The sequence below is a fragment of the Streptomyces sp. HUAS MG56 genome (assembly GCF_058673395.1).
Genome location: NZ_CM178722.1, coordinates 2716018 through 2773565, shown reverse-complemented (window position 1 = coordinate 2773565; position 57548 = coordinate 2716018). Strand labels below are relative to the sequence as shown.

Below are 57548 nucleotides of genomic sequence, written 5' to 3'. Positions count from 1 at the left end.
CTGGGAGCTGCTCACCAGCCCCCAGGACAAGGGTGGTTACGGCCTGGAGCCGGAGAAGCTCTGGATCACCGTGTACAAGGACGACGACGAGGCCGAGCGCATCTGGCACGAGGTCGTCGGCGTGCCGAAGGAGCGCATCCAGCGCCTCGGTATGAAGGACAACTACTGGTCCATGGGCGTCCCCGGCCCCTGCGGCCCCTGCTCCGAGATCAACTACGACCGCGGCCCCGAGTTCGGCGCCGAGGGCGGTCCCGCCGTCAACGACGAGCGGTACGTGGAGATCTGGAACCTCGTCTTCATGCAGTTCGAGCGCGGCGAGGGCATCGGCAAGGACAACTTCGAGATCCTCGGCGAACTGCCGAGCAAGAACATCGACACGGGCCTCGGCCTGGAGCGCCTCGCCATGATTCTGCAGGGCGTGCAGAACATGTACGAGATCGACACCTCCATGGCCGTCATCGACAAGGCCACCGAGCTGACCGGCGTCCGCTACGGCGACGCCCACGCCTCGGACGTCTCCCTGCGCGTGGTCACCGACCACATGCGCACGTCGGTGATGCTCATCGGCGACGGCGTCACCCCCGGCAACGAGGGCCGCGGCTACGTCCTGCGCCGCATCATGCGCCGTGCCATCCGCAACATGCGCCTGCTCGGTGCCACCGGTCCGGTCGTCCAGGACCTGATCGACACCGTGATCCACATGATGGGCCAGCAGTACCCCGAGCTGATCACCGACCGCGAGCGCATCGAGAAGGTCGCCCTCGCCGAGGAGAACGCCTTCCTCAAGACGCTGAAGGCCGGCACCAACATCCTCGACACCGCCGTCACCGAGACCAAGCAGTCCGGTGGCACGGTCCTCTCCGGCGACAAGGCCTTCCTGCTCCACGACACCTGGGGCTTCCCGATCGACCTCACCCTCGAAATGGCCGCCGAGCAGGGGCTGTCCGTGGACGAGGACGGCTTCCGCCGCCTGATGAAGGAGCAGCGGGAGCGCGCCAAGGCCGACGCCCAGGCCAAGAAGACCGGGCACGCCGGCGCCGGTGCCTACCGGGAGATCGCCGACAAGGTCGGCGAGACCGACTTCATCGGCTACTCCGACACCGAGGGCGAGTCCACGATCGTCGGCATCCTGGTCGACGGCGCCTCCTCGCCGGCCGCCACCGAGGGCGACGAGGTCGAGATCGTCCTCGACCGCACCCCGTTCTACGCCGAGGGCGGCGGCCAGATCGGCGACACGGGCCGGATCAAGGTCGACTCCGGTGCCGTCATCGAGGTCCGCGACTGCCAGAAGCCGGTCCCGGGGGTGTACGTCCACAAGGGCGTCGTCCAGGTCGGCGAGGTCACCGTGGGCGCCAAGGCCCACGCCTCGATCGACAACCGCCGCCGCAAGGCCATCGCCCGCGCCCACTCCGCCACCCACCTGACCCACCAGGCGCTGCGCGACGCCCTCGGCCCCACGGCCGCCCAGGCCGGTTCCGAGAACCAGCCCGGCCGCTTCCGCTTCGACTTCGGCTCCCCGTCCGCCGTTCCCACGGCCGTGATGACCGACGTCGAGCAGAAGATCAACGAGGTGCTGGCCCGCGATCTCGACGTGCACGCCGAGATCATGGGCATCGACGAGGCCAAGAAGCAGGGCGCCATCGCCGAGTTCGGCGAGAAGTACGGCGAGCGCGTCCGCGTCGTGACCATCGGCGACTTCTCCAAGGAGCTGTGCGGCGGCACGCACGTGCACAACACCGCCCAGCTGGGCCTGGTGAAGCTGCTCGGCGAGTCGTCCATCGGTTCCGGTGTCCGCCGTATCGAGGCCCTCGTCGGTGTGGACGCCTACAACTTCCTCGCCCGGGAGCACACGGTCGTCGCCCAGCTCCAGGAGCTGATCAAGGGCCGTCCGGAGGAGCTTCCGGAGAAGGTCTCCGCCATGCTCGGCAAGTTGAAGGACGCCGAGAAGGAGATCGAGAAGTTCCGCGCCGAGAAGGTGCTCCAGGCCGCCGCCGGTCTCGCCGAGTCGGCCAAGGACGTGCGCGGTGTGGCCGTCGTCACCGGTCAGGTCCCGGACGGCACCACGCCGGACGACCTGCGCAAGCTGGTCCTCGACGTGCGCGGCCGCATCCAGGGCGGCCGGGCCGCGGTTGTGGCCCTTTTCACGGTCACGGGCGGCAAGCCGCTGACCGTCATCGCCACCAACGAGGCCGCCCGCGAGCGTGGTCTCAAGGCCGGTGACCTGGTCCGCACCGCCGCCAAGACCCTCGGCGGCGGCGGTGGCGGCAAGCCGGACGTCGCCCAGGGTGGCGGCCAGAACCCGGCCGCCGTGGGCGAGGCCGTCGACGCCGTCGAGCGCCTCGTCGCCGATACCGCCAAGTAACGGGCACGCAAGGAAACGGTCAGAAATGCGCAGAGGACGTCGACTCTCGATCGACGTCGGGGATGCCCGGATCGGGGTCGCCTCGTGCGACCCCGATGGGATCCTCGCCACACCGGTGGAGACGGTCCCCGGCCGCGACGTCCCCGCCGCCCACCGTCGGCTGCGGCAGCTGGTGGAGGAGTACGAACCGATCGAGGTCGTCGTCGGCCTTCCTCGCTCCCTCAAGGGGGGCGAGGGCCCGGCCGCGGTCAAGGTCCGGGCCTTCGCCCAGGAGTTGGCCAAGGGCATCAAGCCGGTGCCGGTCCGCCTGGTGGACGAGCGGATGACGACCGTGACGGCCAGTCAGGGACTGCGTGCTTCGGGGGTGAAATCGAAGAAGGGCCGCTCGGTCATCGACCAGGCCGCCGCTGTGATCATCCTCCAGCAAGCCCTCGAATCCGAACGGGTGTCAGGTAAAGCACCGGGCGAGGGCGTCGAAGTGGTCATCTGATCGCGATACGGTAACGTTCCGCGCGATGTGCCGGTGTTCGAACAGCCGGGACACAAGAAGAGGCGGAACGGAAGCCGGCCCACCGGCCACGTGACCGCTCGGCCTCGCGGCTCTAGGGGATCGATGACTGAGTATGGCCGGGGCCAAGGCTCCGAACCGTGGCATCCGCAGGACCCGTTGTACGGGGACGGCGGATGGGGAGGGCAGCAGCCGCACGACGGCTCGCAGCCCTACGGCGGCCAGCCGCAGCACTACCCCCAGCAGCCGCAGCAGCACGGCGGCTGGAGCCAGGGGCAGCAGCCCGGATACGGCCATGAGCAGTACCCGTACTACGACGAGCAGGGTCAGCAGCAGTACGCCGGTCACGCCCAGCAGCAGTACCAGCAACAGGGCGGCTGGGACGCGACCGGCACCCACGGTCAGGTGCCGTACGCACCCGACCCCGGCGACCCCTACGGCCGACAGCCCGGTGGCTACGGCGGGCAACAGCCCGATTTCTACGGCACCGACGACGCCTACCCGCCGCCGGAGCCGCCCGGCCGCAGGCGCCCCGAGCCGGATCCGGAGCTCGATCCCGACGCCGTGCCCGAGGAGGAGACCCACCCCTTCTTCACGGGCGCCGACGATGACGACGACGATGACGATGCGCACGAACTCGCCGACCGGTCGGAGCGGCGCGGCAAGGGCAAGGGCAAGAAGCCTGCCAAGAAGAAGAAACGGCGCACCGGCTGCGCCTGCATGGTGGTCGTCCTGGTCTTCGGCGGCGGCCTCGGCGGAGTCGGATATTTCGGCTACAAGTTCTACCAGAACCGTTTCGGCACGGCGCCGGACTACGCGGGCAGTGGCAACGGCGAACAGATCACGGTCGTCATCCCCAAGGGCGCCGGCGGCTGGACGATCGGTGACAAGCTGAAGGAGGCGGGTGTCGTCGAGAGCGCGGCCGCGTTCGTCTCCGCGATGCAGGCGAACCCGGACGGCAAGACGCTCCAGGACGGCGTCTACACGCTGCAGAAGCACATGTCCGCCGCGAGCGCGGTGCAACTGATGCTCAGCCCGAAGAGCCGCAGCAACCTCATCATCGCCGAGGGCCTGCGCAACACGGCGGTGTACGACCTCATCGACACGCGCCTCGGCGTGGCGGCGGGCACCACGGCGGGCATCGCCAAGAAGGACTACAAGCAGCTGGGTCTGCCCGCCTGGGCACTGAACCACCCGAACCTCAAGGACCCGCTGGAGGGCTTCCTCTATCCCTCCAGCTACGCGGTGACCAAGGGCCAGAAACCCGAGGACGTCCTCAAGAGCATGGTGTCCCAGGCCAGCTCCAAGTACCAGGAACTGGGCCTGGCGAACAAGGCCAAGTCGCTGGGCCTCGACAGCCCCTGGCAGTTGCTCACTGTGGCGAGCCTGGCGCAGGCCGAGGGCACGAGCCACGACGACTTCCGCAAGATGGCCGAAGTCGTCTACAACCGCCTCCAGCCCGACAACCCGCAGACCTACGGGCGGCTGGAGTTCGACTCCACGTACAACTACGTGAAGAACCAGAGCAAGATCGACCTGAGCGTCACCGAGCTGCGCAAGTACGACAACCCGTACAACACGTACTTCACGAAGGGCCTGCCGCCGGGCCCCATCGACAACCCCGGCGAGGAGGCCATCCAGGGGGCGCTCAACCCGACGCACGACGGTTGGTACTACTTCATCTCGATGGACGGCAAGACCAGCCAGTTCACCAAGACGCTCGCCGAGCACGAGAAGTTGGTCAACGAGTGGAACGCGTCCAGGAACAAGGGCTGAGAACAATCCATGGCAGTGAAGACGACTGACGCCCGCCGGGCGGCCGTTCTCGGCAAGCCCATCGGTCACTCCCTCTCCCCGGTGCTGCACCGGGCGGCGTACGACGAGCTCGGGCTCACCGAGTGGTCGTACGAGCGCTTCGAGGTCGACGAGGCCGCACTGCCCGGCTTCTTCGACACGCTCGGGCCGGAGTGGGCGGGCCTGTCCCTGACCATGCCGCTCAAGCGGGCGGTCATCCCGCTGCTGGACGAGATCAGCGAGACGGCCGCCTCGGTCGACGCGGTCAACACCGTTGTCTTCACCGAGGACGGCCGCCGCCGCGGCGACAACACCGATGTCCCGGGCATCGTGGCCGCCCTGCGCGAGCACGGCATCGCACAGGTCGACTCCGCCGCGATCCTCGGCGCCGGCGCCACCGCCTCCTCCGCCCTCGCCGCCCTCGCCCGGATCTGCACCGGCGAGATCACCGTCTACGTCCGCAGCGAGGACCGCGCCGCCGAGATGCGGCAGTGGGGCCAGCGGCTCGACGTGGACGTCCGTACGGCGGACTGGGCCGACGCCGGGCAGGCGCTGCACGCCCCGCTGGTCGTCGCCACCACGCCCGCCGGCACCACCGACGCCCTGGCCGCCGCCGTCCCCGAGCGCCCCGCGACCCTCTTCGACGTGCTCTACGACCCCTGGCCCACCGAGCTGGCGGCCCGCTGGTCCATGTTCGGCGGCGCCGTGGTCAGCGGCCTCGACCTGCTGGTCCACCAGGCCGTCCTCCAGGTCGAGCAGATGACCGGCCGCTCCCCGGCGCCGCTGGAGGCCATGCGGCACGCCGGTGAGAAGGCGCTCGCCGCGCACTGAGCGCCCGCCCGCGCGTCCGCTTGCTGGACCGGCGGCCGGACAACCGCGCCGGACGTGGGAGGATCAGAGGTGGCGTACCGGGGTCGCGCACCCGGTGACGCCGTCGCCGTACGCGAGGACGCGCGTACGCAGGGCAGTACCGGGCGCGAGCACTGAGGAGCAGACCGTTGAGCAGGCTGCGTTGGCTGACCGCGGGGGAGTCCCACGGTCCCGCACTTGTCGCGACGCTGGAGGGTCTTCCCGCCGGCGTGCCGATCACCACGGAGATGGTGGCGGACCACCTCGCGCGGCGGCGGCTCGGTTATGGCCGCGGTGCGCGCATGAAGTTCGAGCGGGACGAGGTCACCTTCCTGGGCGGCGTCCGGCACGGTCTGACCCTCGGCTCCCCGGTCGCGATCATGGTGGGCAACACCGAGTGGCCCAAGTGGGAGCAGGTCATGGCGGCCGACCCGGTCGACCCCGAGATCCTCGCCGGGCTCGCCCGCAACGCGCCGCTGACCCGGCCCCGCCCCGGCCACGCCGACCTGGCGGGCATGCAGAAGTACGGCTTCGACGAGGCCCGTCCGATCCTGGAGCGCGCCTCCGCCCGCGAGACGGCCGCCCGGGTGGCGCTCGGCGCGGTCGCCCGGTCGTACCTGAAGGAGACGACGGGCATCGAGATCGTCTCGCACGTGGTCGAGCTGGCCTCCGCCAAGGCCCCGCAGGGCGTCTACCCGACCCCGGCCGACGTCGAGAAGCTGGACGCCGACCCGGTGCGCTGCCTGGACGCGGACGCCTCCAAGGCGATGGTCGCGGAGATCGACCAGGCCCACAAGGACGGCGACACGCTCGGCGGCGTGGTCGAGATCCTGGCCTACGGCGTGCCGGTGGGCCTCGGCTCGCACGTGCACTGGGACCGCAAGCTGGACGCCCGGCTGGCCGGCGCCCTCATGGGCATCCAGGCGATCAAGGGCGTCGAGATCGGCGACGGCTTCGAGCTGGCGCGGGTGCCGGGCTCGCGGGCGCACGACGAGATCGTCAGGACCGACGAGGGCATCCGGCGGGTCTCCGGCCGCTCCGGCGGTACCGAGGGCGGCCTGAGCACCGGCGAGCTGCTGCGCGTGCGCGCCGCGATGAAGCCGATCGCGACCGTGCCGCGCGCCCTGAAGACGGTCGACGTGACCACCGGCGAGGCCACCCAGGCGCACCACCAGCGCTCCGACGTCTCCGCCGTGCCGGCCGCCGGCATCGTCGCCGAGGCCATGGTCGCGCTGGTGCTGGCCGACGCGGTCGCGGAGAAGTTCGGCGGCGACAGCGTGGCCGAGACCAGCCGCAACGTCCGGTCGTACCTCGACAACCTCCACATCCGGTGAGCACCGTGCCTGCGATCGTGCTGGTCGGCCCGATGGGCGTCGGCAAGTCCACCGTCGGGCAGCTGCTCGCCGAGCGCCTCGGCCTCGGCTACCGGGACACCGACGACGACATCGTCGCCGCCGAGGGCCGCGCCATCGCCGAGATCTTCGTCGACGAGGGCGAGCCCGCCTTCCGGGCGATCGAGAAGCGGGCGGTCGCCACCGCGCTGGCCGAGCACGAGGGCGTCCTCGCGCTCGGCGGCGGCGCCGTCCTCGACGCGGACACGCGCGCGCTGCTCACCGGGCAGCGCGTGGTCTACCTGTCGATGGACGTGGAAGAGGCGGTCAAGCGCACCGGCCTGAACGCCGCCCGCCCGCTGCTCGCGGTCAACCCGCGCAAGCAGTGGCGCGAGCTGATGGAGGCCCGGCGGCACCTGTACGCGGAGGTCGCCTCCGCCGTCGTCGCCACGGACGGCCGCACCCCCGAAGAGGTCACGCAAGCAGCCCTGGACGCACTGGAGTTGAAGAAGGCATGAGCGAGGCAGTCACCCGGATCCAGGTCGCCGGCACGGCGGGCACCGAGCCGTACGAGGTACTGGTCGGCCGCCAACTGCTCGGCGAGCTGGGCGGGTTGGTCGGCCCGAACGCCAAGCGGGTCGCGGTGATCCATCCGGAGGCGCTGGCCGAGACCGGTGACGCGCTCCGCGCCGACCTGGCCGAGCAGGGCTACGAGGCCATCGCCGTCCAGGTGCCGAACGCGGAGGAGGCGAAGACCGCCGAGGTCGCCGCCTACTGCTGGAAGGCGCTCGGCCAGTCCCATTTCACCCGCACCGACGTGATCGTCGGCGTGGGCGGCGGCGCGACGACGGACCTCGCCGGATTCGTCGCCGCCACCTGGCTGCGCGGGGTGCGCTGGATCGCGATCCCCACCACCGTGCTCGCGATGGTGGACGCCGCGGTCGGGGGCAAGACCGGCATCAACACCGCCGAGGGCAAGAACCTCGTCGGCGCCTTCCACCCGCCGGCCGGCGTCCTGTGCGACCTCGCCGCGCTGGACTCCCTCACGGTCAACGACTACGTCTCCGGGCTCGCGGAGGTCATCAAGGCCGGTTTCATCGCCGACCCGGTGATCCTGGACCTGATCGAGTCCGACCCCGAGGGCGCCCGCAGCCCGGCGGGCCCGCACACTCCCGAGCTGATCGAGCGCGCGATCCGGGTGAAGGCCGAGGTCGTCTCCTCCGACCTGAAGGAGTCGGGCCTCAGGGAGATCCTCAACTACGGCCACACGCTCGGCCACGCCATCGAGAAGAACGAGCGCTACACGTGGCGGCACGGCGCCGCGGTCGCCGTCGGCATGCACTTCGCCGCCGAACTGGGCCGTCTGGCGGGCCGGTTGGACGACGCGACGGCGGACCGCCACCGTACGATCCTCGAAGCCGTCGGCCTCCCGCTGCACTACCGCTACGACCAGTGGCCCAAGCTGCTGGAGACGATGAAGGTCGACAAGAAGTCCCGCGGCGACCGCTTGCGTTTCATCGTCCTCGACGGCCTGGCCAAGCCGACGGTGATGGAGGGCCCCGACCCGGCCGTCCTGCTCGCCGCCTACGGCGAGGTCGGACAGTAAGTACCCGACTGTTCCGTCCGTCCGTTTCCTGACCTCGACTTCCTTTGCGGAATGGGCACTTCGGGCCGCCCCCGGCCGTTTCACCAAACGACGGCCGGGGACGGTACCGTTCGGTGAAACAGCGGGGCCCACCCCCGCGACCAGCACCGATGGTCCGTCGCTCGCCCGTCGCGAGGGAGCGGCGATCGAGCCGAGGACGACGAGACGGAGTGGCAACGGATGCAGCACGCAGTGGGATCTCCGCTGCCGCCCCACCAGCCGGGGCAGGTGCCGCACGCCGGCTGGGCGTCGGCCGCACACCCCCACCCGGGCCCGCACCCGGGAGCCGTCCCCGTGCCAGCGCCGCCGGGCTTCCCGGCCCCCACCGGCGCCGTCCCGCCCACGCCCCCGCAGCCTCCCGCGCCCGTGCCCCCGGTCGTGCACCCCCCGGCCCCGCAGCACACCTCCGCGCCGCCCGCCCCCGAGACCACCGGCCATGTGCCGCTGCCGCCCGGCGGACCGGTCGGCGTGCCCGCGGCACCCCCGGCACAGGCCCCGGTGCCCGACCCGACGACCACCACCCTGGCCGTCCTGCTGATCGGCCCGGCGGGCGCGGGCAAGACCAGCGTCGCCAAGTTCTGGGCGGACCACCGCCGGGTGCCCACCGCGCACATCAGCCTGGACGACGTCCGCGAATGGGTCCGCTCGGGCTTCGCCGACCCCCAGTCCGGCTGGAACGACAACTCCGAGGCCCAGTACCGCCTCGCCCGCCGCACCTGCGGCTTCGCCGCCCGCAACTTCCTCGCCAACGGCATCTCCTGCATCCTGGACGACGCGGTGTTCCCGGACCGCCCGGTCGTGGGCCTCGGCGGCTGGAAGCGGCACGTCGGCCCCGGCCTGCTCCCGGTCGTCCTCCTGCCGGGCCTGGACATCGTCCTGGAGCGCAACGCCGAGCGCTCCGGAAACCGCCGCCTCACCGACGAGGAGGTGGCCCGCATCCACGGCCGCATGGCCGGCTGGTACGGCTCGGGCCTGCCGATCATCGACAACTCCCAGCTGGACGTCCCGGGCACGGCCCGTGTGCTGGACGAGGTCCTGGCGCGAGCCATCGCGAGTCCGCCGAGCTGGTAGCTCCCCCTGGCCTGCCCGCACCCCACTCGGCCGTTCTCAAATCGGCACAACCGCCGCAAAACTTCTACGCTCGTCTCATGTCAGAGGTGTACGCGACCCGCCGATCCCGGCTGAGAGACCACTTCACCGCGGCCGGCACCGCGGCAGCGCTCGTCACCCGTCCGGCGAACGTGCGCTACCTCGCCGCCGCGGCCCCGCGGGGCTCCGCGCTGCTGCTCGGCAGACGCGAGGACCTCCTCGTCTGCGCCGGCCCGCCCGACGACCGCGTGGGCGACGGCCGCCCGGACGAGAACCTGCGCCTGTACGTGCTTGCGCCGGACGGCGCCGGAGCCGGCGGCGACGCGGCGGTCGGGGCGGCGGACCTCGCCGTGGGCCAGGACGCCGACTCCCTGGCCGTGGAGGAGCACCACCTCACGGTGGCCCGGCACCGGGCCGTCTCCGCCGCCGCCCCCGCACTGCGCCTCACCGACCTCGGCGGAGCCGTCGAGCAGCTCAGGGTGGTCAAGGACGAGGAGGAGATCTCCTGTCTGCGCATCGGCGCCGAGATCGCCGACCAGGCCCTCGGCGAGCTGCTGGAGTCGATCCTGGTCGGCCGCACCGAACGGCACCTCGCGCTGGAACTGGAGCGCCGGCTGGTCGACCACGGGGCCGACGGCCCGGCCTTCCCCACCTCGGTGGCCACCGGCCCCCACTCCGGCCGGCGCGGGCACCGTCCCACCGACCGGCGCGTGGAGGAGGGTGATTTCCTCACCGTGTGCCTGGGCGCGGCCTACCGCGGCTACCGCTGCGAGATCGGCCGTACGTTCGTGATCGGCACGTCGCCCGCCGACTGGCAGGTAGAGCTGTACGACCTGGTCTTCTCCGCCCAGCGCGCCGGGCGCGAGGCCCTGGCGCCCGGCGCCGCCTGCCGCGACGTGGACCGTGCGGCACGCCATGTGCTGGACTCGGCCGGCTATGCGGAGGCCCTGTCTCCGCTCACCGGACACGGCGTCGGACTCGAAATCGACGAGGACCCGCAGTTGGCGCCCGCGGCCATGGGTAAACTGGACGCTTGCGTGCCGGTCACCGTCGAACCGGGGGTCCACCTCCCGGGCCGGGGCGGTGTCCGGATCGATGACACGCTCGTCGTGCGCCCCGAGGCGGACGGCGGACCCGAGCTACTCACCATCACGACCAAGGAGCTGCTCGCGCTCTAGCGCGTGCTCCTGGGTCGTACGTCAGTCCAGGAGATTCCGCAACCGTGGCTTCCACGAACGACCTCAAGAACGGTTTGGTGCTCAAGCTCGAAGGCGGCCAGCTCTGGTCCGTCGTCGAGTTCCAGCACGTCAAGCCCGGCAAGGGCCCGGCCTTCGTGCGCACCAAGCTGAAGAACGTGCTGTCCGGCAAGGTCGTCGACAAGACCTTCAACGCCGGCGTCAAGGTCGAGACCGCCACTGTCGACAAGCGCGACATGCAGTTCTCGTACATGGACGGCGAGTACTTCGTCTTCATGGACATGCAGACCTACGACCAGCTCATGATCGACCGGAAGGCCGTCGGCGACGCCGCCAACTTCCTGATCGAGGGCTTCGAGGCCACCGTCGCCACGCACGAGGGCGAGGTGCTCTTCGTCGAGCTGCCGGCCGCCGTCGAGCTGGTCATCGAGCACACCGAGCCGGGCGTCCAGGGCGACCGCTCCACCGGCGGCTCCAAGCCCGCCAAGCTGGAGACCGGCTACGAGATCCAGGTCCCGCTCTTCATCACCACCGGTGAGAAGATCAAGGTCGACACCCGCACGGGCGACTACCTCGGCCGGGTGAACAGCTAACCGTGGCTGCCCGCAACACGGCCCGCAAGCGCGCCTTCCAGATCCTCTTCGAGGGCGACCAGCGCGGCGCCGACGTTCTGACGGTCCTCGCCGACTGGGTCCGGCTGTCCCGGTCCGACACCCGGCAGCCGCCGGTCAGCGAGTACACGATGCAGCTGGTCGAGGGCTACGCCCAGCATGCGCGGCGCATCGACGAGCTGATCGCCCAGTACGCGGTCGGCTGGACGCTCGACCGGATGCCGGTCGTGGACCGCAACATCCTGCGGCTGGGCGCGTACGAGCTGATCTGGGTCGACGGGACCCCGGACGCCGTGGTCCTGGACGAGATGGTGCAGCTGGCGAAGGAGTTCTCCACGGACGACTCGCCCGCGTTCGTGAACGGCCTGCTGGGCCGTCTGAAGGAGCTCAAGCCGTCTCTGCGCCGGGACGAGGCGTAGAGCCCGTTACGACACGCCGGAGGGCCCACAGCGCGCCGCTGTGGGCCCTCCGGCGTTCCTGTCGCGCCCGCACACGGGAAACGCCGTCGGGGCAGCCGGAACCGTACGGTTCCGGCCACCCCGACGGCACGTTTCTGCGCAGGTGTGAAGCGGCTCAGGCCTCTTCGTGCGTGGCCACCGCGCGGCGCGCGTCCGCGTCCAGCACACCCCAGCTGATCAGCTGCTCGGTCAGGACCGAGGGGGACTGGTCGTAGATGACGGCGAGTGTGCGCAGGTCGTCCTGGCGGATCGAGAGCACCTTGCCGTTGTAGTCACCGCGCTGGGACTGGATCGTCGCCGCGTAGCGCTGGAGCGGGCCCGCCTTCTCGGCCGGCACGGTGGCCAGCCGCTCAAGGTCGAGGACCAGCTTCGGCGGGGGCTCCGCGGCGCCGCCCGGCGTCGTGCCCGGCAGGAGCTCCTGGACCGGGACACCGTAGAAATCGGCCAGCTCGGCAAGCCGCTGCACGGTCACCGCACGGTCGCCACGCTCGTAGGACCCGACCACCACGGCCTTCCAGCGACCCTGGGACTTCTCCTCGACACCGTGGAGGGAAAGGCCCTGCTGGGTGCGGATGGCCCGGAGCTTGGCCCCGAGCTGTTTGGCGTATTCGCTGGACATATAGCTCCCCGGACACTGTGTCGACGCGGCCGACTGGGTTGTCCACCGCGCGGCTGGTAACTCACTGTGAGGTTACGCAGCGTGACTCTTGCGCGTCAAGCCGAATGGTCCACACCGACGCTTCCGTGCCAGCGGCAGCCGGTTGGGCCGAGCGGGTGAAGGAGGGGGTGATCGGGGCCCACCTCATGACCTGCTACGGTAGATGGCGCAAATCCGACGTCCTTTAAGGTCCGTCCCGTGAGGCGGAGAAGGAGGTCCGTTTCGTATGGACAAACACGACTCGCCCGCCACCGCGCAGGCAACCGATGCGCGGCCCGTCCTTGAGGGCCCCGACATCGCGCGGGTGCTGACCCGCATCGCCCACGAGATCGTCGAGCGCGCCAAGGGCGCCGACGACGTGGTGCTCCTCGGCATCCCCACCCGCGGCGTCTTCCTCGCCCAGCGGCTCGCCGTCAAGCTGGCGCAGATCACCGAGCGCACGATCCCGGTCGGCTCGCTCGACATCACCATGTACCGCGACGACCTGCGCATGCACCCGCCGCGCGCGCTGGCCCGTACCGAGATCCCCGGTGACGGACTCGACGGCAAGCTGGTCGTCCTCGTCGACGACGTGCTCTTCTCCGGCCGTACGATCCGCGCCGCCCTCGACGCCCTGAACGACATCGGGCGCCCCCGCGCGGTGCAGCTCGCGGTCCTGGTCGACCGGGGCCACCGCGAACTGCCGATCCGCGCCGACTACGTCGGCAAGAACCTCCCCACGTCGCTGCGGGAGACGGTCAAGGTCCAGCTCGCCGAGGAGGACGGTCGCGACACCGTGCTGCTCGGTGTGAAGCCGGCCGACCAGTAGCAAGTCAGGCGCGCACGCCCGCTTCGGCGTACCCGCGTACGCAGCCGATTGCCCCAATTCTCCCGTTTGAACTGCCTTACGGAGCCTGACAGATGCAGCGTCATCTCATCTCGGCCGCCGACCTCACCCGCGACGACGCCGTCCTGATCCTCGACACCGCCGAGGAGATGGCCCGGGTCGCCGACCGGCCGATCAAGAAACTGCCGACCCTGCGCGGCCGCACGGTCTGCAACCTCTTCTTCGAGGACTCGACCCGGACCCGGATCTCCTTCGAGGCCGCCGAGAAGCGCCTCTCCGCAGACGTGATCAACTTCGCCGCCAAGGGATCGAGCGTCTCCAAGGGCGAGTCCCTCAAGGACACCGCGCAGACGCTGGAGGCGATGGGCGTGGACGCCGTCGTCATCCGGCATAGCGCCTCCGGCGCCCCGTACCGCCTCGCCAACTCCGGCTGGATCGACGCACCCGTCATCAACGCCGGCGACGGTACCCACCAGCACCCCACCCAGGCCCTGCTGGACGCCTTCACCATGCGCCGTCGGCTGATCGGCCGTGACGCCGGCCTCGGCAAGGACCTCACGGGCAGGCGCATCACCGTCGTCGGCGACATCCTGCACAGCCGCGTGGCCCGCTCCAACGTCGACCTGCTGCACACCCTCGGCGCCGAGGTCACCCTGGTCGCCCCGCCCACCCTGGTGCCGGTCGGCGTCGAGACCTGGCCCTGCGAGGTGTCGTACGACCTCGACGCCGTCCTGCCGAAGTCCGACGCGGTGATGATGCTCCGCGTCCAGCGCGAGCGGATGAACGCCGCCTTCTTCCCGACCGAGCGCGAGTACTCGCGGCGCTACGGCCTCGACGGCGAGCGCATGGCGAAGATGCCCGAGCACGCCATCGTGATGCACCCCGGCCCGATGGTGCGCGGCATGGAGATCACCGCCGAGGTCGCCGACTCCGAGCGCTGCACCGTCGTCGAGCAGGTCGCCAACGGCGTCTCCATCCGGATGGCCGTCCTGTACCTGCTGCTCGGCGGCAACGAGCCCGCCGTCACCCACACCCGCCCCACCGGCTCCGAGGAGAAGTAAGACCCATGAGCAAGATCCTGATCCGTGGTGCGAAGGTGCTCGGCGGCGAGCCGCAGGACGTGCTGATCGAAGGTGAGGTCATCGAGGCGGTCGGCACCGGCCTGTCCGCCGAGGGCGCGGAGGTCGTGGAGGCCGGCGGCAAGGTGCTGCTGCCGGGCCTGGTCGACCTGCACACCCACCTGCGCGAGCCCGGCCGCGAGGACTCCGAGACCGTGCTGACCGGCACGCGCGCGGCCGCCTCCGGCGGCTACACGGCCGTGTTCGCCATGGCCAACACCTTCCCGGTCGCCGACACCGCCGGTGTCGTCGAGCAGGTCTACCGGCTCGGCCGGGAGCACGGCTACTGCGACGTGCAGCCCATCGGCGCCGTCACCGTCGGCCTGGAGGGCAGGAAGCTCGCCGAACTGGGCGCCATGCACGAGTCGGCCGCCGGGGTCACCGTCTTCTCCGACGACGGCAAGTGCGTGGACGACGCCGTGATCATGCGTCGCGCCCTGGAGTACGTGAAGGCCTTCGGCGGTGTCGTCGCCCAGCACGCGCAGGAGCCGCGGCTGACCGAGGGCGCCCAGATGAACGAGGGCGTCGTCTCCGCCGAGCTGGGGCTCGGGGGCTGGCCGGCGGTGGCCGAGGAATCGATCATCGCCCGGGACGTCCTGCTCGCCGAGCACGTCGGCTCCCGCGTCCACATCTGCCACCTGTCGACCGCCGGCAGCGTCGAGATCGTCCGCTGGGCCAAGTCCCGCGGCATCGACGTCACCGCCGAGGTCACCCCGCACCACCTGCTCCTCACCGACGAGCTGGTGCGCACGTACAACCCCGTCTACAAGGTCAACCCGCCGCTGCGCACCGAGCGCGACGTGCACGCCCTGCGCGAGGCCCTGGCCGACGGCACGATCGACATCGTCGCCACCGACCACGCCCCCCACCCGCACGAGGACAAGGACTGCGAGTGGGCCGCGGCCGCCATGGGGATGGTGGGCCTGGAGACCGCGTTGTCAGTGGTCCAGGAGACCATGGTCGACACGGGCCTGCTGGACTGGGCCGGCGTCGCCGACCGGATGTCCGTCAAGCCCGCGCAGATCGGACAGGCCACCGGGCACGGCCGTCCCGTCTCGGCCGGTGAGCCCGCCAACCTCACCCTCGTCGACACGGAATACCGTGGTCAGGTGGACCCCGCGGGCTTCGCCTCGCGCAGCCGCAACACCCCCTACCAGGGGCGTGAGCTGCCGGGCCGTGTGACGCACACGTGGCTGCGGGGCAAGGCCACGCTCGTCGACGGGAAGCTCACGTGACACCTCTCATCCTGCTGGCCGAGGCCAGGAAGTCGGCCGACGTCACCGACTGGCCGGCCCGCATCGGCTGGCTCGTCGGACTCCTCCTGTTCATCGCGCTCGTCTACTGGCTGATGCGCGAGGGCTGGAAGTGGCGCGGCACGCTCCAGAGCGACCTTCCGGAGCCGCCCAGCGCGCCGGAGGAGACCGGCCCGGTGAAACTTGAGCTGAGCGGCCGCTACCACGGCTCCACCACCGCGGGGCAGTGGCTGGACCGCATCGTGGCCCACGGCCTGGGCGCCCGCAGCCGGGCCGAGCTGACCCTGACCGAGGCGGGCCTGGAGGTCGAGCGTCCCGGAGCGAACGACTTCTTCATCCCCGCCGCCGCACTGCGCGGGGCCCGGCTGGAGGCGGCCATCGCCGGCAAGGTCCTCCCCGAGGGCGGCCTGCTGGTGGTGACCTGGGCGCTCGGCGACAAGCTGATCGACTCCGGCTTCCGCTCCGAGCAGGCGGCCGAGCACACCGAGTGGGTCGACACCCTGAACCACATGATCAACGACACGGAAGGCGCACGATGACGACCTCCACCAGGGGAGCCGCCAAGGTTCCCGCCGTACTCGTCCTGGAGGACGGCCGGATCTTCCGCGGCCGCGCCTACGGGGCCGTGGGGGAGACCTTCGGCGAGGCCGTGTTCTCCACCGGCATGACCGGCTACCAGGAAACCCTGACCGACCCGTCGTACGACCGCCAGATCGTGGTCGCGACCGCCCCGCAGATCGGCAACACGGGCTGGAACGACGAGGACGACGAGTCGAGCCGCATCTGGGTCTCCGGCTACGTCGTGCGCGACCCCGCGCGCGTGCCGTCCAACTGGCGGGCCAAGCGCTCGCTGGACGACGAGCTGGTCGCGCAGGGCGTGGTCGGCATCTCCGGGATCGACACCCGCGCCCTCACCCGCCACCTGCGCGAGCGCGGCTCCATGCGCGCCGGCGTCTTCTCCGGCGAGGCGATCGCCCCCGAGGCCGAGCTGCTGGAGCGCGTGCAGGCCCAGCCCCGCATGAAGGGCCTGAGCCTGTACGAGGAGGTCGCCACCAAGGAGGCCTACGTCGTCCCCGCGATCGGTGCGAAGAGGTTCACCGTCGCCGCGATCGACCTCGGCATCAAGGGCATGACCCCGCACCGCATGGCCGAGCGCGGCATCGAGGTCCACGTCCTGCCCGCCACCGCCACGCCCGACGACATCTACGCCGTCGAGCCGGACGGCGTGTTCTTCTCCAACGGCCCCGGCGACCCGGCCACGGCCGACGGCCCGGTGGCCCTGATGACCGCCGTCCTGGAGCGGAAGACGCCGCTGTTCGGCATCTGCTTCGGCAACCAGATCCTCGGCCGCGCCCTCGGCTTCGGCACCTACAAGCTGAAGTACGGCCACCGTGGCATCAACCAGCCGGTCCAGGACCGCACGACCGGCAAGGTCGAGGTCACCGCGCACAACCACGGCTTCGCCGTGGACGCGCCGCTCGACCAGGTCAGCGAGACGAAGTTCGGCCGCGCCGAGGTCTCGCACGTCTGCCTGAACGACGACGTCGTGGAGGGGCTCCAGCTGCTCGACCAGCCGGCCTTCTCCGTCCAGTACCACCCCGAAGCGGCAGCGGGCCCGCACGACGCCGCCTACCTGTTCGACCGCTTCGTTTCCCTGATGGAGGGCCAGCGTGCCTAAGCGCACCGATATCCAGTCCGTCCTGGTCATCGGCTCCGGCCCGATCGTCATCGGCCAGGCCGCCGAGTTCGACTACTCCGGCACCCAGGCGTGCCGCGTGCTCAGGGCCGAGGGCCTGCGCGTCATCCTCGTCAACTCCAACCCGGCGACGATCATGACCGACCCGGAGATCGCCGACGCGACGTACGTCGAGCCGATCACCCCGGAGTTCGTCGAGAAGATCATCGCCAAGGAGCGCCCCGACGCCCTGCTGCCCACCCTGGGCGGCCAGACGGCCCTGAACACCGCGATCTCGCTGCACGAGAACGGTGTCCTCACCAAGTACGGCGTCGAGCTGATCGGCGCCAAGCCCGAGGCCATCCACAAGGGCGAGGACCGCGACCTGTTCAAGGACGTCGTGGAAGAGGTCCGGCGCAAGACCGGCCACGGCGAGTCCGCCCGCTCGGTCATCTGCCACTCCATGGAGGACGTCCTCCAGGGCGTCGAGACCCTCGGCGGCTACCCGGTCGTCGTCCGCCCGTCCTTCACCATGGGCGGCGCCGGTTCCGGCTTCGCGCACGACGAGGAGGAGCTGCGCCGCATCGCCGGCCAGGGCCTCACGCTCTCCCCGACCACCGAGGTGCTCCTGGAGGAGTCCATCCTCGGTTGGAAGGAGTACGAGCTGGAGCTGATGCGCGACAAGCACGACAACGTCGTGGTCGTCTGCTCCATCGAGAACTTCGACCCGATGGGCGTGCACACCGGTGACTCGATCACCGTCGCGCCCGCGATGACGCTGACCGACCGCGAGTACCAGATCCTGCGGGACATCGGCATCGCCGTGATCCGCGAGGTCGGCGTCGACACCGGCGGCTGCAACATCCAGTTCGCGGTGAACCCCGAGGACGGTCGCGTGATCGTCATCGAGATGAACCCGCGCGTGTCCCGCTCGTCCGCCCTCGCCTCCAAGGCCACCGGCTTCCCGATCGCGAAGATCGCCGCCAAGCTGGCCGTCGGCTACACGCTGGACGAGATCCCGAACGACATCACGCAGGAGACCCCGGCCTCCTTCGAGCCCACGCTCGACTACGTCGTCGTCAAGGCGCCGCGCTTCGCGTTCGAGAAGTTCCCGCAGGCCGACTCCACGCTGACCACCACCATGAAGTCGGTCGGCGAGGCCATGGCCATCGGCCGCAACTTCACCGAGGCCTTCCAGAAGGCGCTGCGCTCGCTGGAGAAGAAGGGCAGCCAGTTCACCTTCGTCGGCGAGCCCGGCGACAAGCACGGCCTCCTCGAACAGGCCGTACGGCCCACCGACGGCCGCATCAACACGGTCATGCGGGCCATCCGCGCGGGCGCCACCCCCGAGGAGGTCTTCGCGTACACGAAGATCGACCCCTGGTTCGTGGACCAGCTCTTCCTGATCAAGGAGGTCGCGGACGAGCTCGCCGAGGCCCCCGAGCTGACCGCCGGGCTGTTCGCCGAGGCCAAGCGGCACGGCTTCTCCGACCAGCAGATCGCCGAGATCCGCGGCCTGCGCGAGGACGTCGTCCGCGAGGTGCGGCACGCCCTCGGCATCCGCCCGGTCTACAAGACGGTCGACACCTGCGCCGCCGAGTTCGCGGCGAAGACGCCGTACTTCTACTCCTCCTACGACGAGGAGAACGAGGTCGCGCCCCGCGAGAAGCCGGCCGTCATCATCCTGGGCTCCGGCCCGAACCGCATCGGCCAGGGCATCGAGTTCGACTACTCCTGCGTCCACGCCTCCTTCGCGCTGAGCGACGCGGGCTACGAGACGGTGATGGTCAACTGCAACCCGGAGACCGTCTCCACGGACTACGACACCTCCGACCGCCTGTACTTCGAGCCGCTGACGCTGGAAGACGTGCTGGAGATCGTCCACGCCGAGCAGCAGGCCGGCCCGGTGGCGGGCGTGATCGTGCAGCTGGGCGGCCAGACCCCGCTGGGCCTCGCCCAGGCCCTGAAGGACAACGGCGTACCGGTCGTCGGCACCTCGCCGGAGGCCATCCACGCCGCCGAGGACCGCGGCGCCTTCGGCCGCGTCCTCGCCGAGGCGGGCCTGCCCGCCCCGAAGCACGGCACGGCCACCACCTTCGAGGGCGCCAAGGCCATCGCCGACGAGATCGGCTACCCGGTGCTCGTCCGGCCCTCGTACGTCCTGGGCGGCCGGGGCATGGAGATCGTCTACGACGAGACCCGCCTCGCGTCCTACATCGCCGAGTCGACCGAGATCAGCCCCTCCCGGCCGGTGCTCGTCGACCGCTTCCTGGACGACGCGATCGAGATCGACGTCGACGCCCTCTACGACGGCGAGGAGCTGTACCTCGGCGGCGTCATGGAGCACATCGAGGAGGCCGGCATCCACTCCGGCGACTCGGCCTGTGCCCTGCCCCCCATCACCCTGGGCGGCTACGACATCAAGCGCCTGCGGGCCTCGACGGAGGCCATCGCCAAGGGCGTCGGCGTGCGCGGCCTGATCAACATCCAGTTCGCGATGGCGGGTGACATCCTCTACGTCCTGGAGGCCAACCCGCGCGCCTCGCGCACCGTGCCCTTCACCTCGAAGGCGACCGCGGTGCCGCTGGCCAAGGCCGCCGCCCGGATCTCGCTGGGCGCGACGATCGCGGAGCTGCGCGCCGAGCGCCTGCTCCCGGCGACCGGCGACGGCGGCGAACTGCCGCTGGACGCGCCGATCTCCGTCAAGGAGGCCGTCATGCCGTGGTCGCGCTTCCGCGACATCCAGGGCCGCGGCGTCGACACCGTCCTCGGCCCGGAGATGCGCTCCACGGGTGAGGTCATGGGCATCGACTCGGTCTTCGGCACGGCGTACGCCAAGTCCCAGGCCGGCGCGTACGGCCCGCTGCCCACCAAGGGCCGCGCGTTCATCTCGGTCGCCAACCGCGACAAGCGCTCGATGATCTTCCCGGCGCGCGAACTGGTCGCGCACGGCTTCGAGTTGCTCGCCACCTCCGGCACCGCCGAGGTCCTCAAGCGCAACGGCATCAACGCCACGGTCGTGCGCAAGCAGTCCGAGGGCACCGGCCCGAACGGCGAGAAGACCATCGTCCAGCTCATCCACGACGGCGAGGTCGACCTCATCGTCAACACCCCTTACGGCACCGGCGGCCGCCTCGACGGCTACGACATCCGTACGGCGGCGGTGGCCCGTTCGGTGCCGTGCCTGACGACCGTCCAGGCCCTCGCCGCCGCCGTCCAGGGCATCGACGCCCTCAACCACGGTGACGTGGGCGTCCGTTCGCTCCAGGAACACGCGGAACACCTGACCGCGGCCCGCGACTAGCAGCCCTGAGGGGGACACCGGAAACGGTGTCCCCCTCTGTACGAGGACCCCCTGAGGACCCGAGGACTTTCCCGAGATGTACAAGCTCTTCTTCCGTCTGGTGTTCCGGCGGATGGACGCCGAGAAGGCCCACCACATGGCCTTCCGCTGGATCCGTCTGGCCGTGCACGTCCCCGTGCTGCGCACCTTCGTCGCGGCCGCCCTCGCCCCCCGCCACAAGGAACTGCGCACCGAGGCCCTCGGGCTGCGCATGCACGGCCCCTTCGGGCTCGCCGCGGGCTTCGACAAGAACGCCGTCGCGATCGACGGCATGGCGATGCTGGGCTTCGACCATGTCGAGATCGGCACGGTGACGGGGGAGCCGCAGCCCGGCAACCCCAAGAAGCGGCTGTTCCGCCTCGTCGCGGACCGCGCGCTGATCAACCGCATGGGCTTCAACAACGACGGCTCCCTGACCGTGGCGGCCCGCCTCGCGACCCGCGAGCCGGTCTTCAGGACCGTCGTGGGCGTCAACATCGGCAAGACCAAGGTCGTCCCGGAGGCGGAGGCCGTCGGCGACTACGTGAAGTCCGCCGAGCGGCTCGCGCCGTACGCCGACTACCTGGTCGTCAACGTCTCCTCGCCGAACACACCCGGCCTGCGCAACCTCCAGGCCACCGAGTCGCTGCGCCCGCTGCTGACCGCCGTGCGCGCGGCCGCCGACCGCACGGTCGCGAACCGCCGCGTCCCGCTGCTGGTGAAGATCGCCCCGGACCTCGCCGACGAGGACGTCGACGCCGTCGCCGACCTGGCCGTGGAGCTGGGCCTGGACGGCATCATCGCCACCAACACCACCATCGCGCGCGAGGGCCTCGGCCTGCGCTCCGCACCCTCGCTCGTGCAGGAGACCGGCGGCCTGTCCGGCGCCCCGCTCAAGGAGCGCTCCCTGGAGGTCCTGCGCCGCCTGTACGCGCGCGTGGGCGACCGGATCACCCTGGTGGGCGTCGGCGGCGTCGAGACCGCCGAGGACGCCTGGCAGCGCATCCTGGCCGGCGCCACGCTGGTCCAGGGCTACAGCGCCTTCATCTACGAGGGTCCCTTCTGGGCCCGCGCGATCCACAAGGGCCTCGCCGCGCGCCTGCGCACCAGCCCCTACGCCACCCTCGCCGACGCGGTCGGCGCCGACGTGAGGAAGCCCGCATGACCTCGATGGAGCCCTTCGGCGCCCGGCTGCGCCGCGTCATGGACGAGCGCGGCCCACTGTGCGTCGGCATCGACCCGCACGCCTCGCTGCTCGCCGGGTGGGATCTGAACGACGACGTGGCCGGTCTGGAGCGGTTCAGCCGCACGGTCGTCGAGGCCGTGGCCGACCGGGTCGCCGTGATGAAGCCGCAGAGCGCCTTCTTCGAGCGCTTCGGCTCGCGCGGCGTCGCCGTCCTGGAAACGGTCGTCCGGGAGGCGCGCGCGGCCGGCACGCTCGTCGTGATGGACGCCAAGCGCGGCGACATCGGTTCCACCATGGCCGGGTACGCGGAGGCGTACCTGCACCAGGACGCCCCGCTGTTCTCCGACGCCCTGACGGTCTCGCCGTACCTCGGCTACGGCTCGCTCAGCCCGGCCGTGGCCCTCGCCCGCGAGAGCGGCGCCGGCCTGTTCGTGCTGGCGCTGACCTCGAACCCGGAGGGCCCCGAGGTGCAGCACGCGGTGCGCGCCGACGGCCGCAGCGTGGGGGCGACCATGCTGGCCCACCTGGCCGCCGAGAACGCCGGGGAGGAGCCGCTGGGCTCCTTCGGCGCCGTCGTCGGCGCGACGGTCGGCGACCTGTCGTCGTACGACCTCGCGATCAACGGCCCGCTGCTGGCGCCCGGCGTCGGCGCGCAGGGGGCGACGGCGGCCGACCTGCCGAAGGTCTTCGGTTCGGCGCTGCGCAACGTCGTGCCGAACGTGAGCCGGGGTGTTCTGCGTCACGGTCCCGACACGGCGGCGGTGCGCGCGGCCGCGGAGCGTTTCGCCGAGGAGATTCAGGCCGTCGTCGCAGGTTCCTGACCCCTCCGATGTATGTCCGGGCAGGCGGCAGGTCGGCGACTTGAGTGTGAATACATCCTCAAATCGGGGGCATTATGTCTGAAATATCCGTCCTGGCGGAGGCTGACCAGGACTTTTCCGCTGTTCTCGCTGACTCTGGCGGACTTGCCCGCTAGTCTCCGAGCAGTGGGGGCACCTCCCGCGCCCTCAAGACAGTGGGGGAGAACGGGCAGCGTGTTGCTCGTGGCTCCCCAGGTGTGGGGCGACTAGGTTCCTCACCGGTCCGTATCCGACAGTTCGACATCCGAGGTGACGTAGGCGTGGCTCTTCCGCCCCTTACCCCTGAACAGCGCGCAGCCGCGCTCGAAAAGGCCGCCGCGGCTCGCCGGGAGCGGGCCGAGGTCAAGAATCGACTCAAGCACTCCGGCGCCTCCCTGCACGAGGTCATCAAGCAGGGCCAGGAGAACGACGTCATCGGCAAGATGAAGGTCTCCGCGCTGCTCGAGTCGCTGCCCGGCGTGGGCAAGGTCCGCGCCAAGCAGATCATGGAGCGTCTGGGCATCTCCGAGAGCCGCCGCGTGCGGGGTCTCGGTTCCAACCAGATCGCCTCCCTGGAGCGTGAGTTCGGCAGCACCGGCTCCTGAGTCCTGCTCCCCGGTCCACGGGGAGCAGACCGGGCGTCCCGGGCACCCCGGGATTGCTGGAATAATCGCTGCATGAGTGAACGTCCGCGGCTGACCGTGCTCTCCGGCCCCTCGGGGGTCGGCAAGAGCACGGTCGTCGCCCATATGCGCAAGGAACACCCCGAGGTCTGGCTCTCGGTGTCGGCCACCACCCGCAAGCCCCGCCCCGGCGAGCGGCACGGAGTCCACTACTTCTTCGTCACCGACGAGGAGATGGACAAGCTGATCGCCAACGGTGAGCTGCTGGAGTGGGCCGAGTTCGCCGGGAACCGCTACGGCACGCCGCGCGCGGCCGTGCTGGAGCGCCTGGAGAACGGCGAGCCCGTTCTGCTGGAGATCGACCTCCAGGGCGCCCGACAGGTCCGGGAGTCGATGTCCGACGCCCGACTGGTGTTCCTGGCTCCTCCCTCCTGGGAGGAGCTCGTGCGCAGGCTGACCGGCCGGGGCACCGAGTCGCCCGAGGTCATCGAGCGCCGCCTGGAGGCGGCCAGGACCGAGTTGGCGGCCGAGCCGGAGTTCGACATGACCTTGGTCAACACCTCCGTCGAGGACGTGGCGCGCGAGCTGCTAGCCTTGATGGACGTTGTGTGATCGTTCTCGATCTTTTTCCCTCTTTCGGAAGGTAGAGCGTGTCCTCTTCCATCACCGCGCCCGAGGGCATCATCAACCCGCCGATCGACGAGTTGCTTGAGGCCACCGACTCGAAGTACAGCCTCGTGATCTACGCCGCCAAGCGCGCCCGTCAGATCAACGCGTACTACTCCCAGCTCGGCGAGGGCCTGCTGGAGTACGTCGGCCCGCTCGTCGACACCCACGTGCACGAGAAGCCGCTCTCGATCGCCCTGCGTGAGATCAACGCGGGTCTGCTGACGTCCGAGGCCATCGAGGGCCCCGCGCAGTAGTACTTTCAGATCGCAGTTGACTTATCCACAGGCCCGGCAGGCATGCTGCCGGGCCTGTGGTGTGTGATGGTCCCGTAGGTTCCGAGCCGGGGAGAGACGGTGGACAAGCCGAAGGTCGTTCTGGGGGTCAGTGGCGGAATCGCCGCGTACAAGGCCTGTGAGCTGCTGCGCAGACTGACGGAGTCGGGTCACGACGTACGCGTCGTCCCCACCGGCTCGGCGCTGCACTTCGTCGGCGCCGCCACCTGGTCCGCGCTGTCGGGCAACCCCGTCTCGACGGAGGTCTGGGACGACGTCCACGAGGTCCCGCACGTCCGCATCGGCCAGGGCGCCGACCTCGTCGTCGTCGCGCCCGCCACGGCCGACACGCTGGCCAAGGCCGCCCACGGCCTCGCCGACGACCTGCTGACCAACACGCTCCTGACCGCCCGCTGTCCGGTCGTCTTCGCGCCCGCCATGCACACCGAGATGTGGGAGCACCCGGCCACCCAGGAGAACGTGGCCACGCTGCGCCGCCGCGGCGCCGTCGTCATCGAGCCCGCCGTCGGCCGGCTCACCGGGGTCGACACCGGCAAGGGCCGGCTGCCCGACCCGGCCGAGATCTTCGAGGTCTGCCGCCGGGTGCTGGCCCGGGGCGCCACCGAGCCCGACCTGAAGGGCCGCCACGTGGTCGTGTCGGCCGGCGGCACCCGCGAGCCCCTCGACCCGGTCCGCTTCCTCGGCAACCGCTCCTCCGGCAAGCAGGGCTACGCCCTCGCCCGCACCGCCGCCGCCCGCGGCGCCCGGGTCACGCTGATCGCGGCCAACACCGGCCTGCCCGACCCGGCGGGCGTGGACGTCGTCCCGGTCGGTACGGCGGTCCAGCTGCGCGAGGCCGTCGTGAAGGCGGCGGCGGACGCCGACGCGGTCGTCATGGCCGCCGCCGTCGCGGACTTCCGCCCGGCCGTCTACGCCGCCGGGAAGATCAAGAAGAAGGACGGCCAGGAGCCCGAGCCGATCGTCCTCCTGCGGAATCCGGACATTCTTGCGGAGATTTCCGCCGATCGTGCCCGGCCGGGGCAGGTGGTCGTCGGCTTCGCCGCCGAGACCGACGACGTCCTCGCGAACGGCCGCACCAAACTCGCCCGCAAGGGCTGTGACCTGCTCGTCGTCAATGAGGTGGGGGAGCGCAGGACGTTCGGCTCCGAGGAGAACGAAGCCGTCGTGCTGGGCGCCGACGGCAGCGAGACCGCCGTGCCGCACGGGCCCAAGGAAGCCCTGGCCGACACCGTGTGGGACCTGGTCGCCGAGCGCCTGCGCTGAGCCCCGGCGCGCCCCCGCGGACGCCCGCTGGGGGCGTGCGCGAGCACTTCTCGATCACCTCTCGATTCGCGTGTGGCGACCCTGGCCAACGCCACCGGGCATTGGGCAGAATGCCCGTGCCGCAGGTCACAGCACTCCCGAGAGGTGAGACTGTGGCCCATCGGGCGAGTGCGACCGATAAACTGTTCCAGGTCGGCATCAGGCGCAGCCCTCGTGCCGACAGAAAATGATCAGCCAGCAGCCGCTGCAACCACAGGGAGCGTTGTGTCCCGTCGCCTGTTCACCTCGGAGTCCGTGACCGAGGGCCACCCCGACAAGATCGCTGACCAGATCAGCGACACCATTCTCGACGCGCTTCTGCGCGAGGACCCGACCTCCCGGGTCGCCGTCGAGACGCTGATCACCACCGGCCTGGTGCACGTGGCCGGCGAGGTCACGACCAAGGCGTACGCGGACATCGCGACCCTGGTCCGCAACAAGATCCTGGAGATCGGCTACGACTCCTCCAAGAAGGGCTTCGACGGCGCCTCCTGCGGCGTGTCGGTGTCCATCGGCGCGCAGTCCCCGGACATCGCGCAGGGCGTCGACACGGCGTACGAGAACCGCGTCGAGGGCGATGAGGACGAGCTGGACAAGCAGGGCGCGGGCGACCAGGGCCTGATGTTCGGCTACGCGTCCGACGAGACGCCGACGCTGATGCCGCTGCCGGTCTTCCTGGCGCACCGCCTGTCGAAGCGGCTGTCCGAGGTCCGCAAGAACGGCACGATCCCCTACCTGCGCCCGGACGGCAAGACGCAGGTCACCATCGAGTACGACGGCGACAAGGCCGTCCGTCTGGACACGGTCGTCGTCTCCTCGCAGCACGCCTCCGACATCGACCTGGAGTCGCTGCTCGCCCCCGACATCCGTGAGTTCGTCGTGGAGCCCGAGCTGAAGGCCCTGCTGGAGGACGGCATCAAGCTCGACACCGACGGCTACCGCCTGCTGGTCAACCCGACCGGCCGTTTCGAGATCGGCGGCCCGATGGGCGACGCCGGTCTGACCGGCCGCAAGATCATCATCGACACGTACGGCGGCATGGCCCGGCACGGCGGCGGCGCGTTCTCGGGCAAGGACCCGTCCAAGGTGGACCGCTCGGCGGCGTACGCGATGCGCTGGGTCGCCAAGAACGTGGTGGCGGCCGGGCTGGCCTCCCGCTGCGAGGTGCAGGTCGCGTACGCGATCGGCAAGGCCGAGCCCGTCGGTCTGTTCGTCGAGACGTTCGGCACCCACAAGGTCGAGACCGAGAAGATCGAGAAGGCCATCGACGCCGTCTTCGACCTGCGTCCGGCCGCGATCATCCGCGACCTCGACCTGCTCCGCCCGATCTACTCCCAGACGGCGGCCTACGGCCACTTCGGCCGGGAGCTGCCCGACTTCACCTGGGAGCGCACCGACCGCGTGGACGCCCTGCGCAAGGCCGTCGGTCTCTGAGACGAGCGGCGACACGGCTGACACCGGCTCCCGGGACCACCGTTCGGTGATCCCGGGACCCGACGCCGTCATGCGGTACATGGATGTGAACGGCAGGCCGCGGGCGGGCCGTTGTCAGTGGCGTTTGGTAAGAATGCAAGCGTGAGCAGCGAGAACGAGCAGGGGGGCGGGGACGCCGAAGGGGCGCCGCCGGAGCAGCTCGCGCTCATCCGGGAGAGCGTGCGCAAGGCGAGGACACCACGCGCCAAGCCGCGCACCTGGCGGGGCGCCGCGCTCGCCAAGGAGCTGCCCGTCGCCCGGGTCCTGGTCGACAAGGGCGTGCTGCACCTCGACCGGTACTTCGACTACGCCGTCCCCGAGGAGCTGGACGCGCAGGCGCAGCCCGGGGTGCGGGTGCGCGTGCGGTTCGGGGCCGGCCGGCACCGGGTGCGCGAAGGGCGCCGCGAGGGCGGCGGCCTCATCGACGGCTTTCTGATCGAGCGCCGCGCCGAGTCCGACTACTCCGGGCCGCTGGCCGCACTGGCCCAGGTCGTGTCCCCGGAGCCCGTGCTGAGCGAGGAGCTGCTCGGCCTCGCCCGGGCCGTCGCCGACCGCTACGCGGGCAGCCTCGCCGATGTGCTCCAGCTGGCCGTGCCGCCGCGCAGCGCCCGTGCCGAACAGCGGCCGTCACCGGACCCGCTGCCGCCGCCGAACCCCCCGACCGCCGGATCCTGGGGGCGGTACGAGCACGGGGGCGCCTTCCTGGAGGCCCTCGCCTCCGGCGCGGCGCCCCGGGCCGTGTGGAACGCGCTGCCGGGTCCGCTGTGGAGCGAGGAGCTGGCCCGGGCCGTCGCCGCCACGCTCGCCTCGGAGCGCGGCGCCCTCGTCGTCGTACCGGACGGGCGGGCCGCGGCCCGGGTCGACGCCGCGCTCACCGCGCTCCTCGGCCCGGGCCGGCACGCGCTGCTGACCGCCGACGCGGGACCCGAGAAGCGGTACGCGCAGTGGCTCGCCGTGCGGCGCGGATCCGTACGGGCCGTCGTGGGGACACGGGCCGCCATGTTCGCGCCCGTGCGCGACCTGGGCCTCGTCGCGGTCTGGGACGACGGCGACGACAGCCTGAGCGAGCAGCACGCCCCGCAGCCGCACGCGCGCGATGTGCTGCTGCTGCGCGCCGCGCTGGACAAGTGCGCCTTCCTGCTGGGCGGATTCGGCTGCACCGTGGAGGCCGCCCAGCTCGTGGAGAGCGGCTGGGCCCGGCCGCTGGTCGCCGGCCGTGAGCAGGTACGGCGGACCGCGCCCGTGGTCCGGACGGTCGGCGACGACGACCTCGCCCGCGACGAGGCCGCCCGCGCCGCCCGGCTGCCGACCCTGGCCTGGCAGGCGGCGCGCGAAGGACTGCGGCACGGGCCGGTGCTGGTGCAGGTGCCCCGGCGTGGCTACGCCCCCCGCATGGCCTGCGACCGGTGCCGGGCGCCCGCGCGGTGCCGGCACTGCGCCGGACCGCTCCAGGGCCAGGACGCGGGAGTGCTGCGGTGCGGCTGGTGCGGGCGTGAGGAGAGCGCGTGGCACTGCCCGGAGTGCGGCGGCTTCCGGCTGCGCGCCCAGGTGGTGGGGGCGCGCCGGACGGCCGAGGAACTGGGGCGCGCCTTTCCCGCCGTACCGGTGCGGACCTCGGGACGGGAGCAGGTGCTGGACACCGTGCCGGGCACGCCCGCGCTGGTGGTGAGCACCCCGGGCGCCGAACCCGTCGCCGAGGGCGGCTACGCGGCGGCCCTGCTGCTGGACGGCTGGGCCATGCTCGTCCGCCCCGACCTGCGGGCCGGCGAGGACGCGCTGCGCCGGTGGATCGCGGCGAGCGCGCTGGTCCGGCCGCAGGGCGAGGGGGGCACGGTGGTCGTGGTGGCCGAGCCGACCTTGCGGCCGGTGCAGGCGCTGGTGCGCTGGGACCCCGTCGGGCACGCGGTGCGGGAACTGGCCGAGCGGGCGGAGCTGGGCTTCCCGCCGGTGTCCCGGATGGCGGCTGTCACAGGAGCGCCGGCGGCCGTCGCCGGCTTCCTGGCGTCGGCCGAACTGCCGCCGGACGCCGAGGTGTTGGGGCCGGTTCCGGTGCCGCCCACGCCGCCCGGTCGGCCTCGCAGGCCCGGCGCCCCGCCGCCCGGCGAGCACTGGGAGCGGGCACTTGTGCGGGTGCCGCCGGGGAGCGGGGCGGCGCTGGCCGCCGCGCTGAAGGCCGCTCAGGCCGCGCGGATGGCGCGGGGCAGCGGGCACGCCGGCGGGGCCGCGGAGGCCGTGCGGGTGCGGATCGATCCGCCGGACATCGGGTGACGTGCGCTCCCCGGGAGACATGTGAGTGCCCTCCCGGACGTGGTGCCGGGAGGGCCGGGCGGCGCGGGCCGGGGCGCGTCGGCGCGTCGGCGTCAGCCGTTGCGCGGCCCGGGGAACGCCGTCGGGCGGGCGTCGTCGCGCAGGGCGGGGCTGCCCGCGGTCGGCTGGGTGGGCATGGAGCGGGCCGCGGGGACCGTGGGCACCGTCGGCAGGCCCGTGTTCACGCCGAGCGTGCGCGCGGCGGACGGCTCCGGCGTCCGTTCGGTCTCGGCGGCGGCCGCCTGGGCCGCGGCGCGGCGGGCGCCGTAACGGCGGTGCACCGCCTGCTTGGTGACTCCGAGCGCCGAGCCGACCGCGTCCCACGAGAAGCCGAGTGAGCGGTCGAAGTCCACGGCGGCCGTGACCAGGGTCTCGACGCTGTCGCGGAGTTCCTGGGCCAGGCGGACCGTCGGGGCGGGGGCACGTCCGTAGACGACGAAGCCCGTGGACGGGCCGGAGCGGCGCGGGCGGTAGACGTTGCCCAGCTGGGCGGTGAGCGTGCGCAGCGCGTCCACCTGTCGGCGGACCCGCTCGATGTCCCGCACCAGCAAGTGCAGGCTGGCCCGGGCCTGGGCGTCGTGGGTTGCGTGGTCGGCCATGAACAAGCCTCTCGAACCGGCGTTGAAAGGAATTGGGCCGCGAAAGCGGCCCGTTGTGGTCAACTCTTTCTTGACCAACGCGTGTGCGCGCCGCTGGTCACGGGGTGGGGGCGTACGGGCATATGCGTACGCCGGTCGGGCGGGCGCCCGCGCCCGGCAGCGGTGCGGGACCGCTGCCGCGCCCGCGCACCGCCCGTGTCTCCCGGCCGCGACGCCGACCTGTGCGGCTTCGGCCGTCGGCGGCCTTTCCCCGGTGGTCATAGACTGGTGCGCTGCCCGTCCAACCCCCGCCAGAGAGGCCCGATCCCGCCCATGAAGCTCGTCTTCGCCGGTACCCCCGAGGTCGCCGTTCCCGCTCTGGACGCCCTGATCGCCGCCGGGCGGCACGAGGTCGCCGCCGTCGTCACGCGGCCCGACGCGCCGGCCGGGCGCGGGCGCAGGCTGGTCGCGTCGCCCGTGGCCGAGCGGGCGCAGGAGGCAGGGATCGAGGTGCTCAAGCCCCTCAAGCCGCGCGACCCGGAGTTCCTGGAGCGGCTCACGCAGATCGCCCCGGACTGCTGCCCGGTCGTCGCCTACGGCGCCCTGCTGCCCCGGGTCGCCCTCGACATCCCGACTCACGGCTGGGTCAACCTGCACTTCTCGCTGCTGCCCGCCTGGCGCGGGGCCGCGCCGGTGCAGCACTCCATCATGGCGGGCGACGAGATCACCGGCGCCTCCACCTTCCTCATCGAGGAGGGCCTCGACTCCGGGCCCGTCTACGGCACCGTCACCGAGGAGGTCCGGGCCACCGACACCAGCGGCGACCTGCTCACGCGGCTGGCCTTCGCCGGCGCCGGGCTGCTCGCCGCGACCATGGACGGCATCGAGGACGGCACCCTGAAGGCCGTACCGCAGCCGGCCGACGGCGTCACCGTCGCGCCGAAGATCACCGTCGAGGACGCCCAGGTGGACTGGACCGCCCCCGCGCTGCGCGTCGACCGGGTCGTGCGCGGCTGCACCCCGGCGCCCGGCGCCTGGACCACCTTCCGGGGCGAGCGGCTGAAGCTCATCCAGGTCACGCCCGTGCCGGAGCGGACCGACCTCGCGCCGGGGCGGATGGCGGTCGGCAAGAACAGCGTGCACGTCGGCACGGGTTCGTACGCCGTCGAGCTGCTCTGGGTGCAGGCCCAGGGCAAGAAGCCGATGCGGGCGGCCGACTGGGCCCGCGGGGTGCGCATCACCGAGGACGAGACCCTCGGGGGCTGAGTGCCCCGCCGGAGGTGCCGCAATGCGCCGTCGGTCGTCTGCGGGTCCGCCGCGGCCGGTCTACCCGCGCGGCGGAGGTGACGGTGCGCGGACGTAGGCTGGAGACCGCACCTCCTTCCTCGTATCCGGAGCACCTTTTTCGTGAGTGAGCAGTCCCGGCGGCCCCATAGGCCCGCCAAGCCCTATCGCCGTCCGCAGAAGGACCCCGTCCGCATCCTGGCCTTCGAGGCGCTGCGCGCGGTCGACGAGCGGGACGCGTACGCCAACCTCGTGCTGCCGCCGCTGCTGCGCAAGGCGCGCGAGAAGGAGGGGCCGGAGAAGTTCGACGCACGGGACGCGGCCCTCGCCACCGAGCTGGTGTACGGCACGCTGCGCCGGCAGGGGACGTACGACGCCGTCATCGCCGCCTGTGTCGACCGGCCGCTGCGCGAGGTCGATCCGCCGGTGCTCGACGTGCTCAGCCTCGGTGTGCACCAGCTGCTCGGGACCCGGATCCCGGCCCACGCCGCCGTGTCCGCCTCCGTGGAGCTGGCCCGCGTGGTGCTCGGCGACGGACGCGCCAAGTTCGTCAACGCCGTGCTGCGCAAGGTGACCCAGCACGACCTCGACGGCTGGCTGGAGAAGATCGCGCCGCCCTACGACGAGGACCCCGAGGACCACCTCGCCGTCGTGCACTCGCACCCCCGCTGGATCGTCTCGGCGCTCTGGGACTCGCTCGGCGGCGGGCGCGCCGGGATCGAGGACCTGCTGGAGGCCGACAACGAGCGGCCCGAGGTGACCCTCGTCGCGCGGCCGGGGCGGGCCACCGCCGACGAACTGCTGCGCGAGGAGGCCGCCGTGCCCGGGCGCTGGTCGCCGTACGCCGTGCGGCTCGCCGAGGGCGGTGAGCCGGGCGCGGTGGAGGCCGTCCGCGAAGGCCGGGCCGGGGTGCAGGACGAGGGCAGCCAGCTGGTGGCCCTGGCGCTCGCCAACGCGCCCGTCGAGGGATCCGACACGCGGTGGCTCGACGGCTGCGCCGGCCCCGGCGGCAAGGCCGCGCTGCTCGCCGCCCTCGCCGCCGAGCGCGGCGCCACGCTGCTCGCCTCCGAGAAGCAGCCGCACCGGGCCGGACTGGTCGCCAAGGCGCTGGCCGGCAACCCCGGGCCGTACCAGGTCATCGCCGCCGACGGCACCCGGCCGCCGTGGCGGTCCGGGAGCTTCGACCGCGTGCTGATGGACGTGCCGTGCACCGGGCTCGGCGCGCTGCGCCGGCGGCCGGAGGCCCGCTGGCGCCGGCGCCCCGAGGACCTGGAGAACTTCGCGCCGCTCCAGCGCGCCCTGCTGCGCACCGCGCTCGACTCGGTGCGTGTCGGCGGCGTCGTCGGGTACGCCACCTGCTCGCCGCACCTCGCCGAGACCCGGGCGGTCGTCTCCGACGTGCTCAAGCAGCACCCGCAGACCGAGCTGATCGACGCGCGCCCGCTGCTGCCCGGCGTACCGGCGCTCGGCGAGGGGCCGGACCTCCAGCTGTGGCCGCATCTGCACGGCACCGACGCGATGTACCTGGCGCTCATCCGTCGTACCGGCTGAGGTCACGCGTTCACCGGGAGTCATCCACAGGCGGCCGCGTCAGTATGATGAACGGCCCCGCCTGTGGACGGACGCGAACATCAGTGCTCCGGACATGGCAGTCTTGGGGCATGGCCCAGATCAACCCCAGCATCCTGTCCGCCGACTTCGCCCGCCTCGCGGAGGAGGCCAAGGCGGTCCAAGGCGCCGACTGGCTCCATGTCGACGTCATGGACAACCACTTCGTCCCGAACCTCACGCTCGGCGTGCCGGTCGTGGAGTCCCTGGCGCGTGCGACGGACACCCCGCTGGACTGCCATCTGATGATCGAGGACCCCGACCGCTGGGCTCCCCGGTACGTCGAGGCGGGCGCCTCCTCGGTCACCTTCCACGTGGAGGCGGCCGCCGCTCCCGTGCGGCTCGCCCGGGAGATCCGCGCCAAGGGCGCCCGTGCCTCCATGGCGCTCAAGCCGGCGACGCCGATCGAGCCGTTCGAGGATCTGCTGCCCGAGCTCGACATGCTGCTGATCATGACGGTCGAGCCCGGCTTCGGCGGCCAGGCCTTCCTCGACATCATGCTGCCGAAGATCCGCCGCACCCGGGAGCTGATCGCCAAGCACGGCCTCCAGATGTGGCTCCAGGTGGACGGCGGTGTCTCCGCCTCGACGATCGAGCAGTGCGCGGAGGCGGGCGCGGACGTCTTCGTGGCCGGCTCGGCGGTCTACGGCGCGGCGGACCCGGCGGAGGCGGTGCGTGCCCTGCGCGCCCAGGCGGACGCGGTCACCGCCCGGTCGTCCTGGGCATGCGACCACTGAGCCACAGATACATGAACGGTTAAGTGAACGGCGCCCATCAGGGCAGATCAGTCGCCCCGAATCTGCAAGGATGAACGGCGAATCCAGAGTGTGAACAGCAGTGAGGAGATCGCCGTGTCGGGTATGTCGGCGGGCCGGTCAGCCATGCGGATGGGACCCGCTGAGCTGGTCCAGGCGGCGGCCATGGCCCGCCGCTTCTACCTTGAGGGGAAGTCCAAGATCCAGATCGCCGAGGAGTTCGGCGTCAGCCGCTTCAAGGTGGCCCGGGTCCTGGAGACGGCCCTCGAACGGGATCTCGTCCGCATCGAGATCCGCGTGCCGGCCGAGCTGGACGCCGAGCGCTCCGACGCGCTCCGCGCCCGGTACGGCCTGAGGCACGCCGTCGTGGTCGAGTCCCCGGCCGAGGCCGAGGAGACCCCCGACCCGGAGAACCTCGGCGAGGTCGCCGCCGACCTGCTCGGCGAACTCGTCGACGAGGGGGACGTGCTGGGGCTGGCCTGGGGCCGGTCCACCATCCACATGGCGGCGGCGCTCGACCGGCTGCCGCCGTGCACGGTGGTGCAGCTGACGGGGGTGTACGACGCCGGGACCGCCGAGCGCGGATCGGTGGAGGCGGTGCGCCGCGCCGCGCAGGTGTCCGGCGGGGACGCGCACCCCATCTACGCGCCGATGCTGCTGCCGGACGCGGCCACCGCGGCGGCGCTGCGCCACCAGACCGGGATCGCCCGGGCCTTCGAGTACTTCGACAAGGTCACGGTCGCCTGCGTCTCCATCGGCTCCTGGGAGCCGGGCATCTCGACGGTGCACGACATGCTCAGCGACGAGGAGCGGGCGCACTACGCCTCGCTCGGTGTCGCCGCCGAGATGTCCGCGCACCTCTTCGACGCCGAGGGGCGCCGGATCGGGCGGGACCTGGGGGAGCGGTGCATCACGGTCAAGACCGACCAGCTGCGCCGTATCCCGGAGGTCGTGGCGATCGCGGGCGGGCAGCGCAAGGCTCCCGCGATCGACGCGGTGCTGCGCTCCGGGCTGGTCACCAGCCTGGTCACGGACACCTCGGCCGCGGACTACCTGATGACGGCGGGACCGACCCCGAAGCCGGCCCTGAGCCGCGCGGACCCCGACGGTTCCTGACCGGCCCCTGCCCCGGGCCCGGCAGATCCGGCCCACTGGCCGACTCCGGTCGCCGGGCGCGGAGTTCGTGGCGGTGGGACGGCCGTGGCAGCATCATCCGCATGTTGCTGCGGTTCGTCCCCCCACCGTCCCGACGACGGGCGGTGCCCCGCCTGTTCGCGGGGCTGCTCGTCGTCCTCGCCGTCCTGCTGACCGGCTGCTCGTCGCACCACACGAGCACCGGCACCGGCAGGAGCTCCGGTATCGGCAAGAGTGCAGGCCCTGCCTCGCACGCCCCTGCCGCCCCCTCGGCCACGCCCGGCTGGGCCAAGGGCATGGCCACCGTCCAGGCGTCCGCGCTGCCCGCCGAGGCCCGGCAGACCCTCGCCCTCATCGACAAGGGCGGCCCCTATCCCTACGCCCGGGACGGCATCGTCTTCGGGAACGTCGAGCGGCACCTGCCGGGGCACCAGCGCGGCTATTACCACGAGTACACCGTCAAGACGCCCGGCTCGCGCGACCGCGGCGCCCGGCGCATCATCACCGGCAAGGCCGGGGAGATCTACTACACCGATGATCACTACAACTCGTTCCGGGCGGTGCTGGGATGAGCGAAGACCTGGCAGGGCGGCTCGTCGTCACCCTGGACCTCGACGGAGTCACCGACAAGGCCGGTCTGATGGACCGCGCCGCCCGGGCCCTGGCACTGCCCGACTGGTTCGGCCGGAACTGGGACGCGCTGGCGGACTCCCTGTCCGACCACACCGTGTGGCCCGAGGGGGCCGTCGAGCAGGGGCTGCTGATCGTCGTGCGCGGCTGGCAGCCGTACGCCGAGGCGCGGCCGAAGGAGTGGCGGATCGCGCAGGACGTGTTCACCGAAGCGGTGGACCGGACTCCCTCGCTCACCGTCGCCCTCGCTGTTGGAGGATCCTCCTAGCTGATCCGCGGCGGGCCTGGATGTTCTGTGGGGGCATGACCCGGCCTCCGACATGGGACAATGAAGTACGTGCTCTTTCCCCCCGGCACACCTGTCGGGGGGTCACCTCTGATCGACTGGGATGTGCGGCACGTGCGTTTCCTCAATGACATCCAGCCCCCGTACGACCTGACGTACGACGACGTGTTCATGGTGCCGAGCCGCTCCGCGGTCGGTTCGCGTCAGGGCGTGGACCTCAGCTCGCCGGACGGCACGGGCACCACCATCCCGCTCGTCGTCGCCAACATGACCGCCATCGCCGGCCGCCGTATGGCCGAGACCATGGCCCGCCGCGGCGGCCTGGTGGTCATCCCGCAGGACATCCCGATCGACGTCGTCACCGACGTCGTCTCCTGGGTCAAGAGCCGCCACCTGGTGCTCGACACCCCGATCGTGCTTGCCCCCCACCAGACCGTCGCCGACGCGCTCGCGCTGCTGCCCAAGCGCGCCCACAACGCCGGTGTCGTCGTGGACGAGAACCAGCGTCCGGTCGGCGTCGTCACCGACGAGGACCTGACCGGCGTCGACCGCTTCACACAGCTCGAAGTGGTCATGTCCAAGGACCTGCTCCTCCTCGACGCGGACATCGACCCGCGCGAGGCCTTCAACACCCTCGACCAGCACAACCGGCGCTACGCCCCGGCCGTCGACAAGGACGGCAAGCTGGCCGGCATCCTCACCCGCAAGGGCGCCCTGCGCGCCACGCTGTACACGCCGGCTGTGGACGCGAACGGCAAGCTGCGCATCGCCGCCGCCGTCGGCATCAACGGCGATGTGGCGGGCAAGGCCAAGCAGCTGCTCGACGCGGGCGTGGACACGCTCGTCATCGACACCGCGCACGGTCACCAGGAGTCGATGATCAGCGCGATCAAGCTGGTGCGCGCGCTCGACCCGCAGGTGCCGATCGCCGCGGGCAACATCGTCTCCGCCGAGGGCGTCAAGGATCTCGTCGACGCCGGCGCGGACATCATCAAGGTCGGTGTGGGCCCCGGCGCCATGTGCACCACCCGCATGATGACCGGCGTGGGCCGGCCGCAGTTCTCCGCGGTTCTGGAGTGCGCCGCCGAGGCGAAGAAGTACGGCAAGCACGTGTGGGCCGACGGCGGTGTCCGCCACCCGCGCGACGTCGCCATGGCCCTCGCGGCCGGTGCGTCCAACGTGATGGTCGGCTCCTGGTTCGCGGGCACCTACGAGTCCCCGGGCGACCTCCAGCACGACGCCAACGGACGCGCCTACAAGGAGTCCTTCGGCATGGCGTCCGCGCGTGCGGTGGCCAACCGCACGTCGGAGGAGTCGTCCTACGACCGAGCCCGCAAGGCGCTGTTCGAGGAGGGCATCTCCACCTCCCGCATGTTCCTCGACCCGACCCGCCCGGGCGTCGAGGACCTGATCGACTCGATCATCGCGGGCGTCCGCTCGTCGTGCACCTACGCCGGCGCGGGCTCCCTGGAGGAGTTCGCCGAGAAGGCCATCGTCGGCATCCAGAGCGCCGCCGGTTACGCCGAGGGCAAGCCGCTGCACGCCAGCTGGAGCTGACCCTCAAGTCCATCGGGTCCCTCAAGTCCCTTCCGCACGGCCCCCGTTGATCCCGCCCCCGGGATCGACGGGGGCCGTCGGCGTGTTCAGGACCTCGCAGAGCGGACCGGTGGGGCCGCCGCGCAACGCTCGTCGCTCCGGGTGCAACGAATTGGCGTTCTGGGCGGATGAACGCAATGATCATCCGGGGACGCGCAAGGTTGCTGCATTACGCCCGTGAAGGCCGCCCCCGTAGGGTGCTGCGCTGTACGTGGCGTGGCGGGGACCCCGCTCGGTGGGTTCCTGCCCTGGCAGGGCTGCACCGGGTCCCCGTCCCGCAGTGACCGGCAGCGATAAGGAGCCAGCGCGTGCTCGACCAAGGCGCACCCCCGCACGACCGCCCAGCGACCGCCCCCGCGTCCCCGGGCGTCGCCGCGCGCCTCATGCGGCGCAAGCCTGTGGAACGCCTGGTCGCGGAGGGCGGCCAGGGTGAGGGAGGGCAGCTTCGGCGCTCCCTCGGGCTGTGGCAGCTGACCATGATCAGCATCGGTGCCACGCTCGGCACCGGCATCTTCGTCGTCCTCGGCGAGGCCGTCCCCAAGGCGGGTCCGGCCGTCACCCTCTCCTTCGTGATCGCCGGTCTCACCGCGCTGTTCTCGGCCCTGTCCTACGCCGAGCTGGCGGGCACCATCCCGGTCTCCGGTTCCTCGTACTCGTACGCATACGCAACCATGGGCGAACTGGTCGCCTGGGTCTGCGGCTGGTGCCTGCTGCTGGAGTACGGCGTCTCGGTGGCCGCCGTGGCCGTCGGCTGGGGCCAGTACCTGAACGAGCTGCTGGACGGCACCATAGGCGTCACCATCCCGGACGCCCTGTCGGCGCCGCCCGGCCAGGGCGGCATCTTCAACCTGCCCGCCCTGATCGTCGTCCTGCTCGGCATGGTGTTCCTGCTCGGCGGCGCCAAGGAGTCCGCGCGCGCCAACACCGTCATGGTGAGCGTGAAGATCGCCGCGCTGATCCTCTTCTGCGCCATCGGCTTCATGGGCTTCAAGTCCGGCAACTACGCCAACTTCATGCCGCTCGGCATGGCCGGAGTCAGCGCGGCCGGTGCCACGCTGTTCTTCTCGTACATCGGCTTCGACGCCGCCTCCACCGCCGGTGAGGAGGCGAAGGACGCACAGCGCGACCTGCCGCGCGCGATCATGCTGTCGCTGGTCATCGTGACCGCGCTGTACGTCCTCGTCGCGGCCGTCGCCGTGGGTGCCTGGCCCTGGAAGAAGTTCAAGGACTCCGAGGCCGCGCTCGCGCAGATCATGACCGACGTCACCGGGCAGAGCTTCTGGGGCACGCTGCTCGCGTTCTGCGCGGTCATCGCCATCGCCAGCGTCGTGCTGACCGTGCTCTACGGCCAGACCCGCATCCTGTTCGCGATGTCCCGCGACGGCCTGGTGCCCAAGATCTTCTCCAGGGTCCACCCGAAGACCGGCGCGCCGCGCGCCAACACGATCATCGTGTCCGTGTTCTGCGGTCTCCTGGCCGCCGCGATCCCGCTGGGCCAGCTGGCGGACGCCACCAGCATCGGCACGCTGTTCGCCTTCGCGCTGGTCAACATCGCCGTCGTGGTGCTGCGCCGGACCCGCCCGGCCATGCACCGCACGTTCCGCGTGCCGCTGTCGCCGGTGCTGCCCGCGCTGGGCTTCCTCTTCTGCATCTGGATGATGGGCAGCCTCTCCGAGGTCACCTGGATCGTGTTCGGTGTCTGGATGGCCGTCGGGCTCGTGTTCTACTTCGTATACGGCTATCGCCGTTCCCGTCTCGCGACGGCAACGGATCTCGCGGTGGCGGCAGAGAAGTGATCGAACCGAAGAAGTGAACCACCCCCTGTGCTGAACGATCTCGACGAACGCATCGTGCACGCCCTCGCCGAGGACGCCCGCCGTTCCTACGCGGACATCGGGCAACTGGTCGGACTGTCCGCCCCGGCCGTCAAGCGGCGCGTGGACCGGCTGCGCGCGACCGGAGCCATCACCGGGTTCACCGTCCGGGTGGACCCGGCGGCGCTCGGCTGGGAGACCGAGGGCTACATCGAGATCCACTGCCGGCGCAACACCTCGCCGGAGACCATTCAGCGGGGGCTGGAGCGGTACCAGGAGGTCGTGGCCGCGTCGACCGTCACCGGCGACGCGGACGCGATCGCCCAGGTCTTCGCGTCCGACATGCGTCACTTCGAGCGGGTGCTGGAGCGCATCGCCGGGGAGCCGTTCGTCGAGCGGACCAAGTCGGTGCTGGTGCTGTCGCCGTTGCTGCGACGCTTCTCCTCCGGGGCGCCGGGGTAGGGGGCAGTCCCCGAACCCCCGCTTCAGGGGGTTCGACGACAACCCCCCCAAGGGGCGCGGGGAACTGCGCGAGAAACCACGACGGACCCGCACCCGGCAACGGCGAATAGCCCCGCCGAGCTCTATTCCGCCGTCTTCCGCGCCAGCGCATTGTTGCCGATCGAGTTCCGCACGCTGAAGCTCACCGCGTCCGAGCGGTACCGGTCGTCCGACCACTCCACCGGCCGCCCCTCGCGGGTCGTGGTCACGCGCCGCACCCGCAGCAGCGGACTCGTCCGGCGCACCCCGAGCAGCTCGGCGTCCTGCGCGCCGCAGGCGACCGCGTCGATGATGTGCTCGCCGTACGCGAAGACGAGGCCCGTCTCGTCGTACAGGCGCTGGGTGACGGACGGGCAGTCCGGTTCGATGGACTCGACCGCGGGGGAGATCCAGTCGGCGTACACGGTGCGTTCCAGGAGCACCGGCTCGCCGTCCAGGCCGCGGACCCGCAGGACGTGCAACACCTGTGTGCCGACGGGGAGTTGGAGGCGTACCGCGTCCTCCTGGGTCGCCGGGCGGTACTGCTGGGCGACCACCCGGCCGGTGGCCTCGCGGCCCATCGCGCGGGCCCACTGGGCGAAGCTGCGCAGTTCCTCGAAGCTCTGGCTGCGGCGGCTGGCCAGGACCACCCGGCGGGCGCCCTGGCGGGAGCCGATCAGGCCCTCGGACGTCAGGGTCGCGACGGCCTGGCGGACCGTGCCGCGCGAGACGCCGTAGTGCGCGGCCAGCTCCGACTCCGAGGGCAGCCGGCTGCCGACCGTGTACTCCTCTCGGTCGATGGCCCGCCGCAGCTCGTCGGCGATCTCCTCGTGGCGCGCGGTCATGCTTCCCCTCTGCTTAGGTCGCTGTGCACAGCGTGACCAGCCTAATCGACGTTTCTGGGTGATCCGTGTCAACTGTAAGTGTGCAGGGAAACTCGGGTTTGTGTTCGGCTGGTGTTTACGGAACGGTCATCAGGGGCGGGCGTACTGGGGCCGACTTGTTCAGACAAGTTCTCCCACCCTCGCCATGTGTCCCCCTGGAGAGACCGTGACCGTGTCCCTGCCGAGAAACGCCGTCCTCGGCGGTTCCCTCGCCGTCGTCGCCGCGCTCGCCCTGAGCGCCTGCGGTGCCGCCCCCGACAACGCGTCGACCACCACCAAGGACGGCAAGAACGCCGCCACCGCCACCTCCGCCGCCGCCTTCGGCGGCATGGACGCCCTCGTCAAGGCGGCCAAGAAGGAGGGCACGCTGCACATCATCGCGGTGCCCCGCGACTGGGCCAACTACGGCGCGATCATCGACGGCTTCCAGAAGAAGTACGGCATCAAGATCGAGGACGAGAGCCCCGACGGCACCAGCCAGGACGAGATCAACGCCGTCACCTCCCGCAAGGGCCAGGACCGCGCCCCCGACGTGCTCGACCTGGGCTCGTCGTTCGCGCTGAGCGCCGCCCAGCAGGGGCTGCTCGCGCCGTACAAGGTGACCTCCTACGCCGACCTCCCCGAGGCCCAGAAGGACCCGCAGGCCCGCTGGTACAACGACTACGGCGGCTACATCTCCATCGGCTGCGACGACAAGCGCGTCAAGGACTGCCCGACCAGCTTCAAGGACCTGCTCAAGCCGGAGTACAAGGGCCAGGTCGCCCTCAACGGCAACCCCACCAAGTCCGGCTCCGCCTTCGGCGGCGTCTACGCGGCCGCCCTCGCGAACGGCGGCTCGTTCGACAACATCCAGCCCGGCCTGGACTTCTTCGCCAAGCTCAAGCAGAACGGCAACTACACGCCCGTCGAGTCCACCCCGGCCACCGTCGAGAAGGGCGAGACGCCCATCTCCATCGACTGGGACTACCTCAACGCCGGGTACGCCGACGAGTTCAGGTCCAAGGGCCTGGACTGGAAGGTGAACATCCCCACCGACGGCCAGTACGCCCAGTACTACTCCCAGGCCATCAACAAGGACGCCCCGCACCCGGCGGCCGCCCGCCTGTGGCAGGAGTACCTCTACAGCGCCGAGGGCCAGAACCTGTGGCTCAAGGGCTACGCCCGCCCGGCCCTGATGGCCGCCCTGGAGAAGGCCGGCACGCTGGACAAGACGGCCGCCGCCAAGCTGCCCAAGGTCAGCGGCACGCCCTCCTTCCCGACCGAGACCCAGCAGAGCAAGGCCAAGACGGTCATCGCTCAGGGCTGGGGGAAGGCCGTCTCCGGATGACCGCCGCTCTCACGCGTGCGGACGTGGCGCCCGTCGCTTCGGCGAAGCGGCGGCGCCGCGCCCCCGGCTGGCTCGCCGTCGTACCGCTGCTGGTCTTCGCGGCCGTCGCCTTCGGCCTGCCCGCCTTCGCCATCCTCGACGGCGCCTTCACCGTCGAGGGGCACTACGGGACGAGGAACCTGACCGACTCGCTCCAGGGGCCGTACCTCACCTCCCTGCTCGGCAGCGTCAAGCTGTCCGCCCTCGCCGCCGCGCTCGGCGCGCTGCTCGGGCTGCCGCTCGCCCAGGCCGTGGTCGGCTCCCGCTCCCGCTGGCTGCGCGAGGCCGTGCTGACCGCCTCCGGCGTGCTCGCCAACTTCGGCGGCGTCCCGCTGGCCTTCGCCTTCGTCGCCACCCTCGGCAACGCGGGCGTCCTGACCGTGCACCTCGGCCTGAAGGACAGCGGCTGGAACCTCTACAGCTTCTGGGGTCTGGTCCTCGTCTACCTGTACTTCCTCATCCCGCTCATGGTCCTCACCATCACCCCCGCGCTGGACGGCCTGCGCACCCAGTGGCGGGAGGCCGCGCTGAACAACGGCGCCACCGGCGTGCAGTACTGGCGCCATGTCGCCCTGCCCGTCCTCGCGCCCTCGCTGCTCGGCGGACTCGTGCTGCTCTTCGGCAGCGCCTTCGCCGCCTACGCCACCGCCGCCGCCATGGTCGGCAGCGCGGTCCCGCTGGTCACCCTCCAGATCGCCGACGCGCTGTCGGGCAACGTGCTGGTCGGCCAGGAGAACATCGCGCTCGCCCTCAGCCTCGACATGGTCCTGGTGGCCGGCCTGGTGATGGCCGTGTACCTGCCCCTGCAACGCCGGAGCGCCCGATGGCTCGACGCCTGACCCCCTGGCGCTGGGCCGTCCTCGGCCTCGCCGCCCTGTACTTCCTGGTGCCGCTCGGCGCGTCCGTCGTCTTCACCGTCGACGAGCCCGGCCGGGGCGTCTCCTTCGACGCCTACACCAAGATCCTGTCCACCGACGGCTTCGTCTCCAGCCTGCTGCTCTCGCTGGAGCTGGCCCTGGCCACCATCGCGGCCGTCCTGCTGCTGATGGTGCCCGCCATGGTCGCCCTGCGGCTCGGCGCGCCCCGGCTGCGGCCGGTGGTGGAGATCGTCTGCTCGCTGCCGCTGGTGGTGCCGCCGATCGCGTTCGTGGCGGGCATCGTCAGCGTGCTGAAGTGGGGCCCCGACCATCTGTCGCGCACCCCGCTGTTCGAGACGTTCGTCGCGATCCAGAACCCGAGCTTCCCGGTCGTGCTCGTCCTCGCCTACGTCGTCATGGCGCTGCCCTTCGTGTACCGGGCGCTGGACGCGGGCCTGCGCGCCATCGACGTACGCACCCTGGTCGAGGCCGCCCGCAGCTGCGGCGCCTCCTGGCCGCAGGCGCTGGTCCGGGCCGTGCTGCCCAACATCCGCGGCGCGCTCCTCAACGCGGGCTTCCTCACGCTGGCCCTGGTGCTCGGCGAGTTCACCGTCGCCCAGCTGCTCGGCTACCAGCCCTTCGCCGTGTGGATCTACAACGTCGGCGGCTCGCAGGCCCAGATGTCCGTCGCCGTCTCCGTGCTCAGCCTGCTCGTCACCTGGGCCCTGCTCCTCGCGCTCGCCGGCGTTGGCGGCGGACGCAACCGAACCGCGAACTCCCGGGGATGACACCGACCATGACCGCCACCACCCTTGAGAAGGCCACGGCCGAGAAAGCCGCGACCGTCGAATTCCGTTCCCTGCGGCGGGAGTTCGGGGCCACCGTCGCCCTCGACGGACTCGACCTCACCGTCCGCCCGGGGGAGTTCCTCGCCCTCCTCGGCCCCTCCGGCTGCGGCAAGACCACCGCACTGCGCATGCTCGCCGGGTTCGAACACCCCGACTCCGGCGCGGTGCTGGTGGACGGCGAGGACGTCACCCACGTCCCGGCGCACCGCCGCGACGCCGGGATGGTCTTCCAGTCGTACAGCCTCTTCCCGCACCTGAACGCCGTCGACAACGTCGCCTTCGGACTGCGCATGCGCGGCGTCCGCACGGGCGAACGGCGCTCCCGCGCCGCCGAGTTGCTGGACCTGGTCGGCCTCGGCGACAAGGGCGAGCGCTATCCGCACCAGCTCTCCGGCGGCCAGCAGCAGCGCATCGCGCTGGCCCGCGCCCTCGCGCTGCGCCCGCGCGTGCTGCTCCTGGACGAGCCGCTGTCCGCGCTCGACGCCAAGGTGCGGCTCACCCTGCGCGAGGAGATCCGCCGGCTCCAGCAGGAACTCGGCATCACCACCCTGTTCGTGACGCACGATCAGGAGGAGGCCCTGTCCGTCGCCGACCGGGTCGCCGTGATGCGCGCCGGGCGCCTCGAACAGTGCGCCGGGCCCGCCGAGTTGTACGGCCGTCCCGCCACCGCCTTCGTCGCCGAGTTCGTCGGCACGATGAGCCGGATCCCGGGCGAGCTGGCCGACGGCACCGTCCAGGTGCTCGGGCAGCGGCTGCCCGCCGACGGCGACGTACCGGACGGTCCGGTCGACGTGCTGGTGCGCCCCGAGGCCGTCCACGTCTCGGCCGACGAGCAGGGCGCCGCCCGCGTCGTCGCCACCGCCTTCCTCGGCGCGGTCGTCCGGGTCACTGTACGGCTCGCCGACGGCACCGAGGCCAAGGCCGACCTGCCCGCCCACGAGGCCGCCGGACTCGGCGCCGGGGCCGCCGTCACCGTGTCGCTGCCCGAGCGGGCCGTGCTGGTGGCCGAACGTATCCAGAAGTGAGGAATGACCCGAACGTGACCCCCCACACCCCCCAACTCCCCCCGCAGGCAGTCCTGTTCGACATGGACGGCACGCTCGTCGACACCGAGCGGCTGTGGTGGGAGGCGGTCGAGCAGGTCGCCGGACGGCCGCTGACCGAGGCCGACCAGCCCGAGGTCCTCGGCCGGCCCGTCGAGCACACCGCCGAGTGGCTCGGCGCGGCCACCGGCCGGTCCGCCCGGGACCTCGCCGCCGACCTGCACCGCGAGTTCGCCGACCGCGTCCGCACCGGCATCGTGCCCCGCCCCGGCGCCCTTGACCTGCTGGCCGCGCTGGCCGCCGCCGGCGTCCCCACCGCCCTGGTCACCGCGTCCCCGCGCGCGGTCGCCGACGTCGTCCTCGACGCGCTGGGCGCCGGGTGGTTCGCGGCCTCCGTCACCGCCGACGACACACCCCGCACCAAGCCCGCCCCGGACCCGTATCTGGCCGCCTGCCGTGCGCTGGGCGTCGAGCCCACCGCCTGTGTGGCCGTCGAGGACACCGAGACCGGGGTCGCCTCCGCCGAGGCCGCCGGCTGCGCCGTACTCGCCGTGCCGTCGCTCGCCCCGATCGGTGCGGCACCCGGCCGGACCGTGCGGGAGAGCCTGGCGGGGGTCACGGTCGAGGAGCTGGGGCGGATGGTGACGCCCGAACTGCGGGTGATGAGCTGGAACCTGTGGCTCGGCGGCATCATGGTCGACGACCACCGGGCCAAGCAGCTCAAGGTCATCCTGGAGAGCGGCGCCGACGTCGTCGGGCTCCAGGAGACCGGCGGCACGGCCGCCCAGGAGCTGGCCGAGGCGCTCGGCTGGCACCACCACCGGGCCGGCGAGAACCTCGGCGTCCTCAGCCGCCACCCGATCACCGCCCGCCTCGGCGACCCCGACGTCGGCTTCTACGGCGCGGCCGGCGTCCGCATCGCCGTCGCGCCCGGCCGCGAGGTCGACGTGTGGACCGCGCATCTGCACTACACGCCGTACGGGCCCTACGAGTCCGCCTTCGACGGGCTGCCGGCGGCCGAGCTGATCGCCCACGAGGGGGTCCGGCTCTCACAGATGCGGGACACCCTGCGCCGGATCGCCGAGTCGTGCGCCGACGGCGTCCCGGTCGTCCTCGTCGGCGACTTCAACTGCCCCTCGCACCTGGACCGGACGGACGTGGTCTGGCCGGTCACGAAGGCGGCCGAGGAGGCGGGCTTCGCCGACTCCTACCGCGAGGCCCACCCGCACCCCGCCGCCGCGCCCGGGCACACCTGGTCGCCGATCCACACCGTGCACGAGGACGGCAGCGGGCGGCCCGAGCCGCAGGACCGGATCGACTACGTCCTGCACCGGGGCCTGACCGTACGGGACGCGCGCACCCTCGTCACCGGCAGCCCGCGTCCCTGGCCGGACGTGGCGGACAACGACTGGCCCTCGGACCACGCGGCGGTCGTCACGACCTTTGCCCCGGCCCCGAGGTGACTCGGGGTTACCGCAGGTCACCATTGCGGCACGGAGATCGATCCCGTAGGGTCTGCCGCGCTCTCTACTGACTGGTAACACCGGCAGGTACTTCATGCGCTGGCCACTCCGCCGCCCCACCACCGTCCGCACGCGGATCGTGGCGCTCGCGCTCGCCCCGGCCGTCGCGCTGATGGCGCTGTGGAGCTTCGCCATGTGGTCCGTCACCGGCGAACTGCGCGCACTGGTCCGGGTCCAGGGGGTGTACGACGACTTCGGCACCCCCGTGGACACCGCGATCGGGCAGCTCCAGATCGAGCGCCGGATGTCCGCCGCCTACCTGGGCAGCCGCCTCGACACGGCCGCCGCCGGGCAGTTGCTCGGCCAGCAGCGCCGTACCGACCAGGCCGTCGAGGCCATGAAGCGGGCGGTCCAGGGCGGGGACCGCAGCCGGCTCACGGCACGGCAGCGGCAGGCCCTGGACTCCGTGGTCGCTGCCACCGGCCGGCTGGAGGTGCTGCGCGAGCGCGTGCTGAACCGGCAGATCACCTGGGACCAGGCCGTCACCCGGTACAGCGCGCTCGTCGAGCCCGGCTTCGACGTGCAGTCCACGCTCACCGCCCTCCAGGCCGGCCAGCTCGCCCGCGAGGCCCAGGTCGTCATCGAGCTGGTGCGGGTGCGGGAGTTCGTCTCCCGCGAGGACGCGCTCGTCGCCGGGGCGCGGGCGGCCGGCACGCTGACCGGCGGGCAGTACGACACGCTGACCGCGACCATCGAGGACCGGCGCGTCTTCGAGCGGACGTACGTACCGGACCTGCCCGCCGACTCGCGCGGCCTGTTCGAGGACTTCCAGCGCGGTGACCTGTACCGCTCGCTGACCCGGGGCGAGGACGCCCTGCTGCGGGCCGGTGCCGCCGGTGCCGGGAAGGCGGTCGCCGCGAACACCTGGCGCTCGACCGTCGACCGGGCCGTCGTCCGCTACCGCGAGCTGTGCACCAGCTCCGCCGAGAACTCCGCCGCGCGCGGGCGCTCCTTCGCCTACCGGGAGCTGATCAAGGCGGCGGTGGTCGGCGGGGTCGGGCTGGCCGCCGCCGGGGTGTCGCTGTGGTTCGCGGTGCGCGGCGCCCGGCGCATCTCGCGGCGCCTGGAGACCCTGCGGGACGCGGCCGACGTCCTCACCCGCGACCAACTCCCGGACGTCATGCGGAGGCTGAGCGCCGGGGAGGACGTGGACGCGGGGGCGGCGGCGCCGCCGCTGGCCGCCGACGCGCTCCACGACGACGAGATCGGGCAGGTCGGCCGCTCGTTCAACACCGCCCGGCTCGCCGCCGTCGAGGCCGCCGTCCAGCAGGCCGGGCTGCGGCGCGGGCAGTTCGCGGTGCTGCTCACCATCGCGCGCCGCAACCAGGCGCTCGTGCACCGGCAGCTCAAGCTCGTCGACACGCTGGAGCGGCGCACCGAGGATCCGGACGTGCTGCGCGAGCTGTTCCGCATCGACCACCTCACCACCCGCATGCGACGGCACGCGGAGAGCCTGATCATCCTCTCCGGTGCCGCACCCGGCCGCCGCTGGCGCCGGCCGGTGCCGCTCGCCGACGTCGTCGCCTCGGCGGTCGGGGAGATCGAGGACTACGCGCGCGTGGTGGTGCCGCCGATGCCCGAGGTGGGGGTGGCCGCGGACGCCGTCGCCGACGTCGTCCACCTCGTCGCCGAACTCCTGGAGAACGCCACGGTGTTCTCGCCGCCGCACACCCAGGTCACCCTGCGCAGCGGGCGGGTCGGCAGCGGGTTCGTCCTGGAGATCGACGACCGCGGGCTCGGCCTCGACGCCGACGCCCGCGACGGGGCGTACGCCACCCTCACCGCCCCCGACGCCTTCGACCCCACCCGCCACGACCGGCTGGGCCTCTACGTCGTCGGCCGCCTCGCCGCCCGCCACGGCATCGAGGTCAGCCTCCGGGACTCGCCCTACGGGGGGACGACGGCGCTGGTGCGGTTGCCTGCGGCGCTGCTCGCGGAGGTCACCCCGGCGCAGGCCGCCACGGCGGAGCCCGCCCTGGCCGCGGACGAGCCGGTGCCGGCGGGCGGCCGGCGGGCCGCGGGAACGCTGGGCGCGGTACGGGAACTGCCGGTCAGGAACGCCACGGCACGCGGCCGGTCGGCCGAGGACGCGGTCGTACAGGAACTGCCCGCCAGGGGCCCGGCCCTGCGGGGACTGCCTCCCGGGGACGGGGACGGGGACGGGGACAGCGACGGCGACGTGCGGCGGCTGCCGTCCGGGGACGGGAGCACACGGGGACTGCCCACCGGGTACGCGGACGTACCCGCGCTGCCGGCCAGGAAGCGGACCGGACCCTCGGCCGCCGGACCCTCGGCCGCCGGGCGCCCGGCACCGGTGCGGGAGCCGTCCGCCGCCGAACCTGCCGCGGAATCCGCCGCCGCGCCGGAAGCCTCGGCCCGGCCGGAACAAGGCCCCGCCCCCGCCCTCCCCACCCGTACCCGGCAGGCCTCCCTCGCCCCCGAGCTGCGGGACGACGCGCCGGTGCGCCCGGACACGCCCGAGCGCCCGATGGACGCCGAGGAGATGCGGGCGATCTTCGGCGCCTTCCAGCGAGGGCTCGACCGCGGCCGCAAGGGCCTGCCCGCACACCACGAGACGGCCCCCGGCCGGGAGACCCCCGGCACCGAAGGCACCACCCCCCACGCAGGCGAAGCAACGACCGACGCCCACGAAGGGACGGAGACCGACGATGACCGGTGACGAACAGCCCGGTGACGACCACGGGCCCGAGCGGTCCGCCGCGCCCGGCGGAGCGGTCGGCACGGATCTCGGCTGGCTGCTGGACGACCTCGTGGCGCGCACCGGGGACGTCCGGCAGGCCGTGCTGCTCACCGCCGACGGACTGCCGCTCAGCAGCTCCGACGGCATGCGCCGGCGCGACATCGAGCATCTGGCCGCCATCTGCTCCGGCTTCCACGGCCTCGCCCGCTCGGCGGGCGAGCGGTTCGCCGCGGGCGCGGTGCGCCAGACCATGGTGATGCTCGACGACGCCTACCTCTTTATCACCCCGGCCGGCCATGGCACCCGGCTCGCCGTCCTCAGCGAGGCCCGCACCGACGTCGGCCAGCTCGCCCACGAGATGGCCCTGCTCGTCCGCCGTCTCGGCCGCCACCTGGACACGGCCGCCCGCACGGGCTCCTGATCCCACCGTGAGCGACGAGCACTGGTACGAGGACGAGACCGGGCAGATGGTGCGGCCCTACACCGTGACCCGGGGCCGCACCCGGCCCTCCGGCGCGCACGCCATCGACCTGATGTCCCAGGTCAGCGCGGTGGAGACCGAGGGGCCGGGGTCGGACATCGACCACGCCGGTGTCGCCCTGCTCGACCTGGTCCGCCGCGGCCGGCGGCCCGTCGTGGAGCTGGCCGCGGACGCCGACCTGCCCCTGACCGTGCTGCGGGTCCTGCTCGGCGACCTGGCCGAGGCGGGCCTGATCCGCATCGACGCGCCCCGCCGCGCCCCGGCGGGCGCTCCGGGCGCCGACCCGGGGCTGCTGCGCGAGATCGTGGCACGGTTGCGTGAGATATGAGCAGGTCCGGGGACTCATGTAACAGGCATGTACGAGGCGGGTGACCGGCGGAACGGCACGGGTGCCCGCGGCGGTCTCACCGGGTGGCACGTGACCAGTGCCGCTCACGCTCGTTGCGTGAGGCGACAACGCCTTGAAGGGGAACCATGCGCGTCCAGAAGCTCTCGCTGCTCGCCGTCGCCGCCGTCGCGGGTCTGTCGCTCACCGCCTGCTCGGGAAGTGACAGCGGCTCCTCCGGCAGGAGTGACTCCTCCACCCCGGGCCGGGGCGCCGCCTCCCAGGGCTCCGGCGCCCAGGACTCCGGCACGCAGAGCACCGGCGGCAGCGGCGCGGCCTCCGGCAAGGGGACCAGCACCGGCACCGGCCAGGCGGGTACGAACGGCGGTGCCGCCGTGGGCGGCGGCGCGGGTGTCTGCAAGACCTCCCAGCTCGCCTTCAGCACCTCCGGCGGCATGGCCGAGGGCGAGCTGATCGTGAACCTGAAGAACACCGGCTCCGCCACCTGCGCCCTCAAGGGCTTCCCCGGCGCCGACCTGAAGAGCAAGGACGGCAGGATCAGCGCCAGGCGCAGCTCGGTCGCCCCCGTGCCGGTGCGCGTCAAGCCCGGCGAGGAGACCCGGTTCACGCTGCACTACCCGCCGAACAACTCCGGCGGCACCGGCGAGACCTTCACCACCCTCGTCGTCACCCCGCCGGGCGAGACCCACTCCCACAGCCTGCCGGTCGGCGTCAACGTCCCCGTCACGGACGGCGCCGACGGCGCGATCACCGTCGACCCGGTCGGCACCGGGAAGTAGTACCTGACGTCACCCGTGCCCCGTCCACCACCTGCGCCGCAGGGGACGGGGCACCGTCGTGCGGGCGCGCAACGAATCGCCGTATCGCCCCCGTCGCACGCAACGAACCGCGCACAGGCGCGCAACGGCTCCTTCTTGTCCGGCCGAGCGCGCCGACCGTACCGTCTTCGTGGCCCCCAAAGTCCCTCTCCGGTGAGGATCACGCATGCGCACCGCCCTGCTCCAGAGCTCCGGCCGCCCCGGCTCGACCGTCGAGAACCTGAAGGTCCTCGACGCCGCCGCGGGCCGGGCCGCCGCCGCGGGCGCCGCGCTGCTCGCCGCCCCGGAGATGTTCCTGACCGGCTACGCGATCGGCGACGACATCGGCCGCCTCGCCGAGCCCGCCGACGGCGACAGCGCCGACGCGATCGCCGAGACCGCCGCCCGGCACGGCATCGCGATCGTCTACGGCTACCCGGAGCGCGACGGCGAGAGCGTCTTCAACTCCGCCCAGCTGATCTCCGCCGACGGCACCCGCCTCGCGAACTACCGCAAGACCCACCTCTTCGGCTGCTTCGAGCGGGACCACTTCACGCCCGGCGACCAGCCGGTGGTCCAGGCCGAGCTGAACGGCCTCACCGTGGGCCTGATGATCTGCTACGACGTCGAGTTCCCGGAGAACGTCCGCGCCCACGCCCTGGCCGGCACCGACCTCCTGGTCGTCCCGACCGCGCAGATGCACCCCTTCCAGTTCGTCGCCGAGTCCCTCGTGCCGGTGCGGGCCTGGGAGAACCAGATGTACGTCGCGTACGTCAACCGGGTCGGCCGGGAAGGGGAGTTCGAGTTCGTCGGGCTGTCCGTCCTCGCCGGTCCCGACGGGGTCGCCCGCACCCGGGCCGGCCGCGGCGAGGAGCTGGTGTTCGCCGACGCCGACCCCGCCTTCCTCGCCGCCTCCCGCGAGGCCAACCCGTACCTGGAGGACCGCCGCCCCGGTCTGTACGGGTCCCTGACCTGACACACCCCTGAGCCTTCCCCCTGAGCTTCCCCCGAACTTCTGAACTTCCCCCGAGTTCTTTCGCGCAAGGAGTCCGCACCCCATGACGTCCACGGTGCCCAACGCCGTCGAGCACACCGACGGGCAGCAGCCGCCGATCACCATGTTCGGCCCGGACTTCCCGTACGCCTACGACGACTTCCTCGCCCACCCGGCGGGCCTCGGCCAGATACCCGCGACCGAGCACGGCACCGAGGTCGCGGTCATCGGCGGCGGGCTGTCCGGCATCGTGGCCGCCTACGAGCTGATGAAGATGGGCCTCAAGCCCGTCGTCTACGAGGCCGACCGGATCGGCGGGCGGCTGCGCACCGTCGGCTTCGAGGGCTGCGACGAGTCCCTGACGGCGGAGATGGGCGCGATGCGCTTCCCGCCGTCCTCGACCGCCCTCCAGCACTACATCGACCTGGTGGGCCTTGAGACCCGGCCCTTCCCCAACCCCCTTGCCGAGGCGACGCCGTCGACCGTCGTCGACCTCAAGGGCGAGTCGCACTACGCCGAGACGATCGACGACCTGCCCCAGGTGTACCGGGACGTCGCCGAGGCCTGGAACAAGTGCCTCGAAGACGGCGCCGACTTCTCCGACATGAACCGCGCCATGCGCGAGCGGGACGTGCCGCGCATCCGTGAGATCTGGGCGAAGCTGGTCGAGAAGCTCGACAACCAGACCTTCTACGGCTTCCTCTGCGACTCCGAGGCGTTCAAGTCCTTCCGGCACCGCGAGATCTTCGGCCAGGTCGGCTTCGGCACCGGCGGCTGGGACACCGACTTCCCGAACTCCATCCTGGAGATCCTGCGCGTCGTCTACACCGAGGCCGACGACCACCACCGCGGCATCGTCGGCGGCTCCCAGCAGCTGCCGCTGCGCCTGTGGGAGCGCGAGCCGGAGAAGATCGTCCACTGGCCCTACGGCACCTCGCTGAAGTCCCTGCACCCGGACGGCGAGCCGCACCCGGCCGTGACCCGGCTGCACCGCACCGCGGGCGGCCGGATCACCGTTACCGACGCGAACGGTGACATCCGCACCTACCAGGCGGCCGTCTTCACCGCCCAGTCGTGGATGCTGCTGTCCAAGATCGCCTGTGACGACTCGCTCTTCCCGATCGACCACTGGACCGCCATCGAGCGCACCCACTACATGGAGTCCAGCAAGCTCTTCGTCCCCGTCGACCGGCCCTTCTGGCTGGACAAGGACGAGGAGACGGGCCGGGACGTCATGTCGATGACGCTCACCGACCGCATGACCCGCGGGACGTACCTGCTGGACGACGGCCCGGACAAGCCGGCCGTGATCTGCCTGTCCTACACCTGGTGCGACGACAGCCTGAAGTGGCTGCCGCTGTCCGCGAACGAGCGGATGGAGGTCATGCTGAAGTCGCTCGGCGAGATCTACCCGAAGGTCGACATCCGCAAGCACGTCATCGGCAACCCGGTGACCGTCTCCTGGGAGAACGAGCCCTACTTCATGGGTGCGTTCAAGGCCAACCTGCCCGGCCACTACCGCTACCAGCGGCGCCTGTTCACGCACTTCATGCAGGACCGGCTGCCCGCGGACAAGCGGGGCATCTTCCTCGCCGGCGACGACATCTCCTGGACGGCCGGCTGGGCCGAGGGCGCCGTCCAGACCGCGCTGAACGCGGTCTGGGGCGTCATGCACCACTTCGGCGGCACGACCGACGCGGCGAACCCCGGCCCGGGCGACGTCTACGACGAGATCGCCCCGGTGGAGCTTCCCGAGGACTGACCGGGTCCGGCGGGAGCAGCGACCAAGGCGCGGCCGGCCGGCCTCAGACTCCGGCCGCCCGCGCCTTTTCGAACACCTCGGCGGCGACGTCCTTCAGCTCCTCGGCGTCCCGCGCGCCGCTCTGCACGTCGATCAGGAACTCGTCCATGCCCATCTCGGTGAACGGCACGAGGTCCGCCACGATCTGGTCGACGCTGCCCTGGAACATCCTGCGGTCGGCGCCCTCGTGGGGCTTCGCCTCCAGGGCGGTGTTCACCCGCAGCACCGTCCGGATCGGCTTCGTACGGCCCCGCTCCTCGGCCAGCTCCCGCAGCTGCCGCCACTGGGCCGCGACCTGCTCGACGCTGAAGCCCGCAGGCAGCCAGCCGTCGGCGTGGTCGACCAGCCGCCGGAACGCCCGCTGGTTGCTCGCGGCCAGCAGGATCGGAATCGGGCGCACGGGCTTGGGCCCGACCACCGCGGAGGCGATCTTGGTGAGCGAGCCGTCGTAGACGACCGGATCCGGGCCCCACACCGCCCGGCTCACCTCGATGATCTCGTCCAGCACCTTGCCGCGCTCCGCGAAGGGCCGCACGGAGGAGGCCGCGTACTCGTCGAGGGACCAGCCGGTGCCGAGGCCCGCGAGGACCCGGCCGCCGCTCGCCGCGTCCAGCGACGCGAGGGCCTTGGCGAGCTGGAACGGCACGTGCAGCGGCGCCACCAGGACGCTGGAGCCCAGCTCCGCCCGCTCGGTGGCCGCCGCGGCCAGGGTGAGGGTGACCAGCGGGTCCGCCACGTTGCGGTACTCGTCCGGCCAGGGCACGCCGTCCATGCCGTACAGCCCCTGGGTGGCGGGCTCGGGGAACAGGGCCCGCTCGAAGACCCACAGGCTTTCGTAACCGGTCCGTTCGGCGGCGCGGGCCACGTCGGGCACGTCCGAGCCGAGGGAGTACTGCCGCATCTGGGGAAGACCGAGACCGAGCCGTGCTGCCATGACCGCTCCTTGTGACGGATGACCGGGGTACCGGACGACAACGTACGGAGCGGACACGGCTGTTCCACGGCGGCTCGCGCGAGGGTCCGGATCCGGCCAGTTCCGCCGGGCGGTCGGCTGTCGGATCGGCCTGGGGTCAGATCAACTCGGGGAGCGGGGTGAGCAGCATCCGGCCCGCGAACCCCACGGCCGCGTCGAGCCGTTCGGTGAACGCGTCGGCGACGTCGCCGCAGTGGCGCAGTGCCCACAGCGCCCGCGCCGCCACCCAGGTCGCCTCCCGGGCCCGCTCCAGACTCCAGGAGCCCAGCAGATGGGTGAGCGGATCGGCGACCTGGAGCAGATCGGGGCCCGGCATCAGATCCTCGCGGACACGCTCCTCCAGCGATACGAGGAGCTCGCCCACGCGGTCGAACTCGTCCTCCAGATCGTCCGGTTCGCAGCCGAGCGCACCACAGGCGTCCACCACGGCGAGCGCCAGGTCGTGCCCGATGTGCGCGTTGATGCCCGCCAGGGCGAACTGCAGCGGCCGTACCCCGGGATGGCCGCGGAGCTGGAACAGCGGGCGCCAGCAGGCGGGCGGACGGCGGTCCGCCGACGCCGCGTCGACCGCCGCCAGATAGCGCCGCGCGAACCGCACGTCCAGCGTGACCGCCGCCCGCGGGTCCTCGAACTCCCCGGCGTCCAGGCGCCGGTCGACCTCCTCGGTGACAGTGAGGTAGACGCGGTTGAACACGGCGACCCCGTCGTGCTCGGGCAGGGCCGCGTCGATCGCGCGCATCCGGGCGATCACCGCGTCGACGGGAGTGGTGAAGTGTTCCAACTGCGCCATGGGGGAAGGGTCCCAGTCCTGCGCCGGGCGGCGAGCCGACCGGCCCGGCGCTTCGCCGGAACGGGGGAACGGCACGGTGCCAGGCGCCTCGCGGACCGCCGGGCCGCGCCCCGGCTCCCGGGCCCGTCCCGCGCCTACGACGTGGCGCGCGGCTCGTCCGCGTCGTAGCGGGAGGTGCCCTCGTCCAGCAGAGGACGCTGCGTCTTGAGATGGGCCGGGGCGAAGGCGCGCAGGGCGTGGTAGCCGGTGATGACGACCAGGGTGCCGAGGGCGATGCCGCTGAGCGAGAAGTTGCTGGTGAACTTCATGCTGACGTTGCCGACGCCGATGATGATGCCCGCGGCGGCCGGCACCAGGTTCAGCGGGTTGCGCAGGTCCACCTTGGCGTTGAGCCAGATCTGGGCGCCCAGCAGGCCGATCATGCCGTAGAGGATGACGGTGATGCCGCCGAGGACACCGCCCGGGATCGCGGCCACGATCGCGCCGAACTTCGGGCAGAGGCCGAAGAGCAGGGCGAAGCCGGCGGCGGCCCAGTAGGCGGCGGTGGAGTAGACGCGGGTGGCGGCCATGACGCCGATGTTCTCGGAGTACGTGGTGTTCGGCGGGCCGCCGACGGCCGTGGACAGCATGGAGGCGACGCCGTCCGCCGAGATCGCCGTGCCGAGCTTGTCGTCCAGCGGGTCGCCGGTCATCTCGCCGACCGCCTTGACGTGGCCCGCGTTCTCCGCGACCAGGGCGATGACGACCGGCAGCGCGACCAGGACCGCGGACCACTGGAAGGACGGCCCGTGGAAGTGCGGCAGGCCGATCCAGTCGGCCTTGGAGACGCCGGAGAGGTCCAGGCGCCAGTGGTCGGTGACCGTGCCGCTCGCGCTCACCGAGTGGATCTTGCCGAAGACCCGGTCGAACGCCCAGGAGATGCCGTACCCGAAGACCAGCCCGAGGAAGATCGCGATCCGGGACCAGAAACCGCGCAGACAGACCACGGCCAGCCCGGTGAACAGCATGACGAGCAGGGCGGTCCACTGGTCCTGCGGCCAGTAGGTGGAGGCGGTGACCGGGGCGAGGTTGAAGCCGATCAGCATGACGACCGCGCCGGTGACGATGGGCGGCATGGCCGCGTGGATGATCCGCGCGCCGAAGCGCTGCACCGCGAGCCCGACCAGGAACAGCGCCACGCCGACGACGAACACCGCGCCGGTCACCGTGGCGCTGGTCCCGCCCTGGGCGCGGATGACGGCGGCCACCCCCACGAACGACAGGGAGCAGCCGAGGTAGCTCGGCACCCGGCCGCGCGTGGCCAGCAGGAAGATCACGGTCGCCACGCCCGACATCATGATCGCGAGGTTCGGGTCCAGGCCCATGAGCACGGGGGCCACGAAGGAGGCGCCGAACATCGCGACCACGTGCTGGGCGCCGAGGCCCACGGTCCGGGGCCAGGTGAGCCGTTCGTCGGGGCGTACCACCGCTCCGGGCGCGGGCGTGCGCCCGTCACCGTGCAGTTTCCAGCGCACGCCGAGGTCCATGGTGGGGTTTCGCTTTCTTGCGTACATGAAGACGGTCCGCACCATTGTCACGGGTGACGAGCGGTCCTACGCTCACACGGTCCTACTCATGAACCAAGTTCAGGTATCTGACCGGTTCGACTGGCTCGGATGGGAGCCCCGGATGAGTGGAAGATCCCGTGCGGCCGTGCTGCTCGCCGCCGTGGTGGCGTTCGGCGCGGTGCTCGTCCCGGCCGCGCACGCCGCGCCGAAGGCCCCGCGCACCGTCGTGCTCGACGGCGCCCGCCTCCAGCAGACCCGGGCCCGGCTGGGCCACGACCCCCAACTCCGGCGCGCGCTCAAGGAGTTGACCACCCGTGCTGACACCTGGCTGGACCAGGGCCCCTGGACGGTCGTCGACAAGCCGAGGCCCGCGCCCGGCGGCGACGTCCACGAATATCTGAGCCAGGCCCCCTACTGGTGGCCCACGACCACCCCCACCGCCGACAACCCCTGGGGCTGCCCCTACGTCCAGCGTGACGGACAGCGCAATCCCGAGGTCGACAGCGGCACCGACCGGCAGGACGCCGAGAAGGTCTTCGACTCGACGTACGACCTCGCACTCGCCTGGTACTACACCGGCAGGCAGGCCTACGCCGAGAAGGCCGGGCAGATCCTGCGCACCTGGTTCCTCGCCCCGGCCACCCGGATGAACCCCGACCTCGACCACGCCCAGTTCATCCCGTGCACGTACGACGGCCGGGCCATCGGCATCATCGACTTCTCCCAGTCGTACACCAGCGTCCTCGACGCCCAGGCGATCCTGGCCACCGGCGCGCCCGGCTGGAGCGCGCGGGACCGGACGGCGATCGGTGCGTGGAACGCCGGCTTCCTGGACTGGCTGAAGAACAGCGCCTTCGGCAAGGAGGAGGGCGCCGCCGCCAACAACCACGGCACCTTCTACGACATGCAGCTCGCCGCCCTCGCCCTCGCCACCGGCGACACCGCGCTGGCCCGGCGGACCGTGCTGGACGCGCGCGCCCGGCGCATCGACCCGCAGATCGCGGCCGACGGCGGCCAGCCCCAGGAACTCGCCCGCACCCGCAGC

At 71.9% G+C, this 57548-nt stretch carries 52 protein-coding genes (2 of these 52 only partly in view); 46 read left to right on the top strand and 6 right to left on the bottom strand.

Annotation, left to right across the window (positions count from 1 at the left end):
* The 11 genes from alaS to nusB form a co-directional block, all read left to right on the top strand.
* Window positions 1-2362, top strand: partial view of an alanine--tRNA ligase gene (gene alaS, locus AC4OXY_RS13220; protein ID WP_356036839.1) — the 3' portion only. Its footprint begins 311 nt before the window's first position; only the last 2362 of its 2673 coding nucleotides appear in the window; its start codon lies off the left edge, out of view; the stop codon is at window positions 2360-2362.
* 25 nt (window positions 2363-2387) lie between these two features.
* Window positions 2388-2852 (top strand): Holliday junction resolvase RuvX, encoded by a 465-nt coding sequence (ruvX, locus tag AC4OXY_RS13215; RefSeq protein ID WP_071378283.1) that lies wholly within the window; start codon window positions 2388-2390, stop codon window positions 2850-2852.
* 123 nt (window positions 2853-2975) lie between these two features.
* Window positions 2976-4646 carry an endolytic transglycosylase MltG gene (gene mltG / locus AC4OXY_RS13210; protein ID WP_491993968.1) on the top strand — a complete coding sequence of 557 codons (1671 nt, stop codon included), beginning with the start codon at window positions 2976-2978 and terminating at the stop codon, window positions 4644-4646.
* Window positions 4647-4655: 9 nt separating this feature from the next.
* Complete coding sequence (locus AC4OXY_RS13205) at window positions 4656-5495, top strand: shikimate dehydrogenase (protein WP_356036830.1); 840 nt, start codon at window positions 4656-4658, stop codon at window positions 5493-5495.
* Between the two features lie 167 nt (window positions 5496-5662).
* Entirely contained in the window at window positions 5663-6847 is a 1185-nt protein-coding gene (gene aroC, locus AC4OXY_RS13200; protein WP_356036828.1) for a chorismate synthase, read from the top strand.
* 32 nt (window positions 6848-6879) lie between these two features.
* Window positions 6880-7362, top strand: coding sequence for a shikimate kinase (locus AC4OXY_RS13195; protein ID WP_356036855.1), 483 nt, complete (start codon window positions 6880-6882; stop codon window positions 7360-7362).
* Window positions 7359-8450, top strand: coding sequence for a 3-dehydroquinate synthase (aroB, locus tag AC4OXY_RS13190; RefSeq protein WP_376288931.1), 1092 nt, complete (start codon window positions 7359-7361; stop codon window positions 8448-8450). Before AC4OXY_RS13195 ends, aroB begins: the two co-directional genes overlap by 4 nt.
* A 219-nt stretch (window positions 8451-8669) precedes the next feature.
* Window positions 8670-9560 (top strand): Pro-rich N-terminal domain-containing protein, encoded by an 891-nt coding sequence (locus tag AC4OXY_RS13185; protein ID WP_356036824.1) that lies wholly within the window; start codon window positions 8670-8672, stop codon window positions 9558-9560.
* Window positions 9561-9637: 77 nt separating this feature from the next.
* Entirely contained in the window at window positions 9638-10756 is a 1119-nt protein-coding gene (locus AC4OXY_RS13180; protein WP_356036821.1) for an aminopeptidase P family protein, read from the top strand.
* Between the two features lie 44 nt (window positions 10757-10800).
* A complete protein-coding gene (efp, locus tag AC4OXY_RS13175) occupies window positions 10801-11367 on the top strand; it encodes an elongation factor P (RefSeq protein ID WP_071378290.1) in 567 nt (188 codons plus the stop codon).
* Between the two features lie 2 nt (window positions 11368-11369).
* Window positions 11370-11804: a transcription antitermination factor NusB gene (gene nusB / locus AC4OXY_RS13170; RefSeq protein WP_356036818.1), complete on the top strand. Its 435-nt coding sequence runs from the start codon at window positions 11370-11372 to the stop codon at window positions 11802-11804.
* 154 nt (window positions 11805-11958) lie between these two features.
* On the opposite strand, the gene bldD is transcribed toward nusB, so the two are convergent.
* Window positions 11959-12462, bottom strand: a complete 504-nt coding sequence (bldD, locus tag AC4OXY_RS13165) for a transcriptional regulator BldD (RefSeq protein WP_014671524.1) — start codon at window positions 12460-12462, stop codon at window positions 11959-11961.
* 265 nt (window positions 12463-12727) lie between these two features.
* Here bldD and pyrR point away from each other — a divergent pair, with 265 nt between their 5' ends.
* From pyrR to AC4OXY_RS13095, 14 genes are all read left to right on the top strand, one after another.
* Complete coding sequence (gene pyrR / locus AC4OXY_RS13160; protein WP_356036815.1) at window positions 12728-13309, top strand: bifunctional pyr operon transcriptional regulator/uracil phosphoribosyltransferase PyrR; 582 nt, start codon at window positions 12728-12730, stop codon at window positions 13307-13309.
* Window positions 13310-13401: 92 nt separating this feature from the next.
* Complete coding sequence (locus AC4OXY_RS13155) at window positions 13402-14388, top strand: aspartate carbamoyltransferase catalytic subunit (RefSeq protein ID WP_356036812.1); 987 nt, start codon at window positions 13402-13404, stop codon at window positions 14386-14388.
* Between the two features lie 5 nt (window positions 14389-14393).
* On the top strand, window positions 14394-15680 hold the full coding sequence (locus AC4OXY_RS13150) for a dihydroorotase (RefSeq protein ID WP_356036809.1): 1287 nt from the start codon (window positions 14394-14396) through the stop codon (window positions 15678-15680).
* Complete coding sequence (locus AC4OXY_RS13145; protein WP_362822766.1) at window positions 15677-16237, top strand: PH-like domain-containing protein; 561 nt, start codon at window positions 15677-15679, stop codon at window positions 16235-16237. Before AC4OXY_RS13150 ends, AC4OXY_RS13145 begins: the two co-directional genes overlap by 4 nt.
* On the top strand, window positions 16234-17376 hold the full coding sequence (gene carA, locus AC4OXY_RS13140) for a glutamine-hydrolyzing carbamoyl-phosphate synthase small subunit (RefSeq protein ID WP_356036804.1): 1143 nt from the start codon (window positions 16234-16236) through the stop codon (window positions 17374-17376). Before AC4OXY_RS13145 ends, carA begins: the two co-directional genes overlap by 4 nt.
* Window positions 17369-20677: a carbamoyl-phosphate synthase large subunit gene (gene carB / locus AC4OXY_RS13135; protein ID WP_356036801.1), complete on the top strand. Its 3309-nt coding sequence runs from the start codon at window positions 17369-17371 to the stop codon at window positions 20675-20677. Before carA ends, carB begins: the two co-directional genes overlap by 8 nt.
* 76 nt (window positions 20678-20753) lie before the next feature.
* On the top strand, window positions 20754-21860 hold the full coding sequence (locus AC4OXY_RS13130; RefSeq protein WP_356036799.1) for a quinone-dependent dihydroorotate dehydrogenase: 1107 nt from the start codon (window positions 20754-20756) through the stop codon (window positions 21858-21860).
* On the top strand, window positions 21857-22702 hold the full coding sequence (pyrF, locus tag AC4OXY_RS13125) for an orotidine-5'-phosphate decarboxylase (protein ID WP_356036796.1): 846 nt from the start codon (window positions 21857-21859) through the stop codon (window positions 22700-22702). Before AC4OXY_RS13130 ends, pyrF begins: the two co-directional genes overlap by 4 nt.
* Window positions 22703-23001: 299 nt before the next feature.
* Window positions 23002-23325 (top strand): integration host factor, encoded by a 324-nt coding sequence (locus AC4OXY_RS13120; protein ID WP_003977346.1) that lies wholly within the window; start codon window positions 23002-23004, stop codon window positions 23323-23325.
* 72 nt (window positions 23326-23397) lie between these two features.
* The gene (gmk, locus tag AC4OXY_RS13115; protein ID WP_356036793.1) at window positions 23398-23955 is read left to right on the top strand and encodes a guanylate kinase; all 558 of its coding nucleotides are present in this window, start codon (window positions 23398-23400) and stop codon (window positions 23953-23955) included.
* 38 nt (window positions 23956-23993) lie between these two features.
* Window positions 23994-24266, top strand: coding sequence for a DNA-directed RNA polymerase subunit omega (gene rpoZ / locus AC4OXY_RS13110; RefSeq protein WP_005319902.1), 273 nt, complete (start codon window positions 23994-23996; stop codon window positions 24264-24266).
* A 99-nt stretch (window positions 24267-24365) separates the two neighbouring features.
* Window positions 24366-25568 carry a bifunctional phosphopantothenoylcysteine decarboxylase/phosphopantothenate--cysteine ligase CoaBC gene (coaBC, locus tag AC4OXY_RS13105; RefSeq protein ID WP_356036790.1) on the top strand — a complete coding sequence of 401 codons (1203 nt, stop codon included), beginning with the start codon at window positions 24366-24368 and terminating at the stop codon, window positions 25566-25568.
* Window positions 25569-25832: 264 nt separating this feature from the next.
* Window positions 25833-27041: a methionine adenosyltransferase gene (metK, locus tag AC4OXY_RS13100; protein WP_491993967.1), complete on the top strand. Its 1209-nt coding sequence runs from the start codon at window positions 25833-25835 to the stop codon at window positions 27039-27041.
* Between the two features lie 141 nt (window positions 27042-27182).
* Window positions 27183-29348: a primosomal protein N' gene (locus tag AC4OXY_RS13095; RefSeq protein WP_356032694.1), complete on the top strand. Its 2166-nt coding sequence runs from the start codon at window positions 27183-27185 to the stop codon at window positions 29346-29348.
* A gap of 92 nt (window positions 29349-29440) precedes the next feature.
* Here AC4OXY_RS13095 and AC4OXY_RS13090 read toward each other — a convergent pair whose 3' ends face one another.
* Complete coding sequence (locus tag AC4OXY_RS13090; protein ID WP_491993966.1) at window positions 29441-29986, bottom strand: hypothetical protein; 546 nt, start codon at window positions 29984-29986, stop codon at window positions 29441-29443.
* 312 nt (window positions 29987-30298) lie between these two features.
* On the opposite strand from AC4OXY_RS13090, the gene fmt reads away from it, so the two are divergent.
* The 9 genes from fmt to AC4OXY_RS13045 all read left to right on the top strand — a co-directional run bounded on the left by fmt (window position 30299) and on the right by AC4OXY_RS13045 (window position 39534).
* Entirely contained in the window at window positions 30299-31231 is a 933-nt protein-coding gene (gene fmt / locus AC4OXY_RS13085) for a methionyl-tRNA formyltransferase (RefSeq protein ID WP_356032699.1), read from the top strand.
* A 141-nt stretch (window positions 31232-31372) separates the two neighbouring features.
* Window positions 31373-32800, top strand: a complete 1428-nt coding sequence (locus tag AC4OXY_RS13080) for an RsmB/NOP family class I SAM-dependent RNA methyltransferase (RefSeq protein ID WP_491993965.1) — start codon at window positions 31373-31375, stop codon at window positions 32798-32800.
* A 110-nt stretch (window positions 32801-32910) separates the two neighbouring features.
* Window positions 32911-33594 (top strand): ribulose-phosphate 3-epimerase, encoded by a 684-nt coding sequence (rpe, locus tag AC4OXY_RS13075; protein ID WP_491993964.1) that lies wholly within the window; start codon window positions 32911-32913, stop codon window positions 33592-33594.
* A 90-nt stretch (window positions 33595-33684) separates the two neighbouring features.
* Window positions 33685-34728, top strand: coding sequence for a sugar-binding transcriptional regulator (locus AC4OXY_RS13070; RefSeq protein ID WP_356032707.1), 1044 nt, complete (start codon window positions 33685-33687; stop codon window positions 34726-34728).
* A gap of 101 nt (window positions 34729-34829) precedes the next feature.
* Window positions 34830-35318 (top strand): guanyl-specific ribonuclease, encoded by a 489-nt coding sequence (locus tag AC4OXY_RS13065; RefSeq protein ID WP_402069051.1) that lies wholly within the window; start codon window positions 34830-34832, stop codon window positions 35316-35318.
* Complete coding sequence (locus tag AC4OXY_RS13060) at window positions 35315-35644, top strand: barstar family protein (RefSeq protein WP_356032713.1); 330 nt, start codon at window positions 35315-35317, stop codon at window positions 35642-35644. The genes AC4OXY_RS13065 and AC4OXY_RS13060 overlap by 4 nt, the downstream gene beginning before the upstream one ends.
* Before the next feature lie 132 nt (window positions 35645-35776).
* On the top strand, window positions 35777-37219 hold the full coding sequence (locus AC4OXY_RS13055; RefSeq protein WP_356032715.1) for a GuaB1 family IMP dehydrogenase-related protein: 1443 nt from the start codon (window positions 35777-35779) through the stop codon (window positions 37217-37219).
* A gap of 347 nt (window positions 37220-37566) precedes the next feature.
* On the top strand, window positions 37567-39054 hold the full coding sequence (locus AC4OXY_RS13050; protein WP_356032717.1) for an amino acid permease: 1488 nt from the start codon (window positions 37567-37569) through the stop codon (window positions 39052-39054).
* A gap of 27 nt (window positions 39055-39081) precedes the next feature.
* The gene (locus tag AC4OXY_RS13045; RefSeq protein WP_067129751.1) at window positions 39082-39534 is read left to right on the top strand and encodes an Lrp/AsnC family transcriptional regulator; all 453 of its coding nucleotides are present in this window, start codon (window positions 39082-39084) and stop codon (window positions 39532-39534) included.
* Window positions 39535-39656: 122 nt separating this feature from the next.
* Here AC4OXY_RS13045 and AC4OXY_RS13040 read toward each other — a convergent pair whose 3' ends face one another.
* Window positions 39657-40397: a GntR family transcriptional regulator gene (locus AC4OXY_RS13040; protein WP_356032720.1), complete on the bottom strand. Its 741-nt coding sequence runs from the start codon at window positions 40395-40397 to the stop codon at window positions 39657-39659.
* Window positions 40398-40602: 205 nt separating this feature from the next.
* Here AC4OXY_RS13040 and AC4OXY_RS13035 point away from each other — a divergent pair, with 205 nt between their 5' ends.
* From AC4OXY_RS13035 to AC4OXY_RS12985, 11 genes are all read left to right on the top strand, one after another.
* The gene (locus AC4OXY_RS13035; RefSeq protein ID WP_356032723.1) at window positions 40603-41763 is read left to right on the top strand and encodes an ABC transporter substrate-binding protein; all 1161 of its coding nucleotides are present in this window, start codon (window positions 40603-40605) and stop codon (window positions 41761-41763) included.
* Complete coding sequence (locus AC4OXY_RS13030) at window positions 41760-42641, top strand: ABC transporter permease (protein WP_491993963.1); 882 nt, start codon at window positions 41760-41762, stop codon at window positions 42639-42641. The genes AC4OXY_RS13035 and AC4OXY_RS13030 overlap by 4 nt, the downstream gene beginning before the upstream one ends.
* Window positions 42626-43447 carry an ABC transporter permease gene (locus tag AC4OXY_RS13025; RefSeq protein ID WP_356032728.1) on the top strand — a complete coding sequence of 274 codons (822 nt, stop codon included), beginning with the start codon at window positions 42626-42628 and terminating at the stop codon, window positions 43445-43447. The genes AC4OXY_RS13030 and AC4OXY_RS13025 overlap by 16 nt, the downstream gene beginning before the upstream one ends.
* A gap of 8 nt (window positions 43448-43455) precedes the next feature.
* Complete coding sequence (locus tag AC4OXY_RS13020) at window positions 43456-44532, top strand: ABC transporter ATP-binding protein (protein ID WP_402069043.1); 1077 nt, start codon at window positions 43456-43458, stop codon at window positions 44530-44532.
* A 14-nt stretch (window positions 44533-44546) separates the two neighbouring features.
* Window positions 44547-46013: an HAD-IA family hydrolase gene (locus AC4OXY_RS13015; protein WP_376294589.1), complete on the top strand. Its 1467-nt coding sequence runs from the start codon at window positions 44547-44549 to the stop codon at window positions 46011-46013.
* A 94-nt stretch (window positions 46014-46107) separates the two neighbouring features.
* A complete protein-coding gene (locus AC4OXY_RS13010) occupies window positions 46108-48753 on the top strand; it encodes a nitrate- and nitrite sensing domain-containing protein (protein WP_491993962.1) in 2646 nt (881 codons plus the stop codon).
* Complete coding sequence (locus tag AC4OXY_RS13005) at window positions 48743-49195, top strand: roadblock/LC7 domain-containing protein (protein ID WP_356032739.1); 453 nt, start codon at window positions 48743-48745, stop codon at window positions 49193-49195. Before AC4OXY_RS13010 ends, AC4OXY_RS13005 begins: the two co-directional genes overlap by 11 nt.
* A gap of 7 nt (window positions 49196-49202) precedes the next feature.
* On the top strand, window positions 49203-49583 hold the full coding sequence (locus tag AC4OXY_RS13000) for a DUF742 domain-containing protein (RefSeq protein WP_491993961.1): 381 nt from the start codon (window positions 49203-49205) through the stop codon (window positions 49581-49583).
* Between the two features lie 146 nt (window positions 49584-49729).
* On the top strand, window positions 49730-50380 hold the full coding sequence (locus tag AC4OXY_RS12995; RefSeq protein WP_491993960.1) for a DUF4232 domain-containing protein: 651 nt from the start codon (window positions 49730-49732) through the stop codon (window positions 50378-50380).
* A gap of 205 nt (window positions 50381-50585) precedes the next feature.
* On the top strand, window positions 50586-51374 hold the full coding sequence (locus AC4OXY_RS12990) for a carbon-nitrogen hydrolase family protein (RefSeq protein WP_362821997.1): 789 nt from the start codon (window positions 50586-50588) through the stop codon (window positions 51372-51374).
* Window positions 51375-51456: 82 nt separating this feature from the next.
* Entirely contained in the window at window positions 51457-53154 is a 1698-nt protein-coding gene (locus AC4OXY_RS12985) for a flavin monoamine oxidase family protein (RefSeq protein ID WP_376294600.1), read from the top strand.
* Between the two features lie 43 nt (window positions 53155-53197).
* Here AC4OXY_RS12985 and AC4OXY_RS12980 read toward each other — a convergent pair whose 3' ends face one another.
* The 3 genes from AC4OXY_RS12980 to AC4OXY_RS12970 form a co-directional block, all read right to left on the bottom strand.
* Entirely contained in the window at window positions 53198-54127 is a 930-nt protein-coding gene (locus AC4OXY_RS12980; protein WP_356032752.1) for an LLM class F420-dependent oxidoreductase, read from the bottom strand.
* A 136-nt stretch (window positions 54128-54263) separates the two neighbouring features.
* On the bottom strand, window positions 54264-54956 hold the full coding sequence (locus AC4OXY_RS12975) for a DUF5995 family protein (protein ID WP_491993959.1): 693 nt from the start codon (window positions 54954-54956) through the stop codon (window positions 54264-54266).
* A gap of 134 nt (window positions 54957-55090) precedes the next feature.
* Window positions 55091-56482: a uracil-xanthine permease family protein gene (locus AC4OXY_RS12970; RefSeq protein WP_362822031.1), complete on the bottom strand. Its 1392-nt coding sequence runs from the start codon at window positions 56480-56482 to the stop codon at window positions 55091-55093.
* Window positions 56483-56624: 142 nt separating this feature from the next.
* Between AC4OXY_RS12970 and AC4OXY_RS12965 the strand changes: the two genes are divergently transcribed.
* Window positions 56625-57548, top strand: partial view of an alginate lyase family protein gene (locus AC4OXY_RS12965; RefSeq protein WP_491993958.1) — the 5' portion only. The gene runs 333 nt beyond the window's last position; only the first 924 of its 1257 coding nucleotides appear in the window; the start codon lies at window positions 56625-56627; its stop codon lies off the right edge, out of view.

Excerpts from the sequence above, each read along its gene's own strand:
- fmt (WP_356032699.1), top strand. The coding sequence starts at position 30,299 with ATGAAGCTCGTCTTCGCCGGTACCCCCGAGGTCGCCGTTCCCGCTCTG.
- AC4OXY_RS13040 (WP_356032720.1), bottom strand. The coding sequence starts at position 40,397 with ATGACCGCGCGCCACGAGGAGATCGCCGACGAGCTGCGGCGGGCCATC.
- ruvX (WP_071378283.1), top strand. The coding sequence starts at position 2,388 with ATGCGCAGAGGACGTCGACTCTCGATCGACGTCGGGGATGCCCGGATC.
- pyrF (WP_356036796.1), top strand. The coding sequence starts at position 21,857 with ATGACCTCGATGGAGCCCTTCGGCGCCCGGCTGCGCCGCGTCATGGAC.
- AC4OXY_RS13010 (WP_491993962.1), top strand. The coding sequence starts at position 46,108 with ATGCGCTGGCCACTCCGCCGCCCCACCACCGTCCGCACGCGGATCGTG.
- AC4OXY_RS12970 (WP_362822031.1), bottom strand. The coding sequence starts at position 56,482 with ATGGACCTCGGCGTGCGCTGGAAACTGCACGGTGACGGGCGCACGCCC.
- AC4OXY_RS13090 (WP_491993966.1), bottom strand. The coding sequence starts at position 29,986 with ATGGCCGACCACGCAACCCACGACGCCCAGGCCCGGGCCAGCCTGCAC.
- mltG (WP_491993968.1), top strand. The coding sequence starts at position 2,976 with ATGACTGAGTATGGCCGGGGCCAAGGCTCCGAACCGTGGCATCCGCAG.
- rpe (WP_491993964.1), top strand. The coding sequence starts at position 32,911 with ATGGCCCAGATCAACCCCAGCATCCTGTCCGCCGACTTCGCCCGCCTC.
- AC4OXY_RS13130 (WP_356036799.1), top strand. The coding sequence starts at position 20,754 with ATGTACAAGCTCTTCTTCCGTCTGGTGTTCCGGCGGATGGACGCCGAG.
- AC4OXY_RS13030 (WP_491993963.1), top strand. The coding sequence starts at position 41,760 with ATGACCGCCGCTCTCACGCGTGCGGACGTGGCGCCCGTCGCTTCGGCG.
- AC4OXY_RS13150 (WP_356036809.1), top strand. The coding sequence starts at position 14,394 with ATGAGCAAGATCCTGATCCGTGGTGCGAAGGTGCTCGGCGGCGAGCCG.
- bldD (WP_014671524.1), bottom strand. The coding sequence starts at position 12,462 with ATGTCCAGCGAATACGCCAAACAGCTCGGGGCCAAGCTCCGGGCCATC.
- AC4OXY_RS12975 (WP_491993959.1), bottom strand. The coding sequence starts at position 54,956 with ATGGCGCAGTTGGAACACTTCACCACTCCCGTCGACGCGGTGATCGCC.
- pyrR (WP_356036815.1), top strand. The coding sequence starts at position 12,728 with ATGGACAAACACGACTCGCCCGCCACCGCGCAGGCAACCGATGCGCGG.
- AC4OXY_RS12985 (WP_376294600.1), top strand. The coding sequence starts at position 51,457 with ATGACGTCCACGGTGCCCAACGCCGTCGAGCACACCGACGGGCAGCAG.
- AC4OXY_RS13180 (WP_356036821.1), top strand. The coding sequence starts at position 9,638 with ATGTCAGAGGTGTACGCGACCCGCCGATCCCGGCTGAGAGACCACTTC.
- AC4OXY_RS13060 (WP_356032713.1), top strand. The coding sequence starts at position 35,315 with ATGAGCGAAGACCTGGCAGGGCGGCTCGTCGTCACCCTGGACCTCGAC.
- AC4OXY_RS13005 (WP_356032739.1), top strand. The coding sequence starts at position 48,743 with ATGACCGGTGACGAACAGCCCGGTGACGACCACGGGCCCGAGCGGTCC.
- AC4OXY_RS13020 (WP_402069043.1), top strand. The coding sequence starts at position 43,456 with ATGACCGCCACCACCCTTGAGAAGGCCACGGCCGAGAAAGCCGCGACC.
- AC4OXY_RS13205 (WP_356036830.1), top strand. The coding sequence starts at position 4,656 with ATGGCAGTGAAGACGACTGACGCCCGCCGGGCGGCCGTTCTCGGCAAG.
- AC4OXY_RS12990 (WP_362821997.1), top strand. The coding sequence starts at position 50,586 with ATGCGCACCGCCCTGCTCCAGAGCTCCGGCCGCCCCGGCTCGACCGTC.
- AC4OXY_RS12995 (WP_491993960.1), top strand. The coding sequence starts at position 49,730 with ATGCGCGTCCAGAAGCTCTCGCTGCTCGCCGTCGCCGCCGTCGCGGGT.
- gmk (WP_356036793.1), top strand. The coding sequence starts at position 23,398 with ATGAGTGAACGTCCGCGGCTGACCGTGCTCTCCGGCCCCTCGGGGGTC.
- AC4OXY_RS13025 (WP_356032728.1), top strand. The coding sequence starts at position 42,626 with ATGGCTCGACGCCTGACCCCCTGGCGCTGGGCCGTCCTCGGCCTCGCC.
- AC4OXY_RS13185 (WP_356036824.1), top strand. The coding sequence starts at position 8,670 with ATGCAGCACGCAGTGGGATCTCCGCTGCCGCCCCACCAGCCGGGGCAG.
- AC4OXY_RS13065 (WP_402069051.1), top strand. The coding sequence starts at position 34,830 with ATGTTGCTGCGGTTCGTCCCCCCACCGTCCCGACGACGGGCGGTGCCC.
- AC4OXY_RS12980 (WP_356032752.1), bottom strand. The coding sequence starts at position 54,127 with ATGGCAGCACGGCTCGGTCTCGGTCTTCCCCAGATGCGGCAGTACTCC.
- AC4OXY_RS13195 (WP_356036855.1), top strand. The coding sequence starts at position 6,880 with ATGGGCGTCGGCAAGTCCACCGTCGGGCAGCTGCTCGCCGAGCGCCTC.
- AC4OXY_RS13155 (WP_356036812.1), top strand. The coding sequence starts at position 13,402 with ATGCAGCGTCATCTCATCTCGGCCGCCGACCTCACCCGCGACGACGCC.
- carA (WP_356036804.1), top strand. The coding sequence starts at position 16,234 with ATGACGACCTCCACCAGGGGAGCCGCCAAGGTTCCCGCCGTACTCGTC.
- aroB (WP_376288931.1), top strand. The coding sequence starts at position 7,359 with ATGAGCGAGGCAGTCACCCGGATCCAGGTCGCCGGCACGGCGGGCACC.